The 48903-nt window shown below is 67.4% G+C and carries 42 protein-coding genes and 1 tRNA gene; 17 read left to right on the top strand and 26 right to left on the bottom strand.

Translation table 11 applies throughout. The features are described 5' to 3' along the window. Positions 1-283 precede the first annotated feature (283 nt). Genes ABB28_RS04630 through mdoH form a run of 4 tightly spaced genes read right to left on the bottom strand, consistent with a single transcriptional unit; the run spans position 284 to position 4679 of the window. Positions 284-1054, bottom strand: a complete 771-nt coding sequence (locus ABB28_RS04630) for a LytR/AlgR family response regulator transcription factor (RefSeq protein ID WP_185000308.1) — start codon at positions 1052-1054, stop codon at positions 284-286. Next, positions 1023-2066: a sensor histidine kinase gene (locus ABB28_RS04625; RefSeq protein WP_057507506.1), complete on the bottom strand. Its 1044-nt coding sequence runs from the start codon at positions 2064-2066 to the stop codon at positions 1023-1025. The genes ABB28_RS04630 and ABB28_RS04625 overlap by 32 nt, the downstream gene beginning before the upstream one ends. A 3-nt stretch (positions 2067-2069) precedes the next feature. After that, positions 2070-2729, bottom strand: coding sequence for an alpha/beta hydrolase (locus ABB28_RS04620; RefSeq protein WP_057507505.1), 660 nt, complete (start codon positions 2727-2729; stop codon positions 2070-2072). 39 nt (positions 2730-2768) lie between these two features. After that, entirely contained in the window at positions 2769-4679 is a 1911-nt protein-coding gene (mdoH, locus tag ABB28_RS04615; protein WP_057507504.1) for a glucans biosynthesis glucosyltransferase MdoH, read from the bottom strand. A gap of 446 nt (positions 4680-5125) precedes the next feature. Here mdoH and ABB28_RS04610 point away from each other — a divergent pair, with 446 nt between their 5' ends. Next, the gene (locus ABB28_RS04610; protein WP_057507503.1) at positions 5126-7150 is read left to right on the top strand and encodes a TonB-dependent receptor domain-containing protein; all 2025 of its coding nucleotides are present in this window, start codon (positions 5126-5128) and stop codon (positions 7148-7150) included. A 147-nt stretch (positions 7151-7297) separates the two neighbouring features. Here the strand turns inward: ABB28_RS04610 and ABB28_RS18175 are convergent, their stop codons facing one another. The 6 genes from ABB28_RS18175 to ABB28_RS04585 form a co-directional block, all read right to left on the bottom strand. Beyond that, positions 7298-7471 (bottom strand): hypothetical protein, encoded by a 174-nt coding sequence (locus tag ABB28_RS18175; RefSeq protein WP_170184000.1) that lies wholly within the window; start codon positions 7469-7471, stop codon positions 7298-7300. Between the two features lie 194 nt (positions 7472-7665). Further along, complete coding sequence (locus ABB28_RS04605; protein WP_057507502.1) at positions 7666-10881, bottom strand: error-prone DNA polymerase; 3216 nt, start codon at positions 10879-10881, stop codon at positions 7666-7668. Beyond that, positions 10878-12296: a Y-family DNA polymerase gene (locus ABB28_RS04600; protein ID WP_057507501.1), complete on the bottom strand. Its 1419-nt coding sequence runs from the start codon at positions 12294-12296 to the stop codon at positions 10878-10880. The genes ABB28_RS04605 and ABB28_RS04600 overlap by 4 nt, the downstream gene beginning before the upstream one ends. A gap of 9 nt (positions 12297-12305) precedes the next feature. Then, positions 12306-12932, bottom strand: coding sequence for a translesion DNA synthesis-associated protein ImuA (gene imuA / locus ABB28_RS04595; RefSeq protein WP_057507500.1), 627 nt, complete (start codon positions 12930-12932; stop codon positions 12306-12308). A 1-nt stretch (position 12933) separates the two neighbouring features. Further along, a complete protein-coding gene (lexA, locus tag ABB28_RS04590) occupies positions 12934-13539 on the bottom strand; it encodes a transcriptional repressor LexA (protein WP_057507515.1) in 606 nt (201 codons plus the stop codon). Positions 13540-13634: 95 nt separating this feature from the next. Further along, the gene (locus ABB28_RS04585; RefSeq protein WP_083491931.1) at positions 13635-14771 is read right to left on the bottom strand and encodes an MFS transporter; all 1137 of its coding nucleotides are present in this window, start codon (positions 14769-14771) and stop codon (positions 13635-13637) included. Between the two features lie 165 nt (positions 14772-14936). Here ABB28_RS04585 and ABB28_RS04580 point away from each other — a divergent pair, with 165 nt between their 5' ends. Then, on the top strand, positions 14937-15893 hold the full coding sequence (locus ABB28_RS04580) for a LysR family transcriptional regulator (RefSeq protein WP_083491932.1): 957 nt from the start codon (positions 14937-14939) through the stop codon (positions 15891-15893). Positions 15894-15988: 95 nt separating this feature from the next. Here the strand turns inward: ABB28_RS04580 and ABB28_RS04575 are convergent, their stop codons facing one another. Continuing rightward, on the bottom strand, positions 15989-16936 hold the full coding sequence (locus ABB28_RS04575) for an LAPAL motif-containing putative phage structural protein (protein WP_148049393.1): 948 nt from the start codon (positions 16934-16936) through the stop codon (positions 15989-15991). A 172-nt stretch (positions 16937-17108) separates the two neighbouring features. After that, a complete protein-coding gene (gene budC / locus ABB28_RS04570) occupies positions 17109-17870 on the bottom strand; it encodes a meso-2,3-butanediol dehydrogenase (protein ID WP_057507496.1) in 762 nt (253 codons plus the stop codon). Positions 17871-18204: 334 nt separating this feature from the next. Here budC and ABB28_RS18170 point away from each other — a divergent pair, with 334 nt between their 5' ends. After that, the gene (locus tag ABB28_RS18170) at positions 18205-18354 is read left to right on the top strand and encodes a Sec-independent protein translocase family protein (RefSeq protein ID WP_170183999.1); all 150 of its coding nucleotides are present in this window, start codon (positions 18205-18207) and stop codon (positions 18352-18354) included. A gap of 45 nt (positions 18355-18399) precedes the next feature. Here the strand turns inward: ABB28_RS18170 and ABB28_RS04565 are convergent, their stop codons facing one another. Beyond that, entirely contained in the window at positions 18400-19278 is an 879-nt protein-coding gene (locus ABB28_RS04565) for a hypothetical protein (protein ID WP_057507495.1), read from the bottom strand. Positions 19279-19446: 168 nt separating this feature from the next. Between ABB28_RS04565 and treA the strand changes: the two genes are divergently transcribed. Continuing rightward, entirely contained in the window at positions 19447-21063 is a 1617-nt protein-coding gene (gene treA / locus ABB28_RS04560; protein WP_057507494.1) for an alpha,alpha-trehalase TreA, read from the top strand. 112 nt (positions 21064-21175) lie between these two features. On the opposite strand, the gene ABB28_RS04555 is transcribed toward treA, so the two are convergent. Beyond that, entirely contained in the window at positions 21176-21463 is a 288-nt protein-coding gene (locus ABB28_RS04555) for a helix-turn-helix domain-containing transcriptional regulator (RefSeq protein WP_057507493.1), read from the bottom strand. Then, positions 21460-21876, bottom strand: a complete 417-nt coding sequence (locus ABB28_RS04550) for a hypothetical protein (protein ID WP_057507492.1) — start codon at positions 21874-21876, stop codon at positions 21460-21462. The genes ABB28_RS04555 and ABB28_RS04550 overlap by 4 nt, the downstream gene beginning before the upstream one ends. Positions 21877-22491: 615 nt before the next feature. Between ABB28_RS04550 and ABB28_RS04545 the strand changes: the two genes are divergently transcribed. Together ABB28_RS04545 and ABB28_RS04540 are read left to right on the top strand one after the other, a co-directional pair. Continuing rightward, entirely contained in the window at positions 22492-23106 is a 615-nt protein-coding gene (locus ABB28_RS04545) for a hypothetical protein (RefSeq protein ID WP_057507491.1), read from the top strand. An 11-nt stretch (positions 23107-23117) separates the two neighbouring features. Then, positions 23118-23792: a GNAT family N-acetyltransferase gene (locus ABB28_RS04540; RefSeq protein ID WP_161809855.1), complete on the top strand. Its 675-nt coding sequence runs from the start codon at positions 23118-23120 to the stop codon at positions 23790-23792. A gap of 209 nt (positions 23793-24001) precedes the next feature. Here the strand turns inward: ABB28_RS04540 and ABB28_RS04535 are convergent. The 5 genes from ABB28_RS04535 to dtd form a co-directional block, all read right to left on the bottom strand. Continuing rightward, positions 24002-24077 (bottom strand) — tRNA-Ile (locus tag ABB28_RS04535). Positions 24078-24189: 112 nt separating this feature from the next. Then, positions 24190-25101: a cyclic nucleotide-binding domain-containing protein gene (locus ABB28_RS04530; RefSeq protein ID WP_057507489.1), complete on the bottom strand. Its 912-nt coding sequence runs from the start codon at positions 25099-25101 to the stop codon at positions 24190-24192. A 121-nt stretch (positions 25102-25222) separates the two neighbouring features. Further along, the gene (gene yjjJ, locus ABB28_RS04525) at positions 25223-26626 is read right to left on the bottom strand and encodes a type II toxin-antitoxin system HipA family toxin YjjJ (protein ID WP_083491926.1); all 1404 of its coding nucleotides are present in this window, start codon (positions 26624-26626) and stop codon (positions 25223-25225) included. 177 nt (positions 26627-26803) lie between these two features. After that, complete coding sequence (gene rpoD, locus ABB28_RS04520; RefSeq protein WP_042614468.1) at positions 26804-28654, bottom strand: RNA polymerase sigma factor RpoD; 1851 nt, start codon at positions 28652-28654, stop codon at positions 26804-26806. A 91-nt stretch (positions 28655-28745) separates the two neighbouring features. Further along, complete coding sequence (gene dtd / locus ABB28_RS04515) at positions 28746-29186, bottom strand: D-aminoacyl-tRNA deacylase (protein WP_057507488.1); 441 nt, start codon at positions 29184-29186, stop codon at positions 28746-28748. A gap of 60 nt (positions 29187-29246) precedes the next feature. Between dtd and ABB28_RS04510 the strand changes: the two genes are divergently transcribed. The 4 genes from ABB28_RS04510 to ABB28_RS04495 all read left to right on the top strand — a co-directional run bounded on the left by ABB28_RS04510 (position 29247) and on the right by ABB28_RS04495 (position 33442). Further along, positions 29247-30164 (top strand): lauroyl acyltransferase, encoded by a 918-nt coding sequence (locus tag ABB28_RS04510; protein ID WP_057507487.1) that lies wholly within the window; start codon positions 29247-29249, stop codon positions 30162-30164. A gap of 63 nt (positions 30165-30227) precedes the next feature. Next, a complete protein-coding gene (gene ribA / locus ABB28_RS04505; protein ID WP_057507486.1) occupies positions 30228-31343 on the top strand; it encodes a GTP cyclohydrolase II RibA in 1116 nt (371 codons plus the stop codon). 57 nt (positions 31344-31400) lie between these two features. Beyond that, positions 31401-31901, top strand: coding sequence for a PH domain-containing protein (locus ABB28_RS18220; RefSeq protein WP_057507485.1), 501 nt, complete (start codon positions 31401-31403; stop codon positions 31899-31901). Continuing rightward, complete coding sequence (locus tag ABB28_RS04495) at positions 31898-33442, top strand: PH domain-containing protein (protein ID WP_057507484.1); 1545 nt, start codon at positions 31898-31900, stop codon at positions 33440-33442. The genes ABB28_RS18220 and ABB28_RS04495 overlap by 4 nt, the downstream gene beginning before the upstream one ends. Positions 33443-33461: 19 nt before the next feature. On the opposite strand, the gene ABB28_RS04490 is transcribed toward ABB28_RS04495, so the two are convergent. Further along, a complete protein-coding gene (locus tag ABB28_RS04490) occupies positions 33462-34496 on the bottom strand; it encodes a CDP-glycerol glycerophosphotransferase family protein (protein ID WP_057507483.1) in 1035 nt (344 codons plus the stop codon). Between the two features lie 100 nt (positions 34497-34596). On the opposite strand from ABB28_RS04490, the gene ABB28_RS04485 reads away from it, so the two are divergent. Then, a complete protein-coding gene (locus tag ABB28_RS04485) occupies positions 34597-35391 on the top strand; it encodes a glycosyltransferase family 2 protein (protein ID WP_057507482.1) in 795 nt (264 codons plus the stop codon). A gap of 6 nt (positions 35392-35397) precedes the next feature. Here ABB28_RS04485 and ABB28_RS04480 read toward each other — a convergent pair whose 3' ends face one another. The 5 genes from ABB28_RS04480 to def form a co-directional block, all read right to left on the bottom strand. After that, positions 35398-36624 carry an O-antigen ligase family protein gene (locus tag ABB28_RS04480; RefSeq protein WP_057507513.1) on the bottom strand — a complete coding sequence of 409 codons (1227 nt, stop codon included), beginning with the start codon at positions 36622-36624 and terminating at the stop codon, positions 35398-35400. 179 nt (positions 36625-36803) lie between these two features. Further along, positions 36804-38525 (bottom strand): ArnT family glycosyltransferase, encoded by a 1722-nt coding sequence (locus tag ABB28_RS04475; protein WP_057507481.1) that lies wholly within the window; start codon positions 38523-38525, stop codon positions 36804-36806. 25 nt (positions 38526-38550) lie between these two features. Further along, entirely contained in the window at positions 38551-39882 is a 1332-nt protein-coding gene (rsmB, locus tag ABB28_RS04470) for a 16S rRNA (cytosine(967)-C(5))-methyltransferase RsmB (RefSeq protein ID WP_057507480.1), read from the bottom strand. A gap of 4 nt (positions 39883-39886) precedes the next feature. Next, on the bottom strand, positions 39887-40810 hold the full coding sequence (fmt, locus tag ABB28_RS04465; protein ID WP_057507512.1) for a methionyl-tRNA formyltransferase: 924 nt from the start codon (positions 40808-40810) through the stop codon (positions 39887-39889). A gap of 119 nt (positions 40811-40929) precedes the next feature. Continuing rightward, positions 40930-41442 carry a peptide deformylase gene (def, locus tag ABB28_RS04460; RefSeq protein ID WP_057507479.1) on the bottom strand — a complete coding sequence of 171 codons (513 nt, stop codon included), beginning with the start codon at positions 41440-41442 and terminating at the stop codon, positions 40930-40932. Positions 41443-41573: 131 nt separating this feature from the next. Between def and ABB28_RS04455 the strand changes: the two genes are divergently transcribed. The 6 genes from ABB28_RS04455 to ABB28_RS04430 all read left to right on the top strand — a co-directional run bounded on the left by ABB28_RS04455 (position 41574) and on the right by ABB28_RS04430 (position 48855). After that, complete coding sequence (locus ABB28_RS04455; RefSeq protein WP_057507478.1) at positions 41574-42713, top strand: LysM peptidoglycan-binding domain-containing protein; 1140 nt, start codon at positions 41574-41576, stop codon at positions 42711-42713. A gap of 90 nt (positions 42714-42803) precedes the next feature. Continuing rightward, positions 42804-43952, top strand: coding sequence for a DNA-processing protein DprA (gene dprA / locus ABB28_RS04450; RefSeq protein ID WP_057507477.1), 1149 nt, complete (start codon positions 42804-42806; stop codon positions 43950-43952). A 19-nt stretch (positions 43953-43971) separates the two neighbouring features. Beyond that, positions 43972-44445 carry a DUF494 family protein gene (locus tag ABB28_RS04445; protein ID WP_057507476.1) on the top strand — a complete coding sequence of 158 codons (474 nt, stop codon included), beginning with the start codon at positions 43972-43974 and terminating at the stop codon, positions 44443-44445. A gap of 39 nt (positions 44446-44484) precedes the next feature. Beyond that, a complete protein-coding gene (locus tag ABB28_RS18430) occupies positions 44485-45207 on the top strand; it encodes a pilin (protein WP_057507475.1) in 723 nt (240 codons plus the stop codon). Positions 45208-45260: 53 nt separating this feature from the next. Further along, entirely contained in the window at positions 45261-46190 is a 930-nt protein-coding gene (locus ABB28_RS04435) for an RDD family protein (protein ID WP_057507511.1), read from the top strand. Between the two features lie 190 nt (positions 46191-46380). Further along, positions 46381-48855: a DNA topoisomerase I gene (locus ABB28_RS04430; protein WP_057507474.1), complete on the top strand. Its 2475-nt coding sequence runs from the start codon at positions 46381-46383 to the stop codon at positions 48853-48855. The last annotated feature ends 48 nt before the right edge of the window (positions 48856-48903 follow it).

Below are 48903 nucleotides of genomic sequence, written 5' to 3'. Positions count from 1 at the left end.
TTGTGACATATGTGATCGTCGTGGTAGTAGTGTTGTGGTTTTTTTAAATGGAACGTCGACCAGCAAAATGTAAACGTGAGGAGTCGTCGGCAGGGTCAGAGGGGTATAAGAGACAGTAATGAAACAAAGGCGGGGTGTGGGTGCTGGTGAGGAGGGGCCCATGGTTTGCGAAGCAAAGCGTGGGAGCGGCAGCGCGAATGCGATGGCGTGTCCCCGTGTCCTGCACAGCCACCCCGCCCCGCCAACAAGCGGCGTGCAGCCTTTGACGTTGACGTTGATGTTCTTACAGGTGGCGCAGATCCTGCCGCAGGGTCGCCACGCAGCGGCGACTCACCTCCAACGGCTGCTTGCCATGCCGCAGTACCGCCTGCACCTGCCCGGCCGTGCCGCGGCGCAGTTCGATCAGCTCGTGCCGCGCCACCAGGCAATTGCGGTGGATGCGCACGAAGCGGGCGGCAAACTCTTCTTCCAGCGACTTCAGCGATTCCTCGATCAGGTCTTCGCCGCGCGCATGATGCACCACCACGTACTTTTCTTCGGCCTGCAGGTAGTGGATGTCTTCCACCGGAATCAACCGCAGGCCACCGCGCAGGCGCGCGCATAGAACGGTGCGCGCACGGCCATCGCCGTTGCCCTGCGCGTCGCCGCGTCCGGCCAGGAAAACACGCGCCCGCTCGATCGCCGCCGCCAGCCGTTCCGGCCGCACCGGCTTCATCAGGTAATCGATCGCCGCCGCTTCAAAGGCCGACAGCGCATGCGCATCGTAGGCAGTGCAGAACACCACCGCCGGGCGCGGTTCGAAGGTCGCAAGATGCCGCGCCGTCTCCAGCCCATCCAGCCCGGGCATGGCGATATCCAGCAGCACCAGGTCTGGCTGCAGCTCCGCACAGGCGTGCAGCGCCTGCTCGCCATTGGCCGCTTCGGCCACCACGGAGACATCGGGAAGATCGGCCAGCAGCGACTGCAGGCGCTCACGCGCCAGCGGTTCGTCATCTGCGATCACTACCCTCACGGCGCTCCCCTCATCGAACCGGTATGGCGATGCAGCATTCATAGTAGCCCCCGCTCCAGCCTGCCGTCATCCGCGCGGCCGGACCGAAGCGCCAGGCCAGCCGGTGGGCGATGTTGTGCAACGCGTGCCCGGTACCGCGCGACAGCGACAAGGCCGGCGCGCTGGGGTCCGGTGCCGGATTGCGGATCAGGATCTGCAGCACTCCGTCCGCGCAGGCCAGCTCCAGTTCGATCAGGCCACCTTCCGGCAGCCGCGAGATACCGTGCAGCACCGCGTTTTCGACCAGAGGCTGCAGCACCAGCCGCGGCATCGGCTGCTGCCAGGGCAGTTCAGCGGGTCGCTGCCAGCGCACCTGCAGGCGTTCGCCCAGCCGCAGCGATTCAATGGACAGGTAACGCTCGGCGAGCTCGCATTCTTCGTGCAGCGTGGAATCGCCCTCGCCCGCCCCCAGTGCCGCGCGGAACAGGTCGGACAGGTCGAGCACCGCGCGTTCGGCCACCACGGCATCGCGCCGTACCAGGCTGGCGATGAGGTTCATGCTGTTGAACAGGAAATGCGGGCGGATGCGCGCCTGCAGGGCATCGGCCTCGGCGCGCGCCTGCGCCTGCACCTGCGCTGCCCAGCGATCACTGACGTAGAAATAGCGCAGCGCCACCGCGCTGATCAGCGCGGTGGTGGCCGCGCTGCCCAGGGTGAACCGCCAGAAGCCGATGCCATTGGCGAAATCATCGCCGAGGGCGGCATACAGCGCATGGATGATGCCTGCGCCGATCACCGCGATCACCGCCGCCAGCGCGATGGCGGCCAGCGATCCCGGCAGCGGCGGCAGCGTGGAAAGCAGCCTGCGCAACGCGCACAGCGCCACGGTGACCGCCAGCGCCAGCCACAGCGCGAAACCACTCGCCGACAGCAGCCGCCCCAGGCTCCAGTGGCGCCCATCGTCCGGCGCCAGCGCCAGCACCACCACCACCAGCAACGCCAGCCCGCACATCGCGGCAAGCCGCGGCAGGCGGCACAGCTCGGGCATCCAGGGCGTGGCGGCGGGCGTGCTCATGCGTCAGCCTGCCTGCAGGCGGGTCTGCAGCCAGTCAGCGAGTGCACTGATCTCTTCGCCACACACCTGGTGGGCCATCGGATAGGACTGCCACTGGACCTCCACGCCCAGCGTGCGCAGCGTGGCGGCGGTGTGTTCGGCCACCTGCAGGGGAATCACCGGATCCTGGGTGCCGTGCGCCATGAATACCGGCACCTGCACGGCGCCGTCGATGCGCGTAGCGGTTTCGGCTTCCGGCAGGTAGGTCGACAGGGCGATCAGCCCAGCCAACGGTGCGCTGCGCTGCAGTGCGGCGGTCAGGATCACCGCGCCGCCCTGCGAGAAGCCCGCCAGGAAGATGCGTTCGGCCGGAATGCCACGATCGATCTCGCGCTGGATCAGCGCATCCAGTTCACCCACCGAGTCCCGCACACCGTCCATGTCCGCACGCGAGCGGAAGTCCATGCCGACGATGTCATACCAGCCACGCATCGGCACGCCGTTGTTGATGGTGATCGGACGCACCGGGGCATGCGGGAACACGAAGCGCAGCGCGGGCCAGCCCGGCCGCACCAGCTCGGGCACGATCGGGGCGAAGTCGTTGCCATCCGCGCCCAGCCCATGCAGCCAGATGACTGCCCATTGCGGCGATGCGCCGGTTTCCTGTTCCACCGTCTGCAGCATGTTGCGGCTCCTTCATATCGAAGCCGCATTATGCGCGACTCAGTACAGCGGCGGCTTTGCCAGCGCTTCGCGGCGCAGCTGCGCGGCACGCACCAGCACCTGCGGCGGGTCGCGTTCTTCGGGAATGTCCATCAGCTTCAAGCGGCGCAGCCAGCTGCCCGGGCCGCGCGAGGAGGTCAGCGCCACCACCGGGATGGACAGCATCATGCCGATCACCACCGGGGCCATCCAGGCCGCCAGCGCCGGCGATACCGCCCACGCCAGCACGCCCATGAAGGCACCGAACAGGCTCAGGCCACCGTAGGCCTTGACCAGCGCGAACCAGTCCACGCCGCCATCGTCGCGCTGCTGCGCGTCCCAGCCCGAATCCCGGCCGGCCAGCACTTCGGCCACGCCACGCGACTGGACATACATCACCACCGGCGCCATCAGCGCGGCCAGCACGGTTTCCAGCAGCATGGCGATGAACATGCGCACCGCCCCGCCGCAGCCACGCCGGCAGGCCGGCTCCAGCAGGGTGGCCAGGTAGCCGAGCACCTTCGGCATCAACAGCACGCCCATGGTGATCGCGAACAGCCGCACCACGTGGATTTCATCCTGGGTCCGCCAGTACACGCTGGGCGAAAGGTGCAGGATGCCGTTGAGGTCGATGCCTTCCTGGAACAGCGGAATGGCGATGCCGATCAGCATCAGCATCGCCCACATCGGGGCGGTGAAGTAGTGGCCGATGCCGATCAGCATGTGCACCCGGCTGATCCAGTGCAGGCCGCGGCTGCCGACGATCTTGCCGTGCTGCAGGTTGCCCTGGCACCAGCGGCGGTCGCGCACCATCATGTCGGTCAGCGTCGGCGGGCCTTCTTCGTAGCTGCCTTTCAGGTAGGGCACCATGTGCGCGGCCCAGCCACCGCGACGCATCAGCGCCGCTTCGACGAAGTCGTGGCTGAGCACGTGGCCACCGAACGGTTCATGCCCGGGCAGCGCGGGCAGGCCGGCATTCTCGGCGAAGGCCACGGTGCGGATGATCGCGTTGTGGCCCCAGTAATTGCTCTCCGCGCCGTGCCACCAGGCCACGCCGCGGGCGATCACCGGGCCGTACACGCGGCCGCCGAACTGCTGCATGCGCGAGAACAGCGTACGGCCACCGACCACCACCGGCAGGGTCTGGATGATGCCCACGTCCGGGTTGTGCTCCATGCCGGCGGCGAGCCGGACGATGGTGTCGCCGGTCATCAGGCTGTCGGCATCCAGGATCAGCATCTGCGGATAGTCGCCCCCGAAACGGCGCACCCAGTCGGCGATGTTGCCGGCCTTGCGCCCGCCGTTGTCGGCGCGGCGGCGATAGAACAGGTGGTCGTGCGCATCCAGCGTTTCGCGCAGTTCGGCAAATACCTGCTCTTCGGCCTGCGAGATGTCTTCGCGGCGCGTATCGCTGAGCACGTAGAAATCGAAGTTGGCCAGCTGGCCGGTGGCCGCCACCGATTCGTAGATCGCCTGCAGGCCGGCCAGCAGCCGCCGCGGGTCTTCGTTGTAGGTGGGCATCAGCAACGCAGTACGCGTGTGCAGCTGTGGCAGCGGCTCGTCCGGGTCGATGCCGAGCCGGTAGCCGCGGTCGAACACGGCGGTCAGGAAGCCGGCCACCGCACTGGCGAACGCCAGCGCGATCCAGCCGAACAGGCCGACGAACAGCACCAGCAGGCAGGCCTCCAGCACGCTGACCCCGTTAGGCGACAGCACCCGCCACATCATGACGGTGGCCGCGGCGGTCATCAGCGCGGTGCCACCGAACAGGTAGGCACGGCGCAGCCCGATCAGGCGCGGCGAGGTGCGGTGGCGGCGGATCTTCAGCTCGCCCTGGTGCAGTTCCTGTTCGGGCATGGGCAGCGGCGAGCCGCCATCGGGCAGCATCGCCACGCCTGCATCAAGCCGGACGCGGGAGGGGGTCTCAGTCATCCAGGTTACCTCGCGTCAACGCGCAGGCCTGCCGTGCTGCCTGCGCAACACGATCCATCCCACGCTTCCCCGTTCCGCACATCGCGCTTCAGGGCCCGCAACCGATCTCTCTCATTACAGGAGCCCACGAATTGCTCACCCGGTAGATTCAAAAAATTGCGGCTCAGTCTAGGGCGCGGCGTGTAAGCCGAGCGCGAAGGGTGCAGCCGGCGTTTTCCCCCATTCAGGATAAACCGCGCCACGCCCTGGCGCACCTGCCATGTAGATAAACGATAATACGAACTGTTATCATTTGACACAGAGGCAGGTTTCGGCAGTCCCGTTCACCCACCCGCAGACGCGCCGGCGCCCGCCGTGCGCCCGTCGCCCAAGGATGGGATGTGAGCCGGCTGCTCCGGCACTGCACGACTTCCGTCCTGGGCATCACTCCCCCTACGGAAGCCCGCATGTCCCACACCCCCCACCCCGCCCGCACCGCGCTGTCCAGCGCGCTGGTCCTCGCCTGCCTGCTGCCGTTGCCCGCGCTGGCCGATGCCGCCGGCGATCCTGCCACCCGTGACCTGGACACCGTGGTGGTCACCGCCTCGGGCAACCAGCAGTGGATCAAGGACGCACCGGCCAGCATCAGCGTGATCAGCCGCGAGGACATCGAACGCCAGCCCGTGCACGACCTGGCCAGCCTGCTGAGCCGCGTGCCCGGCGTCACCGGTGGCCTCAGCGCCAGTGGCGAACAGTCCAAGATCAAGCTGCGCGGCATGCCGTCCAACTACACCCTGGTGCTGGTGGACGGCAAGCGCATGGGCAGTTCGGCATCCACCAATTACCGCCCCGACCTGGGCCGGCAGGACCTCAACTGGATCGCACCGGACCAGATCGAGCGCATCGAAGTGGTGCGCGGGCCGATGTCATCGCTGTACGGTTCCGATGCCATGGGCGGGGTCATCAACATCATCACCAAGCGCATCGGCGATACCTGGGGCGGCAGCGCCACCCACAGCTACACGCGCCCGGGCGACGACAAGCGCGGTGATACGCAGCAGATCGGCGCCACCTTCTCCGGGCCGCTGGGCGAGCGCGTCGGCCTGCGCATCGGCGCCAACAGCATGCGCCGCGACTCCGACCGCTCCAATGGCGGCCTGTACGGCAACGCGTACGCCGGCGAGAAGGATCGCAATGTCGACGCCCTGCTGAGCTGGACGCTGAGCGATGCGCAGAAAATTTCCGTCGAAGCCGGCCATGGCGTGCAGCAGTCCTTCGCCAGCCAGGCACTGGAAGCCGAAGGCGATGGTGCGTGGGGCGCCAGCGAACTGAAGCGCAGCAGCCTGGCCTTGAACCATGACGGCCAGTGGGATTTCGGCAGCTCCCGGCTGAGCGCGTACTGGACCGAGTACCGCAACGACATCGGCCCGACCGGCCGCTCCGAAGCGACCGACCGCATCGTGGAGGGCAGCATCAGCTCACCCTTCACCCTGGGCGTGGAGCACCAGTTCACCGTCGGCGGGCAGTGGAAGCGCCAGCAGCTGACCAACACCGACACCATCGGCCAGGCGCCGGTGGACTACGACGGCAACGCGGTAGCCGGCTCCACCCTGCAGGTGGATACGTGGGCGCTGTTCCTGGAAGACGAACTGAAGCTGCACCGGACGCTGGCGCTGACCCTCGGCGCGCGGCTGGACCACCACGAACAGTTCGGCAGCCACGTCAGTCCGCGTGCCTACCTGGTATGGCACCCCGCCGAACAGTGGACGTTGCGCGGTGGTATCTCCAAGGGCTTCCGCGCGCCCAGCCTGACCGAGAATTCGCCGACGGCGGCGACCCAGTCCGGCGGCCGCGGCTGCACCTCGCTGTATCCGCTGGGCTATATCAGCGGTGGTTGCTACATGGCCGGCAATGCGGAGCTGGACCCGGAAACCAGCACCAACCGCGAGATCGGTTTTTCGTTTGAAAACGACCTGCTGGATGTCGGCCTGACCTACTTCCATACCGACTTCAAGAACAAAATCGAGTACGAAGCGCTGGGCTACTACAACAACTACTGGTGGACGCGGATGAGCAACGTCGACCGTGCACGCACCAGCGGCATGGAAGGCACGCTCAACCTGCGCTTCGGTGACCACTGGCGCTGGCGCACGTCGGCCACCTGGATGAAGGAAGCCAGGAACCTGACCACCGGGGAGAACCTGATCGACACCCCGGAATACTCGGCGTATTCGGCACTGGACTGGACGCCGGATGCGATCTTCTCCAGCACGTTGTCGGCGCAGTACACCGGCAAGCAGAGCGGCATCGCCAGCAGCTTCATCAAGGCCTACACGCTGTACGACCTGACCGCTGCCTGGAACGTCAACGATGTTCTGACCCTGCGCGGCGGCATCAGCAACCTGCTGGACAAGAAGCTGTATGCCGAAGGCGCCACGGACTATTTCGTCGCAGGTCGCAGCGTGTTCTTCAGCGTCACCGCGCGGTTCTGATCGCAGGCCGCGGTGGGTGAGGATCTACCCGGTGGGTGACGACGCTCGGGTGGGTGACGACGCTCCGGTGGGTGACGACGCTCGGGTGGGTGACGACGCTCCGGTGGGTGACGACCGTTGGTCGTCACCTTCTCCCTCACCTGCCGATCAACGCGACACCACCGCCTGGCGCTCGGCGATGTCGGCGTCGGCCGCGCGCCGCGCGCGCTCCATCGCCACCGCGATCTGCTGGCGGGCAAGCAGGTGCTGGGCCTGCTGGACTTCCGGGGTCGGCAGAAGCACCGGACCGGGCGTGGTTTCCACTGAAGCGGACTTGCTCATGCATCCTCCAAGGACAATCCGGCGGACCTGGGCTGCGGGGCGCAGGACCGGCGGATTGCGCACCCTACCTTAAAACCGTGACCGTTGCGTGTAGGCGGTAACAAGGGGGGTAGTGACGGCCGCTGGCCGTCAATTGCCTTGCTGACGGCCAGCGGCCGTCACTACCGGGGCAGCGGGCGCCACTAGCGGCCGTGCTACCGGAAATCGCGCGATGGCGCGTTCAGGCCAGCCAGCAGGTGGCTGTAGTCATGCAGGTCGCCGGCGATCAGGTGGCGTACCCCGTCCACGCATTCCCAGCGCCCGCGCACCCCCAGCAATCGCGAGCCCAGCAGCGCCTTGCGGCGGCGCAGCGCCAGGTGCGACCAGACCACCACGTTGACCATGCCGTGCTCGTCTTCCAGGGTGACGAACACGGTGCCGTTGGCCGTGCCGGGCTTCTGCCGCTGGGTCACCAAACCGATGGTGTGCACCCCGCGCCCATGCGCGCTGGCCCGCAGCTGGTGCGAATCCAGCGCGCGCTCCTGGCGTAGCCGCGGCCGCAGCAGGGCCAGCGGATGCGCGCCCAGGGTCAAGCCGCTGGCACGGTAGTCGGACAGCATTTCCTCGGCCACGTCGGGCGCCGGCAGCACGATGTCCGGCTCGTCCGGACTGCCGTCCAGCAGCGGCATCGCGCGTTCGATGCCGGCCACCGCCCAGCGTGCGGCATTGCGGTTGCCGGCCAGTGCGGCCAGCGCCCCGCCATCGGCCAGCACCTGGCGGGCCTTGCCATCCAGCCGCGCGCGGCGGCACAGGTCGGCCACGTCGGCGAACGGTCGTTGCGCGCGCGCCGTCATCACCGCCCGTGCGGCCGCTTCGCTGCAGCCGGCCAACTGCCGCAGCCCCAGCCGGATGGCCGGCTGGGTGCGTGCATCGCCGCCTTCCAGGGTGTTGTCCCAATCACTGATGCACACATCCACCGGCAGCACGGCCACGCCACCGCGCTGCGCACTGCCACGACGCGCGTCCTGCACGATCTGGCTGGCCGAATAGAAGCCCATCGGCTGCGCATTGAGCAGCGCGCAGGCGAATGCGGCCGGCTCATGCCGTTTCAGGAAACAGCTGATGTACACCAGCTTGGCGAACGAGGCGGCATGGCTCTGCGGGAAACCATAGGCCCCAAAGCCCTTGATCTGCTCGAAGATCTGGTCGATGAATTCCGAGCTGTAATTTTTTTCTTCCATCAGCCCGCGGATGCGCTCGCGATGCGGGTTCATGTCGCCACCGCTGCGCCAGGCGGCCATCGAACGGCGCAGCTGGTCGGCCTCGTGCGGCTCGTAGCCGGCATGGATCACCAGTTCCATCACCTGCTCCTGGAACAACGGAATGCCCAAGGTCATGCCCAGGATGTCCTGGATCCCATCGGAAGGGTACGTCACCGCTTCGTGGCCCTGCCGGCGGCGCAGGAACGGATGCACCATGCCGCCCTGGATCGGCCCGGGCCGCACGATCGCCACCTGGATCACCAGGTCATAGAAGCACGTGGGTTTCAGTCGCGGCAGCATGCTCATCTGCGCACGCGATTCAATCTGGAACACCCCGACGGTGTCGGCCGCCTGGATCATCGCGAAGGTCGGCGGATCATCCACCGGCAGGCGTGCCAGGTCGATGCGGTGGCCACGGTGTCTTTCCACCAGTTCCACCGCCTTGCGGATGCAGGTCAGCATGCCCAGCGCCAGGCAGTCCACCTTGAGCATCTTCATGGTTTCAAGGTCGTCCTTGTCCCACTGGATGATGGTGCGGTCGGCCATCGCCGCGTTCTCCACCGGCACCACCGTGCTCAGCGGCGCATCGCTGATGACGAAGCCACCGACATGCTGGGACAGGTGCCGCGGGTGGTCGCGCAGCTGTTCGGTCACCGCCATCACCTGCTGCAGCAGGGGATTGTCCGCGTCGAAACCGGCCTCTGCCAACCGCTGCTGCATCGGGGTTTCGCCGTTGCCCCAGCCGAAGCATTCGGCCAGCAGCGCCACCTGGTCCGGCGGCAGCCCGAACGCCTTGGCCACGTCGCGCACTGCACTTTTCCCACGGTAACGGATCACCGTGGCGGCCAGCGCCGCGCGTTCGCGCCCGTATTTTCCATACACGTACTGCAGCACTTCCTCGCGCCGCTCGTGTTCGAAATCCACGTCGATATCCGGCGGTTCGTCGCGCTCCCTGGACAGGAAGCGCGCCATCAACAGCCGGCTTTCGGCCGGGTTGACCACGGTGATGCCCAATGCGAAGCACACCGCCGAGTTCGCTGAGGACCCGCGTCCCTGGCACAGGATGTCGCGCGAGCGGGCGAAGCGCACGATGTCCTCCACGGTAAGGAAGAAGGCTTCGTACTTCATGTCGGTGATCAACAGCAGCTCGCTGTCGATCTGGGCGGCCACCGCCTCCGGCACGCCTTCCGGCCAGCGCTCGCGCATGCCGCGCAGGGTCAGCTCGCGCAGCCAGCTGCTGGGTGTATGTCCGTCCGGCACCAGCTCGGCGGGGTACTGGTAGCGCACATCGTCCAGGCGGAAATGGCAGCGCCGCGCCAGCGCGACCGCGTTGTGCAGCAGCGCATGCGGATGGATGTTGCCCAGCGCACGACGGGTGCGCAGATGGTGCTCGCCATTGCGGAACAGGAACGCGCCACATTCGGACAATGGCAGCACGTGGCGGATGGCGGTCATGGTGTCCTGCAGGACGCGTCGGCGGCGTACATCCATGTGGACGTCGCCGCAGGCCAGCGCATCGATGCCCAACTGCACGGCCAACTCCAGCAGCTGCGACAGCCGCGCGGCGTCATCGCGTTCGCGATGCAGGTGCACGGCCAGCCAGGTGCGCTGCACGAACACCTGCTGCAGCCAGCGCGCCTGAGCGGTATCGGGCTGCGCACCTGGCACCCACAGCGCAAACAGGCCCAGCGCCTCGCCCGCCACCCCGCCCAGCACCCGCTCCACATCCTGCCGGGCAAGCCGGTAACTGCCCTTGCCTGCCGCACGCCGCCCGGCGGTGATCAGTTCGCACAGGCGCACGTAGCCGCGCTGGTTTTCCACCAGCAGCACCAGTTTCAACCCGCACTCCAGCACGAACTCGCTGCCGACGATCAGCGGCACGCCGGTGGCGCGCGATGCTTCCAGCCCGCGCACGATGCCGGCCAGCGAGCACTCATCGGTGATCGCCAGGGCCTCGTAGCCGCACTGATGCGCACGGGTGAACAGTTCCTCGGCGCTGGCCGCACCACGCAGGAACGAAAAATCGGACAGGCAGTGCAGCTCGGCATACGCCGGCAGCGCGTCTTCGTGCTGGATATCGTCGTTGGCCGCCGCCAGCCGTTCGCGGGTTTCCCACGCACGCGGCATGCGCTTGCATGGGGCATCGTCACGTTCTTCGATGCGGCTCATGCGAACCAGCCGTGCAGCATCCAGTCGCCCTGCTGGCCCGGCATGGCAAAGGCCCAGGCCTGCTGGCCCTGCGACGTTTCCAGCACGTAATAGTCGCGACGCGCTTCCTGGCCATCCCACCAGCCGCTTTCCAGCCGCTCCGGACCGGAGACGATGCGCGCGCGCGGATCGCGCAACGGCACCGGCGTGGGCAGCAGCCAACACGGACGCGGTGGCCGCAGCGGGGCTTGCGCAATGGCCGTGCCATCGCCTTCCACGCGCTGCCAGGCACGTTCCGGGCGCGGGTCACCGGCCGGCCCCACGCGATAGACCGAACCATCACCGAGCCGCGCACGCAGGCGTTCGCGCAGCTGCGGCCACGGCAGCTGCTGCTGGTTGCGGGTATCGAACAGATCGCGGCTGGCCGGCACGAAGGTCGGCAGTTCGCGCGCCAGCAGGCGCACGGCAACCACCGGCCGGTCGATGCTGGCGCGCTCCAACCGGTTGCGGGTGAGTTCGAACAGCAGCGTGGCATCGCGTTCGGCGGCCAGCAGACCGACCTCCACGTCGGTATGGCCTTCTTCATGTTCCAGCCGCAGCACGAAGCGCTGCACGCCGCCATCGCGGATCGACAGGCAGGTACACAGATCGCCGATCAGGCGGCGCAACGGGAACAGCAGGGCCATGTGGTTTTCCACCTCATAGCCCAGTTCCACCCGCGAATCGAAATGGTCCGGCGGCGCATACCAGGCCAGCGGCTCATCGGCCTGCCCGTACAGCCGGTCCAGGTGTTCCAGCAGCGGCAATCCGAAGCGCCGGCGCAGGCCATCGCGCGGCAGCGCACGCAGCGCCTGCAGGCTGCCGATGCCCATCTGCTTCAGGCGCGTACCGCCCTCATCGGGCAGCCGCGCACGGCACACCGGAACGCGGTCCAGCAGGGCCTGCATCGCCGCGATGTCCTGCACGTCCAGGCCATCGCGGATGCCGGCCAGCACCATCGCCGCACGCGGCGTCGGCGCCAGCGCGATGCGGTGCTGGAACCCCAGGGCCTGCAGTTCCTCGCGCAGGCGCGCCTGCAGCACCGGCCACGGCCCCAGCAGCTGGAAGCTGGCGCGCACTTCCAGCACGATGCAGCCCGGCCACTGCGCGCTCACCAGCGAACTGTGCCGATAGGCCCAGGCCGCCAGGAAGCGCTGCCAACGCGCATCGGACTGCGCATCGTGTTCCACCATCTGGAAGTCCGGCAGCAGCGCCAGCGCAGCCGTCAGCCGCATGCCGGCCTGCAGGCCCGCCTGCGCGGCAGCGGCATTCACCGCATGCAGGGTGCGCAGCTGCGCCGCCCCACCGACCAGCGCCAGCGGCGTATCCGGATCAGGGTGGCGGCGAAGGACGGCGTCCAGCGCCAGCTGCGGCAGCAGTACACAGGCCCAGAGCATCGGCGTGCCTCACCCGGCCCTCAAGGCAAACAGCTGCGATGGCGCAGGGCCGCCGCGGCACTTGCGTACCTGCCACTGGGTGGACCGGCCGTGGCCGACCGCCTCCAGCCGCAGCGCGGCCGGCGAGGGATTGGCCGCATGCTTGCGGTCACGCAGCGCAAAGCCCAGGCACTGGCCGGTATCGGCGGCCACCTGCAGCCGGCGCAGGGCCTGGGCATCGGCCTGCTTCGGCCAGCCCAGCACCGCCGCGCACGCGCCACTGCGCAGGCACTGTTCGAACGCCCACAGCGCATCACGCGGGGCCGCGTCGATCAGCTGCAGATGCTGCAGCGAAACGCCGGCGGCCTGCCACGCGGGCGCATACGGCAGGTAGGGCGGGGCGATCACCGCCACCGCCGCGCCGGCCTGGCTGAGCCGCGCCAGCGTGGGCAGCAGCAACTGCAGTTCGCCCACGCCATCGGCGGGCAGCAGCAGTTCGGTCAGCGCGCGACGCGGCCAGCCACGCTGCGGCAGCAATCCATCCAGTGCCGGATGCCCGGTGGACTGGCCTTCCACGCCCTCCTTCGCACTGCCCCGCCCCGCATGCCAGAGGGTCTGGGCGGACAGCAGCTGCTGCAGTTCGGGCGCGGTGTTCATCTCAGCCCTGCCGTACCAGGCCGCAGTAAACGCCTTCCACGGCGAAGTCCTGCCCGGCTTCGACCACGATCGGGGCATGCGCCGGATTGCGCGGCAGCAGGCGCACGCCATCGGCGCTCTGCTGCAGGCGCTTGATGGTGAGTTCGCCATCGATGCGCGCCACCACGGTCTGCCCATCGCGGGCGCTGGGGGTGCGGTGCACGCCGACCAGGTCACCATCGAGGATGCCGTCGTCGATCATCGAATCGCCCTGCACTTTCAGCAGGTAATCCGGGCGCGGGGAGAACATCCGGCGGTCCAGCCACAGCTGCTGGTCCAGGCCGATATCCGCGCCGATCGGCTGGCCGGCCGCCACCCGGCCCAGCACCGCCAGCGGCAGCAGCTCAGCCGGCCCACCGGGCAGGGCCAGCCCGCGCTTGCGGCCCGGCGCCTGGTCCAGCAGACCGGCCTCGACCAGCGCCTGCACGTGCTTCTGCGCGGCATTGCGCGAGGCAAAGCCGAAGGCGGCGGCGATATCGGCCAGGCTGGGCGACTGGCCGGCAACCAGCGCCTGTCGCAGCCAGGCCAGCACGGCCGCACGTTGGGGAGGGAGTTCGATGGGATCCATGGTGTACATTTGTACACCCTCGCTTTCAGAAAAGCGACATTGGGAACGGGGTCAGGTTCCTTTTGCCAGGGGCAGAAGGAACCTGACCCCTTCGATTACCCCTTGGGTTTCCGGCGCCTCACCCACAGCGCTGCCGCGCTGGTGGCACAGGCCATCAGCACCACCGCATGCCAGCCGCCCTGGGCCAGCGCCATCGCGCCCAGCCCACCACCGGCGGCCATGCCCATGAACACGCCGGTGAACAGCAGGGCATTCAGGCGGCTGCGCGCTTCCGGCTGCAGGCCGTAGACCAGCGTCTGGTGCGAAACCAGCGCCGCCTGGAAGCCGAAGTCGAAGATCACCGCACTGACCGCCAGCAACACGAGCTGCAGCGACGCCGGCAGCAGGCCATCCAGCAGCAGGCTGGCAAAGCCCAGCAGGGCGATGCCAATGGCCAACCGCGCCACCCGCTGGGTGCCGATGCGGTCGGAAAAGCGCCCCGCCAGCGGGGCCGCCAGTGCACCGGCCGCGCCGGCGATGCCGAACGCCCCGGCGCCGGCACTGCCGATGCCGAAGCGGGCATGCAGCATCAACGCCAGTGTCGACCAGAACGCACTGAAGCCCATCGCCAGCAGCGCCTGCGCCAGCACCGCGCGGCGCAGCGGCGGCAGCTGCATCCACAACGCGCCCATTGAACGCAGCAGGGCGCCATAGCCCAGCGTGGTAGTGGGCGCGAAGCGCGGCAGCGTGGCACGCAGCAGCACGCCCATCAGCAGCACCGACACCGCGGCGGCTATGAACATCGTGCGCCAGCCGAACTGTTCGGCCACCACGCCGCTGACCACGCGTGACAGCAGGATGCCCAGCAGCAGGCCGGTCATCACCTTGCCGACCAGCGCGCCGCGGTGTTCGGGCGGTGCCAGCGTGGCCGCGGCCGGCACCACGTCCTGTGCCACGGTGGCCATCAGGCCCACCAGCAGGCTGGCCAGCAGCACCCCCGGCAGATGTCCGGCCAGGCCGGCCGCCAGCAGCGCCACGCCCAGCAACAGCGACTTGACCAGGATGATGCGCCGGCGTTCGAAGCGGTCACCGAGCGGGGCCAGCAAGGCGATCCCCGCCGCGTAGCCCAGCTGGGTCAGGGTCGGGACCAGGCCGATGGCGGAATCGCTGGCGCCCAGCGACGCCCCCATCGCGCCCAGCATCGGCTGCGCGTAGTACAGCGAGGCCACGCTGAAGCCGGCACCGGCCGCCATGACCGGGACCAGCAGGCCAGGCAACGCCGGAGGGGGAAGCGGAAGGGTTGCATCATGCGCGGCAGACATGGGAGGGAACTCATCGGGGGGGATGCCGCGCAGTGTCCTCCTGCCGCGATGGCAGGTGTAGTAGGCTCGGTCGCATCAGCCCCATACGCCATGCGCATGACCACATCCTCCGCGCCCGCCAACGCCGACCGTATCGACCTGCTGCGGACCTTCGTGCGCATCGTCGATGCCGGCAGCCTGTCGGCCGCCGCCGCGCAGCTGGGCACCACCCAGCCGACCATCAGCCGCCGCCTGCAGGCACTGGAAAAACACTTCGGCCTGCGCCTGCTGCAGCGCTCCACCCATGGCATGCAGCTGACCCACGATGGCGAACGCTGCCTGCAGCACGCACGCGACCTGCTGGACAGCTGGGAAGGCATCGAGCAGGACCTGCGCGGCGCGGCCCAGCAGCCCAGCGGGCGGCTACGCGTGCTGGTGCCGCACGCCTTCGGCCAGGGCCAGCTGATGGCCCCGATGCTGGCCTTCCTGCGCCGTTACCCGCAGATCAGCCTGGAATGGCGCCTGCACGATGGCCTGTCCGACCTGGTGGCCGAAGGCATCGACTGCGCCATCCGCGTGGGCCCGCTGGAACAGCAGGATGTGGTGGCCGTGCACGTGGCCGACGTGCCGCGCATCGTGGTCTGCGCCGCGTCGGCGGCACCGGATCCGCTACCCACCACGCCGGCCGCGCTGGCGCTGCTGCCGTGGGTGTCACTGACCAGTTTCTACCGTGAAAGCGTCCAGCTGCAGCGCTGCCAAGGCGCCGGCATCGGCAAGACCCAGGAACGCATCGCGATCCAGCCGCGCCTGCTCACCGACAACCTGTTTGTGCTGCATCAGGCCGTGCGCGACGGCCTGGGCGTGGGTATCGGATCGGCCTGGATGATGACCGACGACCTGCGCAGCGGCCGGCTGGTGCAGTTGCTGCCCGGCTGGGAAGCCGCGCCACTGCCGGTGCACCTGGTATTCCCGGCCGGGCGCCATCGGCCCGCACGCCTGCAGCTGTTCCTGGATGCGATCCGCGAAAGCATTCCGGGCATTGAAGGGATGCGGGTGCGCCACGTGTCCCGGTGACGGAGATGTCGTCCAGCCTTCGCCGATTCATCGCGACATTCGAGGGCATGCCCGCAGAAACTCCACGCCAGCGCCTGACGACTCGGCCGCACAGATCAGCTCCCCGGAGGCTTGCGCTCCTCGTTGCCGCCGAAGTTCATGCGCAGCTGCACTTTGGGCGAGGCGCTGCGGTGCTCAAGCACTTCCAGCACTTCGTAATCAGCTTTCAATCCATCTTTGGTCAGGCGCTGGATGCGTTTGATGCGGGCCTTGATGATGTCATCCTTGGCGAACTGCTCCTGATTCAGGTGCACCCGGCTCAAAAATCCCTCATCGAGCACCACTGCAAAGTAGGTGTTGCCCCCTCCCTCGGTAAAGCGCCACTTGTTGCCATCCTGGAAGGCCAGGGTGAGCACCTGCAATGTGGTGACGTACTCATCGGTCTGAAGGGTTTCTTCTTCCGGATTGGGCGCCTTGAAGTACGCGGCCTGCGTGCGATCAATTGAAATCAGCACCTGCTGGGCTTTCTGATCAACCACTGCAACCGTGTCGATGCCTTCCTTGCTCAGCGGATCAGTGATGACCCCTTCAAGGGCGCGACGGATACGATAGTCCTGCAGCAACTGAAGCACCCGCTCCTCCACGTCCAGATGCTCTTCATCGACAAATAGACGCACCACTCCGTTACCTATAGGTTCGATGCGCTGTACCCCGCGGCCGCGCAAAAAGACGATCGCCTGCACCATGCCGGTACAGGCAGTCTTTCCGATCCCAAGCAGGCCGACGATGCTCAATATGCCCGTCACCGGATTGCTGTTGGCAAAATCCAGTGCGCGCTGCCACAGCGACTGGGCCAACTCCAGATCGATTCCGAACGAGCCGGACTTGAACGATGCGCGCACGTTGACACAGACCTTGGCCTGGCCGCCGTTGAAGAGCTCATTGGCGCGCTCGACCAAGTCGCCCATTGCCAGAAGCGCCGGAGCGAGCGCACGCACGTCCATCTGGTGCTGAGCGAGAGCAGGGCCGTCGTATACAAGGTGGAAGCGCGCGTGCTGGGCCATATCTGTCACGTGATTGTTGCTCCGTCGCAGCTGGTACCTGCGGGGCAAAGTGTAGCAACCCAAGCCCGCGCTCCCGCAGGCTCTGTGGTCAAAGATCACTATCCTGGTGCCAGGTCACACCTTTTACAGACCTGTTGCACGGACGAGGTCGGCCGCCTGCGCTTATGCCGACTCACTCGAACAGCGGCTGGCCGTTGGAGGCGCTCACCCCGCCATCCACCGGCAGGTTGACCCCGGTGATGAAACCGGCGTGGTCGCTGGCCAGCAGCAGCACCGCATTGGCGATGTCTTCCGGCTCGCCCAGGCGGCCCATCGGGATGCGGTTGAGGAAGTTGGTGACCAGCGCCTTGTCCTTTTCCTTTTCCGCCGTCATCGACGTGCGGGTGAAGGTCGGGCAGACCGCGTTGACGCGCACGCCATGGCGGCCGTTATCGATCGCCAGCGCACGGGTCAGGTTCGCCACCGCGCCCTTCACCGCGTTGTAGGCCGGCATGTTGCGATCAGCAGCGAGCCCGGAGACCGAGGCCGTGTTGACGATGCAGCCTTTGCGCTTGCGCAGTTCCGGCAGCGCCGCGCGGCAGCCCAGGAACACACCGGTCAGGTTGACCGCGACGATGCGGTTCCAGTCCTCCAGCGAGGTGTCCTCTGCCGGGCCCTCCACCAGGATGCCGGCATTGTTGAAGATGACATCCAGTCCACCGAAGCGCTTCACGGTGGCATCGACCAATGCCTGCACCTGCGCTTCATCACTGACATCCACGTCATGCACCAACGTGCGTTCTGCGGCGAGTTCACCGGCCAGCGCAGCGACGTCAGGATGATCGCGATCTGCGAGCACCACGTTCGCGCCTGCGTTGGAAAATGCCCGCGCGGTGGCGGCGCCGATACCCGAGCCTGCGCCGGTGACGATCACGGTCTTGGCGTTGAAGTTCATGGGTAGTCCTCCTGCGTTGAAAGAGGCTTCCCACCCTGACAGCCCCGCAGTGACCTGACGGTGAGACGGATTTCACCCCGGCAGGACACTACGAACCCAGCCACAGGCACATCGTGTGCGCGGAATGGGCCCGGACCGCGACGTGGGCGTCGATTCGCGATAGCGCCGAGCCATGCTCGGCGGCCTCACCCCAGTGCAAGCACCGCTACCGCTACCACCGCGGCAAGCATCTTGCTTGATCGCCATCCTGCGCCGCGTACCACCACCCTGCCCCCTTGCCTGCACGTCGACACCCGATGCTAGCATCGGCCTACCGTCATCAAGGAAGAGTTCAATGGGAAGCTTCAGTATCTGGCACTGGTTGATCCTGCTGGTCCTGTTCTGCATACCGGCAGGCATCGCGATGCTGGTATGGCTGATCGTGCGCTACGCGCAGAAGCGCACCACCAGCAAACCGCTGCCTCCACACGATCAACGGCCGTAATCTGCGGTAGCGCCGAGCCACGCCCGGCGGACTCAACCACGCAGCTCAGCGCGCGCGATCCACTTCATCAAGCACCGTGCGCAGCCACTGCATGCGCACCTGCACGTCTTTCGTTACGCCTTGGGCGTCAGCCGTCCGCCACAACATTGAATCCACGCCTATTGCACAATCGCCACTGTTAAGACATACGTTGTCTGCATAGTCCGACCCGACGCCGCAGTCCATCCCGCGCTCGCAGGCCAGCAGGGACAACGCCGTATGGTCATGCGGACTGGAACCGATACCTGCCTGCATTGGTGCTCGCGGCACCAGCACATAGAGATGCGCCATCTCGTAAAGCGCGCGTGGATCTTCGGACATAAGCGCATCCTCGACCAGCTCCGCGGCATCGTCGGGTAGCGCGGCCTCGCGCTCTGCACCCCAGGCCCTGCTGCGCTGGCGCAGGCGTGCCAACAGATCACCCTGCTCCGCCGCATCATGCAGCAGTTTGCGGTACTCAAGGACCTGGGCTTTGCGGTCACCGGGGATGTTCTCGCACTGCGCGCCACGTCGCGCGGCCGCGGCGCGCAGCAACGGCACGTGTTCCGTCTTCATATACCCAGCCAGAAAATCAACCTGCGACCACAGCGCCGCGCCGTGCGAAATGCCGAAACCGCAGTTCAGGATCAACTCGGCAAGATCCCGCATCGCCACTGGATCGCCCGCCGCCGCATCGCGGCGCAGCGCGAAGACGCGCTGTGCACCGGACGTGGCAGGCGCTGCCTCGATCTGACTTGGCGCCGCGGCGCGTGGCATGGCGTCGCGCTGTGCAACGGCCTGGGCAGCCGGAGCCGAAGCCGCAGGTACCACGGACGTCGCTGCATGCCTGGGCCACAGCAGGAACACGATGGCCGCCAGTACGACGGCCACCATCAAGACGATCATTACGCGACGTGGATTCCGGAGCCTTGCGCGATCCTTGGCCAACCTGCTTCCTTGTAAGTTCCCCGTAGCTGGATTCTAGTGCGGAAACCGCAGCGAACAACCACCATCACCTTTCCGACGCGCACTGCTGTACTAGAGTTGAGCCCACGCTTACCCTGAGGCTCTCTCATGCGCGCACGGCCCTGCCTTGCCAGCCTGCTGCTGGCACCGATGCTGTGGAGTACGGCGGCCGTCGCCGCGGCCCCCGCGCCACCTGACCAGCGCCTGCAGCCGTTGTTCCAGCAGGTACAGGGCGCACACCTGTTCCCGGACCAGAAGACCTTTGCCGACGCGGTGCCGCGCCGCGCACCCGAGGCGATCGTGCAGGCCTGGCAGCGCGAGCACACGCAGGCAGGGTTCTCGCTGCAGTCCTTCGTCAACGACAATTTCGATGTTCCCGGCGACGCAGCCCCGTATGTGCCGCCCGCGGGCGAAACCCTGCGCGCGCACATCGAAGGCCTGTGGCCGGTGCTGACCCGCCAGACCGGCACGGTCGATCCGAACGGTTCCCTGCTTCCGCTGCCAAAGCCCTACGTGGTGCCCGGCGGACGCTTCCGCGAAGTGTATTACTGGGACAGCTACTTCACCCTGCTGGGCCTGGCGTCCAGCGGACAATGGCAACGGGTGCGCGACATGGTGGACAATTTCGCCTACCAGATCGACAGCCACGGCCACATTCCCAACGGCAACCGCAGCTATTACCTCAGCCGCTCGCAACCGCCGTTCTTCAGCCTGATGGTGGACCTGCTGGCAACGCATGAAGGCGATGAGGCGTATCGACGCTACCTGCCCCAGCTGCGTGCCGAACATGCGTTCTGGATGGACGGCGTCGACGGGCTGCCACCGGGACAGGCGCATGCGCGCGTGGTGCGGCTGGCCGACGGCAGCGTGCTGAACCGCTATTACGATGCCCGCGCGGTGCCCCGCACCGAATCCTGGACCGATGACCTGGCCACGGCCGCGCAGGCCCCACAACGCGCACCATCGCAGGTCTACCGCGACCTGCGTGCGGGCGCCGAATCCGGCTGGGATTTCAGTTCGCGTTGGCTGGATGATCCGGCCGCGCTGTCCAGCATCCGTACGACCGACATCCTGCCGGTGGATCTGAACAGCCTGCTGTTCCACCTGGAGCGCACGCTGGCCCATGCCAGCGGAGTGACCAAGAACACGCGCGCACGCCGGGAGTTCAACCGACAGGCGCAGGCGCGACAGCGCGCCATCAATACCCTGCTGTGGGACCCGTCGCAGGGCTGGTACGTGGATCGTGACCTGCAGACCGGGCATACCCGTCCTGCGCTCACCGCGGCTGCGCTGTTCCCGCTGTGGCTGGACATCGCCGGCAAGCCGCAGGCGCGGCGCACGGCCGATGCGGTTGAAGCGCAGCTGGTGAAACAGGGCGGACTGCTGACCACCACGCTAACCACCGGCCAGCAGTGGGATGCGCCCAACGGCTGGGCGCCCCTGCAATGGGTCGCCGTGGACGGCCTGCAGCGTTATGGACAGGATCGGCTGGCACGGCAGCTGGGCACGCGCTTCCTGCGTACCGTGCAATCGGTGTATGACCGCGAGCAGAAGCTGGTGGAGAAGTACGTGGTGGATGGATCCGCCGGCGGTGGCGGCGGTGGCGAGTACCCGCTGCAGGATGGCTTCGGTTGGAGCAACGGGGTGACCCTGGCGCTGCTGGATCGACTGTGCGCGCCGAAGAAGAAATGCGAGAGCGCGGCGGATGTGGAGGACGCGGACTGATCAGCGTGCCGCCCGCATCACCAGGCGCGGCCATCCGACGGCGCTGGCGCACGTCAAGCACAAGGGTGCCATCACCTACGGCATCCGCGCGAGTATCGGCGAGCAGAAATGCTCATCGCACCTCCACGCGCAGCTGGACGCCCAGCGCACGCATCACGCCCAGCACGTCGGCGAAGTGCAAAGGACGCGTGCCGCTCAACTGCTTTCGCATGGCATCGTCGCTCAGTCCGCATTCGCGCGCGACGTGGCCGATGCCATGCAGTTCGGACACCAGTAACAGCGAACGCGCGAAGGTCTTCTGATCGTAGTGGATCATGTGCAGGCGATGGTCCAGATAGTCGGCCATGTCGGCGGCACGCCGGTCTTCCAGATGGGCATTGGCGGACTCGTAGGGCGTCATGCCTGCCTCCACATCGCATCGGCCGACGAGCGCACCAGTTCGCGTCCGGAGACGATCAGCTCTTCGATCATGAAGCCGTGGAAGCCTGGCTGAGGCGCCGTCTCCTGCTGGCCGAGGTGAACCGCGTGCAGGACTTCGAAAATGGACGCCAGCGCCTGCAGGGTACGGATGGACACGGCGACGTGCGCGGTGCCTTTGAGGTCAGGATGGCAGCCCGTTCCGGTGCGCGATGCATCAGCTGCTTCCCCTGAAAGAAGCCGCAGATGCATCACACGATGCTGGTTGCTGCGCGAGGTTTCGAATTCTTCCAGCCGCCGCTCGAGGCGTTCGATGAAGTGCGGCGGGAAGTCCTGCATCCGCTCGCCCATCAGGGCGTACAAGCGCTTCGCGCTCAGGGGATAGTGCGGGTCCATTGCATGCCTCACAAAGCTTGAGGCCACCCGCGCCAAGGCGCTGGGTGGCGGGCGATGCGGGTTAGCATACCGGGCGGATGTACAAAAAATGGCCGGCGGATCAAGGATCCCCACGCATCGCCCGCCGTATAACCGATGGGCAATGCAGTGCATTCTCCGCCGTGCCCAAAGGGCAAAACAGAGCCAAAAAGTACATCCGCTATCAGGATGCTAATCCCGACTGGCGCTCTTCGTCGCCAGCCCGTCCATAGCACCAGCTGATGGTTCGTGCGTACATGGGCGAAATTGCAAAAAGCATCTGATCAGCATCATCGAGCCCGTTCCCGCGGGTCACGGCATGTCGTCTTCAGGCCGCAGATTTCGGCAGCAAGGGCGCTGTGAGGACACAGGTATCGACCTGTTTGCGACGGTCACGCGTCATACGTGCACAACTGATGTCGTAGGTGCATCGCGCATCGACCCGATTACCGGCCATTGAAAGAAACGACGGTTGTCCACGCTTGCAATCCCGGAGGATCTGAAGCTGACAGGCACGATGCTCCGGCGTTGACCGATGACGCGGGCAGACAGCACGCCTGCACTGCAACCACCCTTCGCCGCTCGAGGATCCAGATCATGCTACGTCCCTGCCCGCCCCTCACCCTGGAGCTTCTGCGGCAGCGTGCCGATCCAGAAGGTCGCTGCACAGACCCGGCCGCGATCCTCGAAGTCGCCGCGCTTTTCCACCTGCAGCAGGCGTCCGCGACGGACATCGTCGACGGGCTGGAATTGGCCTCCAGCCGGGTGGAGGCGCCACTCGCTTCGGCAGCCACCTTTACGGCAGTCCAGGCCGTGGCGCCGGCGGCGATCCTGGTACATCGGCCGCATGGCAGGGTGACCGGCCTGCTTGCCACCCTGCCACTGGATGCCGAGGCACTGGCACGACTTCGCGCCGGCGCACTGGATACCCGCAACCCCACGCCGAGCCAACTGCTTAAGCCGCACCAGCCCGCTGCAGCGTCGTATACGTGGATCGTCGCAGCATCGTCGCGGACCAGTGCAAAAGCGCTGGTACAGGGCTTGGCCGCCATCCATTCGCTGCTCACCTGGCAGCTGGTGGCTTGCGCACGCGCTGTCACCGCCGACGGCGCGCGCGTTCTGACCTCGTTCGGCTTCCAAGCCGCCGCCGGGCCCGCGGGCTACATGGAGCTTCCACCACTGGATGCGCCGCTGCACGGCTTCCGGCTTTGAACGCCGCGATGATGACCGAGGAAACCAAAATGCCGACACCGACACCGACACCGACACCGACACCGATCAGCATCCGCGTTGCGCGCACGCTGCACGATCTCACAGACGTCATTGCCGTGCGCTCCATCGTCTATGTCGAGGAACAACACTGTCCGCTACGCGAAGAGTTCGATGGAAACGACGTGGCCGGCTCCACCCACCTGCTGGCGACACTCGACGAGGAAGCAGCAGGCGTCCTCCGCATCCGCTGGTTCGCCGATTTCGCCAAAGTCGAACGCGTGGCGGTGCGCCGGCGATACCGTGGCGGCATGGTCAGCAAGGCGCTGCTGCAATCGGCGTTTTCGCTGGCTGAGGACAAGGGGTATCGACGCATGCTGCTGCATATCGAACCCAGCCTGGTGGAATATTACCTGCGCTACGGATTCCAGCCGCGCCAAGGTCGGCCGCGCTTCCATTACTCGGACCGAGAATACATGGAGGTCGTCAAGGAGCTCATGCCCGCCAGCGACGCCATCAGCATGGACAGTCCCGCGCTGTGTGTCGTGCGGCCCGAGGGCGCGTGGCGGGAGGCGGGAGTTCTGGACCTCTCCAGCGCACGAGGTATCGCGCAGCGCGGGGGAGTTTGTGACGAAGTCTGGAAAGACGCCGAAGGCCGATCTGGCATTGGCGAGAAAGCGCAGGAATGAGGTGATCAAATGAGCAGGAATCGGCACATCGGATCGAGCTTTTAGGACTTTTTGACACCTTCGATACGCTCAGCCGCGCAGTGCCTCCCAAGCAACCGCACAGCAAGGGGCTGAAGGGCACGACCGGGCCTGTCGCCCGCGCGGGATGAGAAGAAACTCCGCCGCTCGTGGACGGCCGCTTGGCGCAACTTGGAAATGCCTGATCTATCTGGTGGGCCCACCAGGATTCGAACCTGGAACCAAAGGATTATGAGTCCTCTGCTCTAACCGTTGAGCTATAGGCCCGCTTGCGGCCGCCCAGTCTAATGCAAGGCGGTAGCCGCACTCCAGACACCCATGCGTCACCCTGCGGTGCACGCAACGTGCCGACCACCGAAGGCCGGCACGTTGCCACCGGTCACGCCACCGCGAACGGCCCCTGCCGCTCGAAGTAACGACGCAGGCGGGTGCAGGCGGAGGCGAGCACCGCCTCCAGGTCGTCACTGGGGTCCGGCTGCCACGCCACGTTGACCACGCCCGGCAGGTCTTCCACGCCGGCATGCTCGCCACGCGCTTCCAGCAGCACGGTACGGTCACTGCCGAGCACGCCCAGCAGCACGCCGGTTTCCATCAGCAGCGCATCGCGCGTGGCCGGCCAGGCATCGTCCGATGCCGGTGCCTTGTCGTCACCGGAGATGACCACCGCGAAATCCACGCCCGCCGCCAGTTCCTGCAGACGCTGCACGGACAACCCTCCACTGCGGGCCAGGCCGTCCTGCCACTGGCGCACGGTGAAGCCTTCGCAGGCCAAGGTTTCCTGCACCACCTGCGCGGCCGCAGTTGCCTGCGGCGAGGCCAGCACCAGCACCTTGGTGCGGTCGCGGGCACTGCCGATGTGGTCATTGCGCTGGTACAGCCTGCGCGCCAGCTCCTGCGCCACATAGCGGTGGATCTGCGGGAACTGCTCGGCAAGATCTTCCAGGCGGGCCGCACTGACGCGCGCGACGACACTCGGCTCTGCCGCGACCACGGTGGCCGAGCGGATCTGCGTCGGCTGCACGGCGGCCATTTCTCCCACGTGCTCGCCGGCATGGCGTCGTGCGACGCGCTTGCCATTGACGAATACGTCGAAGGATCCGGTCACGATGAAGTAGACGTCATTGTCCACTCCACCCTGGTGAATGACGGCGGCACCGGTCTGTGCCTCCAACAAGGTCACGCTGCTGGCGAGTGCTTCGGCGAGTACCTTGTCGCCGCGTACCAGTTTCTGTTCGGACAGCGTGTACAGCAGATTGCGGCGACCCTCGTCACCGGTGAAGCGAGCCAACATTGAAGTCCCCCTGTGGACTGCACCCGTCATGGATGGCATGTGCAGATTAACCCCTGATCTGTGACGTGGAGCACACGTTTTAGGCAAATTTGCCGCCACCACCTGAACAAGCTGAATGCGCTCAGCCACCGTAGCGGTACCCCATCACCGCTACCCGCTTTGCGTTCTCTGCCGCCAGCCCTTTCAGCACATCGGATCGGATGGCCGACGAGGCCGCCACCCGCTCCCAGAAGCGTACTGCCAACGGTGCCGCCCATGCCAGATGAAGCAGGTCCCCGTTGCCCGTGGGCGCCACCGGTTCGAGGGGCGCCGCAGCACGCAGTACGCCGGTCCGCGACGGCGCCAGCGACATCGGCAGCATGTCGTAGGCGGGGGCCAGGGGCAGTGCTCCGGCGTCCTGCAGATGAAAGCCTATATTTCCCTGGTGCATGTCCGTGTTACCGATCAGACGGCCAAACGCGTGCAGCCGTGCCATGGCCTGCACCGTGGCCGCGCTCAGCCAGCTCTGCGCCTGCAACTGCTCCCCCGCCGTGGCCCAGTCCGCCGTCGCTTCGCCGGTGAAGGCCGCTGACAGGGCAAGCAGGGACACCAGGCCACGGCGTCCCAACAGGTCGGGGGTGCGGTCGAAACGCTCTACTTCCAGGAAGGTGTGGGTGTCGGACTGCAGCAGCGAGGAGCGCGCCGCCTCGACGCCGGCGTCGCGCAGGGTGTCCAGCGCCAGATGCTCGCATGCCAGCAGATCCGACCACCGCTCCGCGGCCTCCCCTGCCGCGGGCTGGGCGAACTTCACCAGCACCGCGCAACGACCTTCAGGGTGCTCGACGGTCGCGGTGAACTTCGGCTGCTCGCCACCAGGTGACGACCCGATGTCTTCGCCCTCCACCGCAGCCAATGCGCGCTGCGGGTAGTGCCGGAGGCGGTCATCGGCGGCGACCCGGTCCGGTGGCTCGTCGATGCCGGCGAGGGCGTGCTGTACGGCCGCCCCTCCCAGCAGCAGGTCGCCGGCTTCGGTACCACCCGAATGGACCAGCGCCAGCAGCACATCACCCAACTGCCAGCGATTCAGGTCAGCCGGTACACCCAGCGCCGACGCGTGCCGGTGGGCGAAATTGCGGCCCAGGAAGCCCTGCGGACGCTGATCGCCAAGGAACCACGGCAGGCCACGGAAGCAGGCATCCACGTCGCTGTCCGGCGATCGCTGCAGGTTCGGCCGCGGACGGTTCGCCTCGAAATGGAACGCACCGCCGCTGAGCGCGTGCAGTTGGCCCAGATCTTCCAGCGTGGCATCGGCACGCAGGCGGTAGAGCGGCCATTGGCTGCCGGCGGCGGTGTTCTGCCGCGCCGCATAGGCGGTAGCGCGGGTACGACCCAGCCGGATCACCTGGCTGCCTGCCTGCGCGACCAGCCGGCTCAATGCCATGCGATTGATCCCCAGGCGCCCGGCCAGTTCACCGGCCATGATCGGCTCGCCCGTAGACAATTGGGCTAGAAGCGTCGGGACGTCAGGAGACCGGCGTGTCGGCATGCGCTCAGTGTTACATGCTTTGTTACGTAATTCCCACATCCAGGAACCACTAAGCCCTTGTCCCAAGCCGACTGAGGGCGGCTGATGTTACGTAATATGTTACGTAAATAGAATGACGACCAACAAAAAACCCCGCCGGAGCGGGGTTCTTCAAACGACTTCAGGCACCGACAAGGATCAGTCGATATCCAGGAAGCTGCGCAGCTGCTCGGAACGGCTCGGGTGACGCAGCTTGCGCAGCGCCTTCGCTTCGATCTGGCGGATGCGCTCGCGGGTGACGTCGAACTGCTTGCCGACTTCTTCCAGCGTGTGATCGGTGTTCATGTCGATGCCGAAGCGCATGCGCAGCACCTTGGCTTCCCTCGGGGTGAGGCCGGCCAGCACGTCGCGCACGGTTTCAGACAAGTTGATGTTGGTGGTGTTCTCGATCGGGGACTCCACGTTGGTGTCCTCGATGAAGTCGCCCAGATGGGAATCCTCGTCGTCGCCGATCGGGGTTTCCATCGAGATCGGCTCCTTGGCGATCTTCATCACCTTGCGGATCTTGTCTTCCGGCATGTCCATTTCCTTGGCCAGCTCCTCCGGCGTGGCCTCGCGGCCGTACTGCTGGAGCATCTGGCGGGAAATGCGGTTCAACTTGTTGATCGTTTCGATCATGTGCACCGGGATACGGATGGTGCGCGCCTGGTCGGCGATCGAACGGGTGATGGCCTGGCGGATCCACCAGGTGGCATACGTGGAGAACTTGTAACCGCGACGGTATTCGAACTTGTCCACGGCCTTCATCAGGCCGATGTTGCCTTCCTGGATCAGGTCGAGGAACTGCAGGCCGCGGTTGGTGTACTTCTTGGCGATGGAGATGACCAGGCGCAGGTTGGCCTCGACCATTTCCTTCTTGGCCTTGCGCGCACGGGCTTCGCCGTAGGCCATCGCACGGCTGATTTCCTTCAGGTCATCCAGGCTCAGCAGGGTGCCCTTTTCGATATCGATCGTGGCCTGCTGTTCGGAGATGATCTGGTCCTTGACGTCACGCAGGGCCGAGGACCACTTCTGCTTGCGCTTCAGTGCGTCTTCCACCCACTCAAGGTTGGTCTGGTTGCCTTCCCACGAACGGATGAAGTCCTTGCGCGGCATGCGCGCGGTGACCGTGGCCAGGTTCAGCACGCGACGCTCATGCGACTTGATGCCGGCCATGGTGTCGCGCAGCTGCTTGGTCAGCACGTCGGTCAGCGGCAGCGGCAGCTTCAGGGTGACGAACACCGCCGACATCTCCTCGCGGAGCTTCAGCAGGTTCTTGCCATCGCCCTTGGCGGCCGCCTTCTTGAACGCGTTGAAGGCATCGGCCAGCGCCTGCATGCGCGCGGCGACTTCTTCCGGGTCCGGACCGGTCGGGCCGGCTTCTTCCTCGGCGTCGTCGCCGTCTTCTTCCTCGTCCTCGTCCTCATCGGCATCAGCGTCATCGCTGGTGTCTTCGACGACGGCCGGGGCCGGCACTTCTTCGGACAGGTCGTTGAAGCCGACGATAACTTCGGCCAGGCGCTTCTTGCCTTCCTTGTGCGCTTCGTAATCGGACAGCAGCGATTCGACCGACACCGGGAACAGGCCGAGTGCGGCCTGGACCTGGCCCAGGCCTTCTTCGATGCGCTTGGCGATGGCGATTTCGCCTTCGCGGGTCAGCAGTTCGACGGTACCCATTTCGCGCATGTACATGCGCACCGGGTCGGTGGTGCGGCCACCTTCGGTGTCGAGTGCGGTCAGTGCGGCAGCGGCTTCTTCAGCGGCGGTGTCATCCACCTCGCGGTTGCCGGTGTTGCCATCATTGAGCAGCAGGGTTTCAGCATCAGGGGCCACTTCATGGACATCAATGCCCATGCCGTTGATCATGCCGATGATGTCTTCGATCTGCTCCGGATCGACCATGTCGTCGGGCAGGTGATCGTTGACTTCGGCATAGGTCAGGTAGCCCTGTTCCAGGCCCTTGCTGATCAGTTGCTTGATTTCGGATTGGGCAGGACGTTCGTTGGCCATGGATGCTCGCGCCACCGGCTGGAGTAGGAAAAGGGAACGTAGCATTATACCAGCCCCTCGCCCGGCCTGCCCGGGCGGTGGTCCCGGGGGGTCAGGGCCTGAGCAGGAAGGTCACGGGACCGTCGTTGACCAGGCTGACGACCATATGGGCGCCAAAGCGTCCCGTTTCCACCCCGTAGGCATGCTTTTCACGACATATCTCCACAAAACGGTTGAACCCGCGTTCAGCCTCGGCCGGCGGCGCCGCCGTGGTGAAGCTGGGACGCATGCCCGAGGCGGTGTCTGCGACCAGGGTGAACTGGCTGACCAGCAGCAAACCACCCCCGGTGTCGCGAAGCGACCGGTTCATTTTTCCCGCCTCGTCAGCGAATACACGGTAGCCGAGCAGCCGATCGGCCATCCGCTGCAGCTGCGCCTCCGAATCGCCGGGCTCCATGCCGACCAGGGCCAGCAGCCCCGGGCCGATCTGCCCCACGGCGTGCGCATCGACATGGACGGCGGCCTGGCTGACGCGCTGGATCAGGACAAGCATGCGGAGCTCCAAGCAGGGACAGCCCGCCACCTTATCAGCGGCCACGGTAAACTTGGCCGGATGAATCCGGAACGCAAAGCCCGGCTGGCCTACCGGGCCGCCACCCTGTTCACCCGCCTGCCGTGGCCGGTCCTGCGCGGCTTCGCCCACGCCCTGGCCTGGGCATGGATCCGCGGCAACGCGCGGGAAAGCCGGGTGACCCGGCGCAACCTGGAACTGGCCTACCCGGAACTGGACAGCGCACAGCGCGCGCGGATGCACCGCGATGTGCTGCGCTCGACCGCCCTGCAGGCCGTTGAAACGCTCTGGCTATGGACCCGAACCCCCGCCAGCAACCTGCGCGGGCACCTGAAGGAACGCCACGGCGAGGCGCTGTACGACGCCGCGCTGGCGTCCGGCAAGGGCGTGATCGTGGCCGCCCCGCACTTCGGCAACTGGGAGCTATTGAACCAGTGGCTGGCCTCGCGTGGGCAGATCGCCATCGTCTACAAGGCACCGGACGATCCGGCCGGCGATGCCTTCCTGCAGATCGTGCGCGGCGGCGACGGCGTGCGCCAGGTCCGCGCCGAAGGCCCTGCGGTGCGCCAGTTGTTCAAGGTGCTCAAGGACGGCGGCGCTACCGGGATCCTGCCCGACCAGCAGCCCAAGGCCGGCGACGGCGTGTTCGTGCCGTTCTTCGGCATGCCCGCCCTGACCATGACCCTGGTCAACCGGCTGGCCGAGCGCACCGGCGCCACCGTGCTGTACGGGTGGTGCGAACGGACCGGCCCGGACATGCAGTTCGCCCTGCACCTGGAAGCTGCCGATCCGGCGGTCGCCGACCCGGACCTGCACGTGGCCGCCGCCGCGCTGAACGCCGGCATCGAGCGCATCGCACGGCGTGACCCGGCGCAGTACCAGTGGACCTACAAGCGCTATACCCTGCGCCCGGACGCGGACGAACCCAACCCCTATGCGACCGAACGGCATCCGCACTGACAGTTGATTCCGACGCCGCAATCCCCATTTATCGCTGAGTTGCCCCCCCTGCCCGGTCCTGCCATGCCTGCTGCCTTCTCCTCCCTGTTCGGTGACCCGGCGGCGATCCGTTGCGAACGCGCGGTCGCCGAGCTGCGATCCGGACGCCCGGTGCTGATCACCGGGCAGGCGCCGCAGCGGTTGGCGGTGATCGCGCTGGACAGCGCCACGGCGCGCAGCTTCGATGCGTTCGCCGGCCTGGCTGACGGCCGCCATTACCTGTTCCTGACCGAAACCCGAGCCCGCGTGCTGGGCATGGAAGCGCCGCACGGCGTCCGCCTGCCGTTGCGCGGGGTGCCCTTCGACGCCCTGCCCTCGCTGGGTTACCTGCGCGAACCCGGCCCGATGCCGGCAGGCTGCAGCGCCGGCGATGCGCTGGATGCGGGTGCGGTGGAGCTGGCACGCCTCGGCCTGCTGCTGCCGGCAATGGTGGGACTGCCACTGGATCCGGCCGATTCGCGCTTCGATGCGGCCGCCCAGGTGGCACTGTGCGACCTGGCCGAAGGCGCTGCCCACGCCGCACACGATTACGAACTGGTGGCGCGCTCGCCGGTGCCGTTGCGCGACATCGGCATGACCACCTTCGCGGTGTTCCGCGGCGGCGTGGCGCAGCGCGACCAGGTCGCGATCATCGTCGGCCAACCGGACCTCAGCGCCGTGGTGCCGGTGCGCGTGCATTCGTCCTGCCTGACCGGCGACCTGTTCGGCTCGTTGAAGTGTGACTGCGGCGACCAGTTGCGGCGCGGCCTGCACAAACTCAAGGAACTGGGCGGCGGTGTGCTGCTGTACCTGGACCAGGAAGGCCGTGGCACCGGCATCGCCGCCAAGATGCGCGCTTACGGTTACCAGCACGACGGACTGGACACCATCGATGCCGATGCGCAGCTCGGCTTCGGCGCCGACGAACGCCGCTATGGCAGCGCCGTGGCGATGCTGCGCGGGCTGGGCATCGCGCGGATCGCGCTGCTCAGCAACAACCCCACCAAGGCGCAGCGCCTGCGCAATGCGGGCATGGACGTGGTCGAGTGCATTCCGGTGACCGGTGACATCACCACCGAGAACGAGCACTACCTGCGCACCAAGGCCGAGCGCGCCGGCCACCTGCTGGACGTGGACGCACTGATCCAGGCCGCCCAGTAGCATGGCGCAGGCCCGGCCCTGCTAACGTTGTCGCCATTGCCTGCACCGGGAGCCTGCGTGACCTCACTTTCGACCCCCACTGACACGCCCGACGGCTGGCAGCTGCTGCCGCTGCGCGCGGCACGTCTGGCCGCGCTCGGCGGTCTGCCGGCCGGTGCGGTATTCCCCGGGCTGCCCGCCGCCGCGGCGTGGTGGCTGCTGGACCTGCCGGGCGGCATTGCCGTAGCCATCGCCTGGCTGCTGGCCGGTGCCCTGCTGGGGGCGCGGATCGGCTGGCGGCGCATGCGCCGCACCTGGTGGCGGCTGGATGCGACCGGGCTGGGCCTGCGCCGCGACCTGTGGTGGCAGCGCGATACCCGCGTGCCGACCTCGCGCGTGCAGCACCTGGATGTCCGCCGGGGGCCGCTGCAGCGCCGCGCGCGGCTGGCCACGCTGGTGGTCCACACCGCCGGCAGCCGCTTCAGCGCGGTGGTGCTGGACGGCCTGGACGAAGCCGACGCAGAGCACCTGCGCGACACCCTCGCGCGCCAGCTGGACCAGGACGCCGACGCCCTGTGAGTACTGCCCCCCCGCCCCTGCCCAGCGCCGACCACGAGCGCCGGCTGCATCCGTGGTCCTGGTTGTTCGTGCTCCTTCTGCAGCTGCGGCAGTACCTGCTGCCACTGGTGGCGCTGCTGGTGTTCGGCCAGCGCGGCGACCGCGATCCGCTGTGGGCCCAGCTGGGCCCGCTGATCGTCATCGCGGTGCTGGTGCTGGCCTCGGTCCTGCAGTACCTGAGCTACCGCTACCGGATCGGCGAGGACGGCATCAGCATCCGCAGTGGCGTACTGGCACGCAACCGGCGCGAAATCCCGTTCGCGCGCATCCACAACGTGGTGGTGCACCAGAACCTGCTGCACCGGCTGTTCGGGGTGGCCGAACTGCGACTGGAATCAGCCGGTGGCAACCGTCCTGAAGCCGAAATGCGCGTGCTGCGGCTGGATGAAGCACTGGCGCTGGAACAGCGCGTCCGCCACCGCAGCCCGGCGCCGCAGGTGGACGCTGGCCGTACCGATGACGGCACGCCCCCCCCGCTGCCGGAAACCGACGAGCGCCACCTGCTGCTGCGCATGCTGCCCGGCGAAGTCGTGAAACTGGGCCTGCTGTCCAACCGCGGCTGGGTGATGGTGGCCGCGGCGCTGGCGGCGTTGGTGCAGGTGGTGCCCCGCCGCAGCATGGATGCGTTCGTCGAGCAGGGAGGGCGCCAGGCCTTCGGCTATGCCAGCGGCCTGCAGCCCGGGATCAGCGGCCTGCTGCTGGTGGCAGCGGCCGTGTTGCTCGTCGGCTGGCTGGCCCTGCGCGCGCTGTCGGTGCTGTTGGCCCTGCTGCGCTACTACGGCTTCGAACTGAGCGAACAGCAGCGGCGGCTGACCGTCAGCAGCGGCTTGCTGAGCAAGGTGCGCAGCAGCGTGGCGCTGCGCCGCATCCAGGCCTGGACGCTCAGTGAAACCCTGTTGCAGCGCTGGGCCGGTCGGCGCCAGCTGCGCATCGACAGTGCTGCCAGCCAGACCCATGATGAAAACCAGCAGCGCGGACTGCGCGAGCTGGCCCCGCTCGCCACCCCCAAGGCCTGCGATGCGCTGGTGCGCCACCTGCTGCCGCAGGTGCAGTGGCCACCCGCGCACTGGCAGGCAGTGCCGCTGCGCGGCAGCTGGCGGTTGTGCATCACCAGCCTGTGGCTGACCCCGCTGCTGGCGGCAGGCTTGACCTGGCGCTGGGGCTACGTCGGCCTGCTGGTGCTGGCCTGGCTGCCGGTCGCGCTGTGGACTGCGCGCCTGCAGATGGCGCGCATCGGCTGGCACCTGGACGGCCAGCACGTCGCGCTGCGCGGCGGCTGGTGGCGTCGGTGGTGGCGCTGGGCGGAACTGGACAAGCTGCAGGCGCTGCGCCTTTCTCGTTCACCGCTGGACCGGCTGCTGGGCACCAGCAGCGTCTGGCTGGATACCGCCGGTGCACGTGGCGACGTCGCGCTGTGCCTGCGCTATCTGCCGCAGGCGCAGGCCGCGGAGGTCCTGCAGACACTCGGTGCCGCCCTCGCAAGGCGCAAGCTGCGCTGGTGAACCAGCGCGGCACGCCGGTTCAGCGGGTGCGCGCCGGGCCCCAGTAGCCGATGCGCCGGCGCAGCTTGATCTTGCGCCAGAAGTTCAGCGGCTTGGGCTTGCGGTTGCGCCCGCCCTTGGCGACGAAGTCATCGATCGCCTGCAGGATGCGCTCGCTGGAACGCCCGTCGCGGTAGGGATGCAGCGTATCGGCAAACTCACGGATGGCCGCCATCAGCTCCGGCGGCCGTGCCAGCGCGCGCCGGATCGCGCCCTCGAACGCGGCCGGATCATCGATGTCGATGAGCTGCGGGCCGGGCCGACGGTTCTTGAAGGTGACCACCGGCTTGTAGGTCAGCAGGAACTCGTTCAAGGCCGAAGAGGTGTCCGAACACATCAGGTCGACCTGCGGGAACAGGTCCAGGATGTTGTCGTTGTCGGCGAACCGCAGGTACTCGTTTTCCAGCGCGCGGTAACGGGCCACGATCTCCGGGTCCATCTTCGGATGGAAGGTGACGATCCAGCGCCACTCGCCGGTGCGGGACAGCCGCGCGATCTCGTCGTACAGCACGCCGGCCGCGCTCCAGGACGGCGAGAACGTCGAGTGGTACAGCACCACCGGGGGGTCGCGCACCGGTTCGGGCTGCGCCGGCAGTTGGCTCATGAACGGGTCGATCTTCGGGAATCCGGTCTCCACCACCGCAAAGTGGCCCTGCGCCTCGGCCAATGCCGAAAACGCGGCCGTGTCACGCGGGCCGGTGGTGCAGTACAGGTCGAAGAATCCGCGCACGTAGATGTGCCGCGGCTTGCCCGCGTCGAAACCGTGGAAGGTCTCCACCTTCACGCCGGGGAAGAAGTGCGGCACCGCATTGGACGAGGTGATCACCGCGTAGGGATCCCAGGCACGCACCTGTTCCACCGTCAGCAGGGTCTCGTCCGCGGCGAGGTCTTCCGCGCCGGGGCCATCGAAAAACCAGGCCGTTTCGTCGCCGCGCGCCCGGATCGCCGCCTGCACGGGCCGCAGGATGGCCAGCGCGTAACGTTCCGATCCGTACAACAGGTAGTGGCGTGGCACGTCGGTCTGCTCCTCTTCGATGGCCGGCGGCTAGTATCGCATCGCCAATCGGCGGTGTCGCTGCTAGGCTCTGCGACGAACACGCCCAAGGCCCGGTTGCATGACCTCTCCCCGACCCGAACCGCGCGCGCCCTTGTCGGCCTGCATCATCACCTACAACGAAGCCGACCGACTGGCGGACTGCCTGGCCTCGCTGTCGTTCTGCGATGACATCGTGGTGGTTGATTCGTTTTCCACCGATGCCACGGTGGACGTCGCCCGTGCCGCCGGCGCCCGCGTGCTGCAGCGGCACTTCGATGGCTTCCGCAGCCAGAAGGACTTCTGCGTGCAGCAGGCCGCGCATGACTGGGTGCTGTGCCTGGACGCCGACGAGCGCGTCTCCGCACCGCTGCGCCAGAGCATCGAATCGGCGCGCGCGGCCGGCTTCGGCAGCGTCGCCGGCTATCGCTTCGCGCGGTGTTCGGAATACTACGGACGCTTCCTCAAGCACGGCACCGCCTATCCCGACCGCGTGCTGCGCCTGTTCGACCGCCGTCGTGGCGGCTGGCGCGGCGACCGCGAGATCCACGAAGCGGTGTCACTGGATGGTCCGGCCGCCCTGCTGGCAGGCGACCTGCTGCACCACCCGTTCCGCAACTTCATGCAGCTGCTGGACAAGAAGCAGAAATACGCGCGGATGATGGCCGAACATGAGTTCGCCCGTGGTCGCCGGGCCACCCTGGCCAAGCTGGTGCTGGCCCCGGCGTGGCGGTTCTTCCGCGGCTACGTGCTGCGCGGGGGCATGCTGGATGGATGGCCGGGTCTGATCGAATCCTTCGTCAGCGCCAACTACGTGCGGCAGAAGACGATCATGCTGTGGCTGCTGCAGAACGGGCAGCCGGTCGGCGGCAAGTAACGCCGCTCAGGCCGCGCCGGTCGCCGCCGCGGTGGACAGCCGACGCTGGTGGCGCAGGGCCTCCAGCCGCGACAGCCCGGCCAGCACGCCGACGATCGTGGCATAGAAACTGGCGGTGATCTGGTGGGCGAACATCGACTGGGTCAGCCCGCACAGGATGTAGCTGACCACGATCAGTACACCGGCAGCGGCCGGTCCACGGAAGGTTGCACGGCCACTGCGTCGATGCAGCCACAGGAACAGCCACAACGGCACGCCGTACACGGCCAGCAGCAGCAGCACGCCCGGCGCGCCCTGGGTGGCGCCCCATTCGGCCAGGTCATTGTGCGCGTGGCCCAGGTGGCACCGCGGCTCCAACGGGTTGGCACGGCACTCGGGCAGGCGCTGCATGGCGTTGTCGAAGTGCCCCACGCCGACGCCGGTCAGCGGGTGGTCGACGAAGGTTTCCCAGGCGACCTGCAGGCGCTCCACGCGGGCCCCCGCGGACGAATCGGTATCGCCGTGTTCAAGCCGCTGCACATCGCTGTGCAGCTCGGTCAGCCGCACCTGGTGGCGCAGCTCCGGCACACTGATCACCGCCACGCCGGCCACGCCCAGCAGCGCTGCCAGCAACAGCAGGCGCAGGCGCAACGTCCGCCAGCGCAGGCTCAGCGCCATCACCAGGAATACCGCCAGCAATGCCAGCAGCGCGCCGCGGCTGCCGGTCAGCACCAGCGTCGCACAGCCCAGCGCAACCGCTGGCAGGCCCCAGGCCCAGCCGCGCACGCCGTGTGGCCGGCAGAACAGCGCCAGCACCAGCAGCATGACCACCATGTCGGCGAGCACGATGGCATTGGTGAACAGCTCCGCACGCGGCGCGCCGCCCAGCACCTGCCGCAGCGACAGCACGAAGACCAGCGTCAACCCCAACAGGGCGCCGCGCCACAGCCAACGCAACCGCAGGTCGAGCGCACACACCCACAGCGCGATCCACGGCATGACGATGAACCGGGAGCGGTTGTCCACATCGCGCAGTCCGTGTTCGAACAGCAGCACCGACACCACCCCGCCAACCAGCACCGCCAGCATCAGCAGCCCCAGTACCCGCAGCGTCGGCCGCGCATCGTGGCGGGCACCCCACAACAAACCGGGCACCAGCAGCGTACTGGCCAGCAGCAGCAGGCCGAACGGCAGCAGGTTGACCGGCGCGGACACCACCAGCGCCGGCATCACCACCAGTCCCAGCTGACCCATGCCGCGGGCAATGCGCGCGCGCGTGCCCTGCGGCGTCAGCGACTCGCCGGGATCGGAGGGGGAACGGAAGGCAGGCACACTCACGAGGCGGTCATCAGGTCAGGTCGGCGACGGGCAGGATTCTGGCCAGCCGACACACAACGTGCGCTGTCCGAAGGATGGCAAGGCACTACGCAGGTTCACTCCTCGAACTGCCGCGCCTGCAGCGCACGCTCACGCTCGCGCTGGTCCGCGGGAAGCTCGCAGGGACCCTGCACTGCCCCAGCCGGCACCAACCACCAACGACGGCGGTTGGATATTCCGGCCAGCTCGGCACGGCTGCGGTCCACGCAGGGCAGCACGGCATCCTGCTGCACCAGCAGCCAGCGCGTGGCCGGCGCCTGTGCCTGCCATGCCACCCCGTCCTGCAGCTGTGCGTCCCAGCCCTTCTGGAACCCGAAGGTCGCCGCCGGGCGGTCGGCCATCAGCAGGTTCTGTTCCTTCCACGCCACCAGCCCCAGTTCGGCGTCCGGCCCGATCCGCTGGCCGACCGCCTGCATCAGCCCACTGGCCGAACTGGCACTGTTCAACAGCGGGTAGCCGACCAGGCTGTACAGCAGCCACACCACCGTCAGCGTGGACACCACGCCGAGGTGGGCGCGGCGATGACCCCAGGCCAGCAGGCTGATGACACCCCAGCAGCCCATCGCCACCGCCGCCCACGCCAGTGCGGCAATGGCGGCCTGGTCCAGGCCGCGCGAATCCATCAGCCTGGCGTCGAAGTCCCCCTGGCCGGTCAGCAGCGCCGTGCCCGCGCCGAGGGTGAACAGCACCAGCGCCGCGGTGAAGGCGGCCAGCAGCCACTGGAACGCGCGCTTGCGCAGCAGGCCGGGGATAAGCGGCGCCAGCGCCAGGCAGAACATCGGCAGCGACGGCAGGATGTAGACGTCGCGCTTGCCATCGGGAATGGAGAAGAACAGCACGATCAGCACCCACCAGCCCAGCAGCACCAGGTAACGCGGATCGCGCCGGCGCAGGCGTCGCCACCAGGCCGGGATCGCCCACGGAATGGCCAGGAAGGCGGGAAGCCACATCGACGGCATCGTCGCCAGGAAGTACCACCACGGCTGGTGGTGGTCCCAGGACTTCGTATAGCGCCCGGCGGTCTGCCGGAACAGGATGTCGTCCATGTAGGCGCGGTATTCAACCGACCCGGTCGACAGCGCGGTCACGACCATCGGCACCAGCCACAGCGCGATGGCCAGCAGGAACATCAGCGGCGCCACCCAGAACTGCCAATGGCGCACGCTCAGCCCCACCCTGCGCCAGCCCCACAGCGAGGCCAGCGCGGCCGGGACGATCATCAGCAGCGCGACCACGCCGACGCCCTTGGTGATCACCCCCAGCCCGGCGGCGAACCAGCCGAACCACCACCAGCGCCACGCCGGGCCCAGCAGCAGATGCCGGATCAACCCGTAGTTGGCCAGGGTGATGAAGAACACGATCAACGGATCGATCTGCGCCTTCTTCGCCTGGAAGGTGAAGTGCAGCGCGAACAGCAGCATCCAGGCCGCGTACAGGCCTACCCGCCGCGTCCACAGCCGCCGTCCGAGGTCATGCACGCACCACAGGGTGCCCAACGCCGCCAGCATCGAAGGCAGCAGGAAGGCGATACGCCAGTTGCCGATGATCGAGTACAGCGTGGCCTGCAGCCACATCAGCATCGGCGGCTTGTCCGAATACAGCTCCAGGCCGCGGTGCGGGAACAACCAGTCGCCGCTGGTCACCATCTGCTTGGCGACCAGCGCGAAACGCGGTTCGTCCGACGGCCAGGGATCGCGCAGGCCCAACCCGGCGCCCAGCACCAGCAGGGCCATCAGAACCAGCAGCCAGGTCTCACGGGAAGCGCGTGTGGTCAGCATGTGCACCGCTGGAACGGAAAAGGGATCAGGCGCTTTTTACCAGACGCGCGTAGAAAAAGCCGTCACCACCATCATCGCCGGGCAGCCGCTGACGTGCCACCCCCGCGCAATCAATGCCGAATCCGACATCCAGCGCGTCGGCGGACGCATCCGGATGCCATTTCAGGAAGGCCTGCACCTGATCGATGTTTTCCGCACGCAGGATCGAACAGGTGGCATACAGCAGCACGCCACCCGGACGCAGCATCGACCAGCACGCTTCCAGCAACCGCGCCTGGACGCCGACCAGCGCGTCCACGTCCTCGGCGCGACGGTGGAACATCACGTCAGGCTGGCGGCGGATGATGCCGGTCGCCGAACACGGGGCATCGAGCAGGATCGCGTCGAACGGCACCCCGTCCCACCACGCACCCGGATCACTCGCATCGGCCACCTTGATCTGCGCATCGGCGCCCACGCCGGTGCGCGAGAAGGTGTCCTTGACCCGCGCCAGCCGGCGCGCATCGATGTCCAGCGCCAGCAGCCGCAGCGACGGATCACGTTCCAGCAGGTGCGCGGATTTGCCGCCCGGGGCCGCACAGGCATCGAGCACGCGCGCACCCGGGGGCGGTGACAGCGCATCGGCGGCGCATTGCGCCGACAGGTCCTGCACCGACAGCGCGCCGTCGTTGAAGCCGGGCAGCTGGTTGACCGCCGCCGAAGATGCCAGGCGGATCGCATCGGCACTGACCGGGCCGGCCTCGGCGCTGATGCCGGCCGCCTCCAGCGCGGCCAGCGACGCCGCACGATCCCCCTGCTGGCGGTTGACGCGCAGCCACAACGGCGCGGGCTGCAGGCTGGCGGCGAAGATCGCCTCGGCCTGGCCCGGCCAGTCGCGCTCGATGCTTTCGGCCAGCCAGGCCGGGAATGCATCACGCGGCGGCTGCACCGGGAATCCTTCGCGCTGCGCCCGGCGCAGGATCGCGTTGACCAGGCCGGCCTGGCGCTCACGACCCAGCGCGCGGGCGGCATCGACGGTGGCCGACAGCGCGGCGTGGGCCGGCAGTTCCAGTACGTCCAGCTGCGCGAAGCCGACCATCAGCAGCGTGCGCAGGTCGGCATCGCGCGCCGACAACGGCTTCTGCATCCAGCTGGCCAGCGCCGCGTCGTAGGTGCTGCGCCGGCGCAGCACTGCAAAGCACAGCGCTTCCAGCAGCGCGCGGTCGCGGGTGTCGGCCAGCTTGGGCAGCGCCCAGGCCAGCTCGGCCTTCAGCGAACGCCCGCGGGTGAACACCTGGGCCAGCACGCGCGCGGCCAGCATGCGCGTGGCGGCACCCGGCGCGGCGTGGGAAATCTTGAGGTCATCCTGCTTGCTCACCGGCTCAGGCTCCTACGCGCAGGTCGCGGCGCGCGTTGAGGTAGTCGGCCGCGGTGATCGCCTTGCCGCCCTCACGCTGCAGCACGCGCAGGCGCAACGCGCCCTGCCCACAGGCGATGTCGATGCCCTCGCGGGCAGCGCCGATCACCGTGCCCGGTGCATGCCCGCCGTTGTCCTCCAGCGCCACCGCGCCATGGATACGCACGCGTTCGCCGGCCAGCTGCGCTTCGGCGATCGGCCAGGGATTGAACGCCAGCACGGTGCGCGCCAGCGCTGCGGCATCCCGGCTCCAGTCCAGCCGTGCTTCGGCCTTGTCCAGCTTGTGCGCATAGGTCACCCCTTCAACCGGCTGCGGCTGCACCACCGGCTTGAGGCCGGCGCGCAGCAGGCCCAGGCCATCGGCCAGCACCTGCGCGCCCAGTTCGGCCAGCTTGTCGTGCAGTTGTCCGCCGGTATCGGTGGGCAGGATCGGCAGCGCCTGCTGCAGCAGGACCGGGCCGGTATCCAGGCCGGCCTCCATCTGCATCAGGCACACGCCGGTCTGCGCATCACCGGCCTGGATGGCACGCTGGATCGGCGCCGCACCGCGCCAGCGTGGCAACAGCGAGGCATGCACGTTCCAGCAGCCGTGGGTGGGAATGGCCAGCACCGCACGCGGCAGGATCAGGCCGTAGGCCACCACCACCATCAGGTCCGGCTGCAGCGCGCGCAGCTGCTGCTGGGCGGCCTCATCCTTCAGGTTTTCCGGCTGGAAGACCGGGATCCCGCGGGCGACCGCTTCCAGCTTCACCGGCGACGGCGCCAGGCCGCGTCCGCGCCCGGCCGGACGGTCCGGCTGGGTATAGACCGCCACCACTTCGTGATGGCGCGCAGCCGCGCGCAGCGACGACACCGCGAACTCCGGCGTACCGGCAAAGACAATCCTCATGGTCACCCCATTGCGCAGGCCAGCGACCTGCAGGTCAGAAAACGGCACCGCGCTCCGGTGCCGCAGGGTCCGCGCAGGCGCGGACGGTCGGCACGGCAGCGGCCGTGCCGGGTGATGGATCAGGCGACGTGCTTGCGCGCCTTGGCCAGCTTCTTGCGCACCATCTCGCGCTTGAGCGGCGACAGGTAGTCAATGAACAGCTTGCCGTCCAGGTGGTCCATCTCGTGCTGCACGCAGACCGCCAGCAGGCCGTCGGTGGCCAGTTCCTGCGGTTGTCCCTGGCGGTCCAGGTAACGCACGGTGATCTGGTCGGCACGGGTCACGTCGGCAAAGATGCCGGGAACCGACAGGCAGCCTTCCTGGTACACCTGGCCACCGTCCTGCTGGACGATTTCCGGGTTGATGAAGACCATCGGCTGGTTCTTTTCTTCACTCACGTCGATGACCATGAAGCGCTTGTGCACGTCCACCTGGCTGGCGGCGAGGCCGATGCCGGGGGCGTCGTACATGGTCTCGAACATGTCGGTCAGCAGCGTCTGGAAGGCCGGCGTGGTGACCTCGGCGGCGTCGATCAACGCGGCCTTGGTGCGCAGGCGCGGATCGGGAAACTCGAGAATTGGGAGCAGTGCCATGGCAGTAATCGTCTGGGTGGGGGCCGGTCAACGCCGGCCTGCGTTGTAATTCTATCGCCAACGCTTGCCCTGCGCCCCGGTTTCTGGACTATAGTGCGCCAACCTGTTGGGGAACCGGGCTGACCACTCCTATGTTGCTACGAATCCGCACGGTCGTCGCCGCGGCGATGTTGACCGTTGCCGCCTATGCTACCGCCGTTGAAATGAACGGGCACCCGACCACCTATGTCGTCCAGAAGGGCGACACGCTGTGGGATATCTCTGCGCGCTTCCTGAAAAAGCCTTGGCTTTGGCCGGAAATCTGGCAGGCGAATCCCCAGGTGGCGAACCCGCACCTGATTTACCCGGGCGATGTGCTCAGCCTGGCCTACCTGGACCGCGTCGTTGCGCGACAGGACGCCGGACCGCGCCAGGAAGCGCCGATCACCGGCATTCCGCTGTCCCAGGTCGAACCCTTCCTGAAAGAGCTGAGCGTGGTCGATCGCATCGATCACCTGCCTTACGTGGCGGGGCTGGAAGACAACCGCCTGCGTGCCACCTCCGGCCAGCTGGCCTACGTGCACGGGCTGGACGGTGCCGCCGTCGGCCAGCGCTACGCCGTGGTCCGTCCGACCGTGCGCTATGCCCTGCCCAAGCCCTCCGAGGACCTGGATGCCAGCGGCCGCACCACGCCGGGCAGCGGCAACCTGTGGAAGGACTTCACCGTCCCGAACAAGCGCCCGCACCAGCAGTTGGGCTATGAGCTGGCCAAGGTCAACGTCGGCACCATCATGCGCCTGCCCTCGGGCAAGGTGGATGTGGCCACGCTGGCCCTGCAGGGCACCGGCGATGGCCGCGAAGTACGCGTCGGTGACCGTCTGGTCCCGGTGGAAGCCACCCCGTACGACCTGCAGTTCTTCCCGCATGTCCCGGCGCCGGGCACCGATGGGCTGGATGTCCGGGTGCTGGCGGTAGCGGACATGTTGCTGTCCGGTGGCGCGCGCGATGTCATCGCCTTGTCGGCCGGCAGCGCGCAGGGCGTGGACAACGGCACGGTGTTCTCGCTGTGGCGCCAGGGCAGCCACGTGAAGCACGTGATGAAGGTGCCGAATTCGTCGCAGATGGACGATTCGCGCGTCGACGGCTACAACCGCCTGACCATGCCGGATGAGTATGCCGCCCATGCCATGGTGTTCCGCACCTTCGACAACGTCAGCTATGCGCTGGTGATGGAAGGCATCAAGCCGGTCTTGGTGGGCTACAACGCCCGCCACCCCGACGCGACGGAATAAGGGGACCGGCGGCCGACCGCCGCCACCCACTGACAGCAGACCGCAGCGGCGCCCTAGGGCGCCGTTGTCATCTGCGCGGCAGGCTGGGCCATGGATGAGGAAACCCGAGCACTGTTGACCCTGGTCCTTGCCGGCGGCGGGTTGGCGGCGCGGCGGGCACTGGCCTGCGCCCGCCCCTGCGTGGCCGCCGCGCTGGACGCCGGGCCGGTGGCGTGGCGGCAGGCGGGCTGTTCGCCCGGCCAGCAACGCCGCCTGGCCGCACCCGATGCCGGCGCATTGAACGACGCCCTGCGCTGGCTGCAGCAGGCCGACCACCACCTGGTGGCGGCCAGCGACGAACGCTTCCCGGACCTGCTGCGCAGCATCCCGGAGCCGCCGCTGGCGCTGTTCGTGCACGGCGACCCTGCCACCGCATGGCACCCGGCGATCGCGGTGGTCGGCAGCCGTTCGCCCACACCGGGTGGGCGCGCGCTGGCGGCGGAATTCAGCACGGGGTTCTGCCAGGCGGGCCTTGCGGTGACCAGCGGGCTCGCCGCCGGCGTGGATGCCGCGGCCCACCAGGCTGCGCTGGCCGCCGGTGGCGTCACCGTCGCGGTGATCGGCAACGGACCGGACCTGGTCTTCCCCTCGCACCACGTCGCGCTCCAGCGCGAAATCGCCACACGCGGCGCCGTGGTCAGCGAGTACCCGCCAGGTACACCGGCCCGGCCGGCGCACTTCCCGGCGCGCAACCGGCTGGTCGCCGGCCTGACGGTGGCGACGGTGGTGATCGAGGCAGCCAACCGCTCCGGCGCGCTGATCACCGCACGGCTGGCCGCCGAGGCCGGACGCGAGGTCTGCGCCCTGCCCGGTTCGGTGCGCAATCCACGGGCGGCCGGCTGCCACCGCCTGATCCGCGACGGCGCCGCGCTGGTGGAAGCCCCGGCCGAGGTGATGGCCCTGGTCGCCCCGCTGTTGGCCAGGGCCCTGCCCGACTTGCAAAGTCGCCTCCAGGCCCCCACTGAACAGGGACGGCGAGCCCACCTTCCCGCACACCTGGCGTCCGAACCGGACTACCAGACCTTGTGGAAAGCGCTCGACCACGACCCAATCCCTATGGATTCATTGATCATGCACTGTGGATTGACGGCCGCCCGGCTGTCCTCCATGCTGCTGGCCATGGAACTGGCGGGTATCGTGGTGTGCGAACACGGCCGCTACTGTCGAAACCCTGGTTTCCCAACCTCCACAGCGTCCTGATGACGCAGGCCGAGGGGCAATGAAAGAGAGCATTCTCGATGTGCTGCTGTACCTGTTCGAACACTATTTCAGCGAAGACGCTGATCTCATCCGTGACCGCGACTCGCTTCAGAACGGCCTGATCCAGGCCGGCTTCAGCCCGGCCGAAACCGCCAAGGCCTTCGATTGGCTGGATGCGCTGGCCGCCCAGCGACCCACGGTGTCGCAGGCCCGCGTCGACGGCCCGGTGCGCGTCTACCACGGTCCGGAGCTGGACAAGCTGGACGTGGAATGCCGCGGTTTCATTCTTTATCTGGAACAGCACGGCATCCTGGACGCCGACCAGCGCGAGCTGGTGCTGGACCGTGCCATGGCGCTGGACCAGGATGAACTGGACCTGGATGACCTCAAGTGGGTCGTGCTGATGGTGCTGTTCAACCAGCCAGGCTCGGAAGCGGCGTACGCCTGGATGGAGACGCAGATGTTCATGGACGAGCCAGAACCCCTTCACTGACCGTACACTGCATGCCTTGCGCATACAGGGGGCGTTCACGTGAGCGAGTGGTTCCATGCCGAGGGCAGCCGTCAGGTTGGCCCGGTTTCGGCTGAAGACATGGGGGAACTGTTCCGGGGCCACCGGATCGGGCTGGACACGCTGGTGTGGCGCGACGGCCTGCCGACCTGGCAACCGCTGCGCACGGTGGTGGACGAACTGGGCCTGACCGCCGTTCCTGCGGCCGGTCCGGTCGTCGTCCCGCCGCTGCCGCCCGGCCTTCCGCCGTCCACCGCGCCGTATGCCGGCCCGGGCACGGCCCTGCCGATGCAGGCCGCGAAGAAACCGCTGTCCGGCTGTGCGATGACCGCAGTCATCGGCGGTGCGGCGTTGCTGGTGCTGGTGCCGGTGTGCGCCATCCTGGCCGCCATCGCACTGCCGGCCTACAAGGACTACACCATCCGCGCCAAGGTCGCCGAGTCCATCAGCGCGCTGCAGCCGCTCAAGGCGCAGGTGGCAGAGTTCGCCAACAGCGAAGGCCGCTGCCCGACCAGCGCCGATCCCGATTTTCCGGCCCACGACCACTACACTGCACACGGTCTGTCGAGCGTGCAGTTGGGCCAGTTCGAGAACGATCACTGCGGTATCGAAGCGACGTTGGCGGTGGGCGAGTCACGCGTCGATGGCGACCTGCTCTGGCAGGAGTACGATCCGGCCACGTCCCGTTGGGAATGCAGCGGCGACAGCACCGATAAATACCTGCCCGTGAACTGCCGCGACTGAGCCGGCGCGCGGGGATGGAACCGATTTCCAAGGAAGACCCACAGGGGATGATGATGAGTGAGTGGTATTACGCCGAAGGCCAGCAACGCCAGGGCCCGGTAGGCGAGCAGGATATCCGCCAGCTGTTCCAGCGCAGCCAGATCAGCCTGGACACGCTGGTATGGCGCGAGGGCATGGGGCAATGGGCCGCGCTGCGCACGGTGGTCGATGAGCTGCAGCTGCAGACCCTGGCCACGGTGGCCGCCGAGCCGAGCACCGGTTTCGACCTGCGCGGCGACTATGCCGCCATCGACAACGGCACCGCGCCGCTGCCCGGCAGTGGCCCGCTCAGCGCATCGCCGTACGGCGCATCCGCTGCATCGGTGGCCTATGGCAGTGCCGTGCCGGTACACGGTGCCGAGGTGTTGTACGCGGGCTTCTGGAAGCGGTTTGCCGCTTACATGATCGACTACGTCATCCTGACCGCCAGCTCGATGATCATCGGCGCGATCGTGGGACTGGGCATCGGTGGCGCGGCCAGCCTGGCCGGCGGCGGTTCGACCACGGCCGGTGTACTCAGCCAGCTGCTCGGCGCGCTGATCGGCTTCGGCATCAGCCTGGCTTATTACGGCTGGTTCCACGCCTCCGTGGGCGGTGCGACGCCGGGCAAGATGGCGCTGGGCATCAAGGTGGTGCGCAGCGATGGCGACCGGATCTCCGGCGCGCGTTCGGTCGGGCGCTATTTCGCGACCCTGCTGAGCAGCCTGACCCTGCTGATCGGCTACATCATGGCCGCCTTCACCGAGCGCAAGCAGGCCCTGCACGACATGATCTGCGACACCGTCGTCGTGGATAAATGGGCCTTCACCGACCAGCCGCACCTGCAGCGCCCGCAGCTGGGCGCGGTGGGCGTGGTGGTGCTGGTGCTGACCGGCATCCTGTTCATCGGCCTGATCATCGCGATGGTGGTGGCCGTTGGCGCGATCGCCGGGATGGCCGGCTGAAAACTGGCGGATACGGCGCGGGCGCTTGACAGAGCGCTCACGACGTGATTCCTCTAATAAGGTAAAAGCTGAACGCCCGGCTCATCCCCGGGCGTTCAGTTTATGGAAATCGAGAGTGCCGCTTCACTAATGCGGCCATTTGCTCCACCCTAGCGGCCCTTCCCGGCCGTGCGCACACAAAAGCGACCTCATGCCCAAGCACCTGCTCATCGTCGAATCGCCCGCCAAGGCCAAGACGATCAACAAATACCTCGGCAAGGACTACACCGTCCTGGCCTCGTATGGGCATGTGCGCGACCTGATACCCAAGGAAGGCGCGGTCGACCCGGACAACAACTTCGCGATGCGTTACGACGTCATCGACAAGAACGAAAAGCACGTCGATGCCATCGCCAAAGCCGCAAAGGGCGCCGACGACATCTTCCTGGCGACCGATCCGGATCGCGAGGGTGAAGCGATCAGCTGGCATATCGCCGAGATCCTGAAGGAACGCGGCCTGGTCGGCGACAAGCCGATGCAGCGGGTGGTGTTCACCGAGATCACCCCGCGGGCCATCAAGGAGGCCATGAACCAGCCGCGCGCCATTGCCGCCGACCTGGTCGATGCGCAGCAGGCCCGCCGCGCGCTGGACTACCTGGTCGGCTTCAACCTGTCCCCGGTGCTGTGGCGCAAGGTGCAGCGCGGCCTGTCCGCCGGCCGCGTGCAGAGCCCGGCGCTGCGCATGATCGTGGAGCGCGAGGAAGAGATCGAAGCCTTCATCGCCCGCGAGTACTGGTCCATCGCCGCGGCCTGCGCGCATCCTTCGCAGCCGTTCAATGCCAAGCTGATCAAGCTGGACGGGCAGAAGTTCGAACAGTTCACCGTCACCGACGGCGACACCGCCGAAGCTGCGCGGCTGCGCATCCAGCAGGCCGCCCAGGGCAGCCTGCATGTCACCGACGTGGCCAGCAAGGAGCGCAAGCGCCGCCCGGCACCGCCCTTCACCACCTCCACGCTGCAGCAGGAAGCCTCGCGCAAGCTGGGCTTCACCACGCGCAAGACCATGCAGGTCGCGCAGAAGCTGTACGAAGGCGTGGCGATCGGCGAGGAAGGCACGGTCGGCCTGATTTCCTACATGCGTACCGACTCGGTCAACCTGTCGCAGGACGCACTGGCCGAAATCCGTGACGTGATCGCCCGCGACTACGGGATCGCCTCGCTGCCGGACCAGCCCAACACCTACCAGACCAAGTCCAAGAACGCCCAGGAAGCCCACGAAGCCGTGCGCCCGACCTCTGCGCTGCGGACCCCGGCGCAGGTGGCGCGCTTCCTGACCGACGACGAGCGCAAGCTGTACGAATTGATCTGGAAGCGTTCGGTGGCCTGCCAGATGATCCCGGCCACGCTCAACACCGTCAGCGTGGACCTGTCGGCCGGCAGCGAACACGTGTTCCGCGCCAGCGGCACCACCGTGGTGGTCGCCGGCTTCCTGGCCGTGTACGAAGAAGGCAAGGACACCAAGAGCGCCGACGACGAAGACGAAGGCCGCAAGCTGCCGCTGATGAAGCCCGGCGACCGCGTGCCGCTGGACCGCATCGTGGCCGACCAGCACTTCACCCAGCCGCCGCCGCGCTTCACCGAAGCGGCGCTGGTGAAGGCGCTGGAAGAATATGGCATCGGCCGCCCGTCGACCTACGCCTCGATCATCCAGACCCTGCAGTTCCGCAAGTACGTGGAAATGGAAGGCCGCAGCTTCCGCCCGTCCGACGTCGGCCGCGCGGTCTCCAAGTTCCTGTCCAGCCATTTCACCCAGTACGTCGATTACGACTTCACCGCCAAGCTCGAGGACGAGCTGGATGCGGTGTCGCGTGGCGAAGAGGACTGGATCCCGTTGATGGCCCGCTTCTGGGAACCGTTCAACAAGCTGGTGCTGGAAAAGAACGAATCGGTCGACCGTGCCGAGGCCAGTGGCGCGCGTGAGCTCGGCACCGACCCCAAGACCGGCAAGCCGGTCAGCGTGCGACTGGGCCGGTTCGGGCCCTATGCGGCCATCGGCAGCACTGCCGAAGACGCCGAAGACAAGCCGAAGTTCGCTTCGCTGCGCCCCGGCCAGAGCATGCACACCATCAGCCTGGAAGACGCGCTGGAGCTGTTCCTGATGCCGCGCGCGCTGGGCCAGGACAAGGGCGAGGACGTCAGCGTCGGCATCGGTCGCTTTGGTCCGTTCGCCAAGCGCGGCAGCACCTACGCTTCGCTGAAGAAGGAAGACGATCCGTACACGATCGACCTGGACCGTGCGGTCTTCCTGATCGAGGAAAAGGAAGAGATCGCGCGCAACCGGATCATCAAGGAATTCGACGGCAGCGAGATCCAGGTGCTGAACGGCCGCTTCGGCCCCTACCTGAGTGATGGCAAGTTCAACGGCAAGATCCCCAAGGATCGCGAGCCGGCCTCGCTGACCCTGGCCGAAGCGCAGCAGTTCATGGAAGAAACCGGCAAGCCGGTGCGCAAGGGCTTCGGCAAGAAAGCCGCCAAGAAGACCGTGAAGAAGGAGGCCGCGCCGAAAAAGGTCGCTGCCAAGAAGATTCCGGTGAAGAAGGCGACCAAGAAAGCGACCAAGAAGACCGCCAAGAAAGCGGTGAAGAAAGTCGCCAAGAAGGCCGCGGCGAAGAAGACCGCCGGCTGACCCGGCAGGTCGTGGTAGCGCCGGGCCATGCTCGGCGGGGAGCGCAAG

This window comes from Stenotrophomonas chelatiphaga (genome assembly GCF_001431535.1).
GTDB lineage: Bacteria > Pseudomonadota > Gammaproteobacteria > Xanthomonadales > Xanthomonadaceae > Stenotrophomonas > Stenotrophomonas chelatiphaga.
This window is presented reverse-complemented; position numbering and strand designations above follow the sequence as displayed.

Coding starts and splice junctions, on each gene's coding strand:
- imuA (WP_057507500.1), bottom strand. CDS start 12,932: ATGAACACCGCGCCCGAACTGCAGCAGCTGCTGTCCGCCCAGACCCTC.
- dtd (WP_057507488.1), bottom strand. CDS start 29,186: ATGCTTGTCCTGATCCAGCGCGTCAGCCAGGCCGCCGTCCATGTCGAT.
- rpoD (WP_042614468.1), bottom strand. CDS start 28,654: ATGGCCAACGAACGTCCTGCCCAATCCGAAATCAAGCAACTGATCAGC.
- ABB28_RS04510 (WP_057507487.1), top strand. CDS start 29,247: ATGAATCCGGAACGCAAAGCCCGGCTGGCCTACCGGGCCGCCACCCTG.
- ABB28_RS04435 (WP_057507511.1), top strand. CDS start 45,261: ATGAGTGAGTGGTATTACGCCGAAGGCCAGCAACGCCAGGGCCCGGTA.
- ABB28_RS04610 (WP_057507503.1), top strand. CDS start 5,126: ATGTCCCACACCCCCCACCCCGCCCGCACCGCGCTGTCCAGCGCGCTG.
- ABB28_RS04600 (WP_057507501.1), bottom strand. CDS start 12,296: ATGCTCTGGGCCTGTGTACTGCTGCCGCAGCTGGCGCTGGACGCCGTC.
- ABB28_RS04540 (WP_161809855.1), top strand. CDS start 23,118: ATGACCGAGGAAACCAAAATGCCGACACCGACACCGACACCGACACCG.
- ABB28_RS04555 (WP_057507493.1), bottom strand. CDS start 21,463: ATGACGCCCTACGAGTCCGCCAATGCCCATCTGGAAGACCGGCGTGCC.
- lexA (WP_057507515.1), bottom strand. CDS start 13,539: ATGGATCCCATCGAACTCCCTCCCCAACGTGCGGCCGTGCTGGCCTGG.
- ribA (WP_057507486.1), top strand. CDS start 30,228: ATGCCTGCTGCCTTCTCCTCCCTGTTCGGTGACCCGGCGGCGATCCGT.
- ABB28_RS04620 (WP_057507505.1), bottom strand. CDS start 2,729: ATGCTGCAGACGGTGGAACAGGAAACCGGCGCATCGCCGCAATGGGCA.
- ABB28_RS04485 (WP_057507482.1), top strand. CDS start 34,597: ATGACCTCTCCCCGACCCGAACCGCGCGCGCCCTTGTCGGCCTGCATC.
- ABB28_RS18175 (WP_170184000.1), bottom strand. CDS start 7,471: ATGAGCAAGTCCGCTTCAGTGGAAACCACGCCCGGTCCGGTGCTTCTG.
- dprA (WP_057507477.1), top strand. CDS start 42,804: ATGGATGAGGAAACCCGAGCACTGTTGACCCTGGTCCTTGCCGGCGGC.
- fmt (WP_057507512.1), bottom strand. CDS start 40,810: ATGAGGATTGTCTTTGCCGGTACGCCGGAGTTCGCGGTGTCGTCGCTG.
- ABB28_RS04605 (WP_057507502.1), bottom strand. CDS start 10,881: ATGAGCCGCATCGAAGAACGTGACGATGCCCCATGCAAGCGCATGCCG.
- treA (WP_057507494.1), top strand. CDS start 19,447: ATGCGCGCACGGCCCTGCCTTGCCAGCCTGCTGCTGGCACCGATGCTG.
- budC (WP_057507496.1), bottom strand. CDS start 17,870: ATGAACTTCAACGCCAAGACCGTGATCGTCACCGGCGCAGGCTCGGGT.
- ABB28_RS04480 (WP_057507513.1), bottom strand. CDS start 36,624: ATGGGTCAGCTGGGACTGGTGGTGATGCCGGCGCTGGTGGTGTCCGCG.
- def (WP_057507479.1), bottom strand. CDS start 41,442: ATGGCACTGCTCCCAATTCTCGAGTTTCCCGATCCGCGCCTGCGCACC.
- ABB28_RS04445 (WP_057507476.1), top strand. CDS start 43,972: ATGAAAGAGAGCATTCTCGATGTGCTGCTGTACCTGTTCGAACACTAT.
- ABB28_RS04545 (WP_057507491.1), top strand. CDS start 22,492: ATGCTACGTCCCTGCCCGCCCCTCACCCTGGAGCTTCTGCGGCAGCGT.
- ABB28_RS04530 (WP_057507489.1), bottom strand. CDS start 25,101: ATGTTGGCTCGCTTCACCGGTGACGAGGGTCGCCGCAATCTGCTGTAC.
- ABB28_RS04430 (WP_057507474.1), top strand. CDS start 46,381: ATGCCCAAGCACCTGCTCATCGTCGAATCGCCCGCCAAGGCCAAGACG.
- ABB28_RS04575 (WP_148049393.1), bottom strand. CDS start 16,936: ATGGCCCAGCACGCGCGCTTCCACCTTGTATACGACGGCCCTGCTCTC.
- ABB28_RS04585 (WP_083491931.1), bottom strand. CDS start 14,771: ATGGCGGCCGGTGCCGGCTTCAGCGTGGCCTCGCTGTACTACGCGCAG.
- yjjJ (WP_083491926.1), bottom strand. CDS start 26,626: ATGCCGACACGCCGGTCTCCTGACGTCCCGACGCTTCTAGCCCAATTG.
- ABB28_RS04550 (WP_057507492.1), bottom strand. CDS start 21,876: ATGGACCCGCACTATCCCCTGAGCGCGAAGCGCTTGTACGCCCTGATG.
- mdoH (WP_057507504.1), bottom strand. CDS start 4,679: ATGACTGAGACCCCCTCCCGCGTCCGGCTTGATGCAGGCGTGGCGATG.
- ABB28_RS04630 (WP_185000308.1), bottom strand. CDS start 1,054: ATGAATGCTGCATCGCCATACCGGTTCGATGAGGGGAGCGCCGTGAGG.
- ABB28_RS04625 (WP_057507506.1), bottom strand. CDS start 2,066: ATGAGCACGCCCGCCGCCACGCCCTGGATGCCCGAGCTGTGCCGCCTG.
- ABB28_RS04580 (WP_083491932.1), top strand. CDS start 14,937: ATGACCACATCCTCCGCGCCCGCCAACGCCGACCGTATCGACCTGCTG.
- ABB28_RS04565 (WP_057507495.1), bottom strand. CDS start 19,278: ATGATCGTCTTGATGGTGGCCGTCGTACTGGCGGCCATCGTGTTCCTG.
- ABB28_RS04455 (WP_057507478.1), top strand. CDS start 41,574: ATGTTGCTACGAATCCGCACGGTCGTCGCCGCGGCGATGTTGACCGTT.
- ABB28_RS18170 (WP_170183999.1), top strand. CDS start 18,205: ATGGGAAGCTTCAGTATCTGGCACTGGTTGATCCTGCTGGTCCTGTTC.
- ABB28_RS04475 (WP_057507481.1), bottom strand. CDS start 38,525: ATGCTGACCACACGCGCTTCCCGTGAGACCTGGCTGCTGGTTCTGATG.